General features: G+C 68.0%; 51 protein-coding genes (1 of these 51 only partly in view). 33 read left to right on the plus strand and 18 right to left on the minus strand.

What is annotated here, in order from left to right:
* Window positions 1-641 precede the first annotated feature (641 nt).
* From V5F48_RS13105 to V5F48_RS13135, 7 genes are all read right to left on the minus strand, one after another.
* Window positions 642-1904, minus strand: coding sequence for a cysteine desulfurase (locus V5F48_RS13105; protein WP_394259087.1), 1263 nt, complete (start codon window positions 1902-1904; stop codon window positions 642-644).
* Window positions 1905-3245, minus strand: a complete 1341-nt coding sequence (sufD, locus tag V5F48_RS13110; protein ID WP_394259088.1) for a Fe-S cluster assembly protein SufD — start codon at window positions 3243-3245, stop codon at window positions 1905-1907.
* Window positions 3246-3249: 4 nt separating this feature from the next.
* Window positions 3250-4020, minus strand: a complete 771-nt coding sequence (gene sufC, locus V5F48_RS13115) for a Fe-S cluster assembly ATPase SufC (protein ID WP_463594174.1) — start codon at window positions 4018-4020, stop codon at window positions 3250-3252.
* Between the two features lie 46 nt (window positions 4021-4066).
* Complete coding sequence (gene sufB, locus V5F48_RS13120) at window positions 4067-5551, minus strand: Fe-S cluster assembly protein SufB (RefSeq protein ID WP_394111092.1); 1485 nt, start codon at window positions 5549-5551, stop codon at window positions 4067-4069.
* Between the two features lie 318 nt (window positions 5552-5869).
* Window positions 5870-6064, minus strand: coding sequence for a 4Fe-4S binding protein (locus V5F48_RS13125; RefSeq protein WP_149576254.1), 195 nt, complete (start codon window positions 6062-6064; stop codon window positions 5870-5872).
* Between the two features lie 476 nt (window positions 6065-6540).
* Entirely contained in the window at window positions 6541-8337 is a 1797-nt protein-coding gene (gene nifA, locus V5F48_RS13130) for a nif-specific transcriptional activator NifA (protein WP_394259089.1), read from the minus strand.
* A gap of 373 nt (window positions 8338-8710) precedes the next feature.
* Window positions 8711-11077 carry a putative bifunctional diguanylate cyclase/phosphodiesterase gene (locus tag V5F48_RS13135; protein WP_394259090.1) on the minus strand — a complete coding sequence of 789 codons (2367 nt, stop codon included), beginning with the start codon at window positions 11075-11077 and terminating at the stop codon, window positions 8711-8713.
* Between the two features lie 221 nt (window positions 11078-11298).
* On the opposite strand from V5F48_RS13135, the gene coaBC reads away from it, so the two are divergent.
* Genes coaBC through cysK form a run of 4 tightly spaced genes read left to right on the plus strand, consistent with a single transcriptional unit; the run spans window position 11299 to window position 14475 of the window.
* Entirely contained in the window at window positions 11299-12516 is a 1218-nt protein-coding gene (gene coaBC, locus V5F48_RS13140; RefSeq protein ID WP_394259091.1) for a bifunctional phosphopantothenoylcysteine decarboxylase/phosphopantothenate--cysteine ligase CoaBC, read from the plus strand.
* Window positions 12513-12989 carry a dUTP diphosphatase gene (gene dut / locus V5F48_RS13145; RefSeq protein WP_394259092.1) on the plus strand — a complete coding sequence of 159 codons (477 nt, stop codon included), beginning with the start codon at window positions 12513-12515 and terminating at the stop codon, window positions 12987-12989. The genes coaBC and dut overlap by 4 nt, the downstream gene beginning before the upstream one ends.
* A 10-nt stretch (window positions 12990-12999) precedes the next feature.
* The gene (locus tag V5F48_RS13150) at window positions 13000-13440 is read left to right on the plus strand and encodes an RrF2 family transcriptional regulator (protein WP_138400553.1); all 441 of its coding nucleotides are present in this window, start codon (window positions 13000-13002) and stop codon (window positions 13438-13440) included.
* A 48-nt stretch (window positions 13441-13488) separates the two neighbouring features.
* On the plus strand, window positions 13489-14475 hold the full coding sequence (gene cysK / locus V5F48_RS13155) for a cysteine synthase A (RefSeq protein ID WP_394259093.1): 987 nt from the start codon (window positions 13489-13491) through the stop codon (window positions 14473-14475).
* Window positions 14476-14640: 165 nt separating this feature from the next.
* Here the strand turns inward: cysK and V5F48_RS13160 are convergent, their stop codons facing one another.
* Entirely contained in the window at window positions 14641-14901 is a 261-nt protein-coding gene (locus V5F48_RS13160; protein WP_394111098.1) for a hypothetical protein, read from the minus strand.
* Between the two features lie 224 nt (window positions 14902-15125).
* On the opposite strand from V5F48_RS13160, the gene V5F48_RS13165 reads away from it, so the two are divergent.
* Together V5F48_RS13165 and V5F48_RS13170 are read left to right on the plus strand one after the other, a co-directional pair.
* Window positions 15126-15518, plus strand: coding sequence for a helix-turn-helix domain-containing protein (locus tag V5F48_RS13165; protein WP_394111099.1), 393 nt, complete (start codon window positions 15126-15128; stop codon window positions 15516-15518).
* Window positions 15519-15520: 2 nt separating this feature from the next.
* The gene (locus V5F48_RS13170) at window positions 15521-16093 is read left to right on the plus strand and encodes a DUF6456 domain-containing protein (RefSeq protein WP_394259094.1); all 573 of its coding nucleotides are present in this window, start codon (window positions 15521-15523) and stop codon (window positions 16091-16093) included.
* A 4-nt stretch (window positions 16094-16097) separates the two neighbouring features.
* On the opposite strand, the gene V5F48_RS13175 is transcribed toward V5F48_RS13170, so the two are convergent.
* The gene (locus tag V5F48_RS13175; RefSeq protein ID WP_394259095.1) at window positions 16098-17522 is read right to left on the minus strand and encodes a pyridoxal phosphate-dependent decarboxylase family protein; all 1425 of its coding nucleotides are present in this window, start codon (window positions 17520-17522) and stop codon (window positions 16098-16100) included.
* A 352-nt stretch (window positions 17523-17874) separates the two neighbouring features.
* Here V5F48_RS13175 and ilvD point away from each other — a divergent pair, with 352 nt between their 5' ends.
* The gene (gene ilvD, locus V5F48_RS13180) at window positions 17875-19728 is read left to right on the plus strand and encodes a dihydroxy-acid dehydratase (RefSeq protein WP_394111102.1); all 1854 of its coding nucleotides are present in this window, start codon (window positions 17875-17877) and stop codon (window positions 19726-19728) included.
* 85 nt (window positions 19729-19813) lie between these two features.
* Here ilvD and V5F48_RS13185 read toward each other — a convergent pair whose 3' ends face one another.
* A complete protein-coding gene (locus V5F48_RS13185; protein WP_394111103.1) occupies window positions 19814-20293 on the minus strand; it encodes a CVNH domain-containing protein in 480 nt (159 codons plus the stop codon).
* Between the two features lie 156 nt (window positions 20294-20449).
* On the opposite strand from V5F48_RS13185, the gene V5F48_RS13190 reads away from it, so the two are divergent.
* The 5 genes from V5F48_RS13190 (at window position 20450) to rpoN (ending at window position 25756) form a co-directional block, all read left to right on the plus strand.
* The gene (locus V5F48_RS13190; protein ID WP_394259096.1) at window positions 20450-21070 is read left to right on the plus strand and encodes a ribonuclease D; all 621 of its coding nucleotides are present in this window, start codon (window positions 20450-20452) and stop codon (window positions 21068-21070) included.
* Window positions 21071-21305: 235 nt separating this feature from the next.
* Window positions 21306-22205: a hypothetical protein gene (locus V5F48_RS13195; protein ID WP_394259097.1), complete on the plus strand. Its 900-nt coding sequence runs from the start codon at window positions 21306-21308 to the stop codon at window positions 22203-22205.
* Entirely contained in the window at window positions 22202-22942 is a 741-nt protein-coding gene (locus V5F48_RS13200; RefSeq protein ID WP_394259098.1) for an LptA/OstA family protein, read from the plus strand. The genes V5F48_RS13195 and V5F48_RS13200 overlap by 4 nt, the downstream gene beginning before the upstream one ends.
* 245 nt (window positions 22943-23187) lie before the next feature.
* On the plus strand, window positions 23188-24132 hold the full coding sequence (gene lptB, locus V5F48_RS13205) for an LPS export ABC transporter ATP-binding protein (RefSeq protein ID WP_394259099.1): 945 nt from the start codon (window positions 23188-23190) through the stop codon (window positions 24130-24132).
* Window positions 24133-24193: 61 nt separating this feature from the next.
* A complete protein-coding gene (rpoN, locus tag V5F48_RS13210; protein ID WP_394111108.1) occupies window positions 24194-25756 on the plus strand; it encodes an RNA polymerase factor sigma-54 in 1563 nt (520 codons plus the stop codon).
* A 130-nt stretch (window positions 25757-25886) separates the two neighbouring features.
* On the opposite strand, the gene V5F48_RS13215 is transcribed toward rpoN, so the two are convergent.
* Window positions 25887-26315 carry an organic hydroperoxide resistance protein gene (locus V5F48_RS13215; RefSeq protein WP_394111109.1) on the minus strand — a complete coding sequence of 143 codons (429 nt, stop codon included), beginning with the start codon at window positions 26313-26315 and terminating at the stop codon, window positions 25887-25889.
* A 151-nt stretch (window positions 26316-26466) separates the two neighbouring features.
* On the opposite strand from V5F48_RS13215, the gene V5F48_RS13220 reads away from it, so the two are divergent.
* The 6 genes from V5F48_RS13220 (at window position 26467) to V5F48_RS13245 (ending at window position 33868) form a co-directional block, all read left to right on the plus strand.
* Window positions 26467-26979, plus strand: coding sequence for a MarR family winged helix-turn-helix transcriptional regulator (locus V5F48_RS13220; RefSeq protein ID WP_394259100.1), 513 nt, complete (start codon window positions 26467-26469; stop codon window positions 26977-26979).
* 142 nt (window positions 26980-27121) lie between these two features.
* Window positions 27122-27856, plus strand: a complete 735-nt coding sequence (locus tag V5F48_RS13225) for an alpha/beta hydrolase (RefSeq protein ID WP_394259193.1) — start codon at window positions 27122-27124, stop codon at window positions 27854-27856.
* A 64-nt stretch (window positions 27857-27920) separates the two neighbouring features.
* Window positions 27921-31421, plus strand: a complete 3501-nt coding sequence (locus tag V5F48_RS13230; protein ID WP_394259101.1) for a PAS domain-containing hybrid sensor histidine kinase/response regulator — start codon at window positions 27921-27923, stop codon at window positions 31419-31421.
* Window positions 31422-31646: 225 nt separating this feature from the next.
* Entirely contained in the window at window positions 31647-31859 is a 213-nt protein-coding gene (locus V5F48_RS13235; protein ID WP_394259102.1) for a hypothetical protein, read from the plus strand.
* A 228-nt stretch (window positions 31860-32087) separates the two neighbouring features.
* On the plus strand, window positions 32088-32786 hold the full coding sequence (locus V5F48_RS13240) for an orotate phosphoribosyltransferase (RefSeq protein ID WP_394109119.1): 699 nt from the start codon (window positions 32088-32090) through the stop codon (window positions 32784-32786).
* An 8-nt stretch (window positions 32787-32794) separates the two neighbouring features.
* Window positions 32795-33868, plus strand: coding sequence for a quinone-dependent dihydroorotate dehydrogenase (locus V5F48_RS13245; protein WP_394259103.1), 1074 nt, complete (start codon window positions 32795-32797; stop codon window positions 33866-33868).
* 29 nt (window positions 33869-33897) lie between these two features.
* Here V5F48_RS13245 and mscL read toward each other — a convergent pair whose 3' ends face one another.
* Entirely contained in the window at window positions 33898-34308 is a 411-nt protein-coding gene (mscL, locus tag V5F48_RS13250; protein WP_394259194.1) for a large conductance mechanosensitive channel protein MscL, read from the minus strand.
* 352 nt (window positions 34309-34660) lie between these two features.
* On the opposite strand from mscL, the gene fabA reads away from it, so the two are divergent.
* The 5 genes from fabA (at window position 34661) to V5F48_RS13275 (ending at window position 39737) form a co-directional block, all read left to right on the plus strand.
* Window positions 34661-35200, plus strand: coding sequence for a 3-hydroxyacyl-[acyl-carrier-protein] dehydratase FabA (gene fabA, locus V5F48_RS13255; RefSeq protein ID WP_394109121.1), 540 nt, complete (start codon window positions 34661-34663; stop codon window positions 35198-35200).
* A 54-nt stretch (window positions 35201-35254) separates the two neighbouring features.
* Window positions 35255-36472 carry a beta-ketoacyl-ACP synthase I gene (gene fabB / locus V5F48_RS13260; protein ID WP_394109122.1) on the plus strand — a complete coding sequence of 406 codons (1218 nt, stop codon included), beginning with the start codon at window positions 35255-35257 and terminating at the stop codon, window positions 36470-36472.
* Window positions 36473-36693: 221 nt separating this feature from the next.
* Window positions 36694-37542, plus strand: coding sequence for an enoyl-ACP reductase FabI (gene fabI, locus V5F48_RS13265; protein WP_394109123.1), 849 nt, complete (start codon window positions 36694-36696; stop codon window positions 37540-37542).
* A 222-nt stretch (window positions 37543-37764) separates the two neighbouring features.
* Window positions 37765-38520: a bestrophin-like domain gene (locus V5F48_RS13270; RefSeq protein WP_394259104.1), complete on the plus strand. Its 756-nt coding sequence runs from the start codon at window positions 37765-37767 to the stop codon at window positions 38518-38520.
* 326 nt (window positions 38521-38846) lie between these two features.
* Entirely contained in the window at window positions 38847-39737 is an 891-nt protein-coding gene (locus V5F48_RS13275) for a cation diffusion facilitator family transporter (protein ID WP_394109125.1), read from the plus strand.
* Between the two features lie 35 nt (window positions 39738-39772).
* Here V5F48_RS13275 and mog read toward each other — a convergent pair whose 3' ends face one another.
* Window positions 39773-40306, minus strand: coding sequence for a molybdopterin adenylyltransferase (gene mog / locus V5F48_RS13280; protein WP_394109126.1), 534 nt, complete (start codon window positions 40304-40306; stop codon window positions 39773-39775).
* Between the two features lie 246 nt (window positions 40307-40552).
* On the opposite strand from mog, the gene V5F48_RS13285 reads away from it, so the two are divergent.
* The gene (locus V5F48_RS13285; protein WP_394259105.1) at window positions 40553-41464 is read left to right on the plus strand and encodes a substrate-binding domain-containing protein; all 912 of its coding nucleotides are present in this window, start codon (window positions 40553-40555) and stop codon (window positions 41462-41464) included.
* Window positions 41465-41506: 42 nt separating this feature from the next.
* Here the strand turns inward: V5F48_RS13285 and V5F48_RS13290 are convergent, their stop codons facing one another.
* A complete protein-coding gene (locus V5F48_RS13290) occupies window positions 41507-43219 on the minus strand; it encodes an AAA family ATPase (RefSeq protein WP_394259106.1) in 1713 nt (570 codons plus the stop codon).
* Between the two features lie 445 nt (window positions 43220-43664).
* Between V5F48_RS13290 and V5F48_RS13295 the strand changes: the two genes are divergently transcribed.
* The 7 genes from V5F48_RS13295 to V5F48_RS13325 all read left to right on the plus strand — a co-directional run bounded on the left by V5F48_RS13295 (window position 43665) and on the right by V5F48_RS13325 (window position 49622).
* Window positions 43665-44537 (plus strand): branched-chain amino acid ABC transporter permease, encoded by an 873-nt coding sequence (locus V5F48_RS13295; RefSeq protein WP_394259107.1) that lies wholly within the window; start codon window positions 43665-43667, stop codon window positions 44535-44537.
* A complete protein-coding gene (locus V5F48_RS13300) occupies window positions 44537-45379 on the plus strand; it encodes a branched-chain amino acid ABC transporter permease (RefSeq protein WP_394259108.1) in 843 nt (280 codons plus the stop codon). The genes V5F48_RS13295 and V5F48_RS13300 overlap by 1 nt, the downstream gene beginning before the upstream one ends.
* On the plus strand, window positions 45376-46137 hold the full coding sequence (locus tag V5F48_RS13305) for an ABC transporter ATP-binding protein (RefSeq protein ID WP_394259109.1): 762 nt from the start codon (window positions 45376-45378) through the stop codon (window positions 46135-46137). Before V5F48_RS13300 ends, V5F48_RS13305 begins: the two co-directional genes overlap by 4 nt.
* Before the next feature lie 3 nt (window positions 46138-46140).
* A complete protein-coding gene (locus V5F48_RS13310) occupies window positions 46141-46863 on the plus strand; it encodes an ABC transporter ATP-binding protein (RefSeq protein WP_394259110.1) in 723 nt (240 codons plus the stop codon).
* 89 nt (window positions 46864-46952) lie between these two features.
* Window positions 46953-48125: an ABC transporter substrate-binding protein gene (locus V5F48_RS13315; protein WP_394259111.1), complete on the plus strand. Its 1173-nt coding sequence runs from the start codon at window positions 46953-46955 to the stop codon at window positions 48123-48125.
* A 94-nt stretch (window positions 48126-48219) separates the two neighbouring features.
* On the plus strand, window positions 48220-48906 hold the full coding sequence (locus V5F48_RS13320) for a DUF2848 domain-containing protein (RefSeq protein ID WP_394259112.1): 687 nt from the start codon (window positions 48220-48222) through the stop codon (window positions 48904-48906).
* Between the two features lie 32 nt (window positions 48907-48938).
* Window positions 48939-49622 carry a GntR family transcriptional regulator gene (locus tag V5F48_RS13325; protein ID WP_394259113.1) on the plus strand — a complete coding sequence of 228 codons (684 nt, stop codon included), beginning with the start codon at window positions 48939-48941 and terminating at the stop codon, window positions 49620-49622.
* 416 nt (window positions 49623-50038) lie between these two features.
* Here the strand turns inward: V5F48_RS13325 and ubiB are convergent, their stop codons facing one another.
* From ubiB to V5F48_RS13340, 3 genes are all read right to left on the minus strand, one after another.
* Window positions 50039-51610 carry a 2-polyprenylphenol 6-hydroxylase gene (gene ubiB, locus V5F48_RS13330; protein ID WP_394259114.1) on the minus strand — a complete coding sequence of 524 codons (1572 nt, stop codon included), beginning with the start codon at window positions 51608-51610 and terminating at the stop codon, window positions 50039-50041.
* 19 nt (window positions 51611-51629) lie between these two features.
* A complete protein-coding gene (gene ubiE, locus V5F48_RS13335) occupies window positions 51630-52442 on the minus strand; it encodes a bifunctional demethylmenaquinone methyltransferase/2-methoxy-6-polyprenyl-1,4-benzoquinol methylase UbiE (RefSeq protein WP_394259115.1) in 813 nt (270 codons plus the stop codon).
* 168 nt (window positions 52443-52610) lie between these two features.
* On the minus strand, window positions 52611-53225 hold the full coding sequence (locus V5F48_RS13340) for a 2-hydroxychromene-2-carboxylate isomerase (RefSeq protein ID WP_394259116.1): 615 nt from the start codon (window positions 53223-53225) through the stop codon (window positions 52611-52613).
* Window positions 53226-53570: 345 nt separating this feature from the next.
* Between V5F48_RS13340 and V5F48_RS13345 the strand changes: the two genes are divergently transcribed.
* Window positions 53571-54137 (plus strand): phosphatase PAP2 family protein, encoded by a 567-nt coding sequence (locus tag V5F48_RS13345; protein WP_463595853.1) that lies wholly within the window; start codon window positions 53571-53573, stop codon window positions 54135-54137.
* 45 nt (window positions 54138-54182) lie between these two features.
* A complete protein-coding gene (locus V5F48_RS13350) occupies window positions 54183-55412 on the plus strand; it encodes an argininosuccinate synthase (RefSeq protein ID WP_394109138.1) in 1230 nt (409 codons plus the stop codon).
* A 195-nt stretch (window positions 55413-55607) separates the two neighbouring features.
* Here the strand turns inward: V5F48_RS13350 and V5F48_RS13355 are convergent, their stop codons facing one another.
* Window positions 55608-56778 carry the 3' portion of a heavy metal translocating P-type ATPase gene (locus V5F48_RS13355; protein WP_394259117.1) on the minus strand. 782 nt of this gene lie beyond the right edge of the window, so 1171 of the gene's 1953 nt are visible here — the last part of the coding sequence; its start codon lies off the right edge, out of view; the stop codon is at window positions 55608-55610.

Genomic DNA, 56778 nt, shown 5'->3' on the forward strand with positions numbered 1-56778 from the left:
TAAGCCGACATTCGGTTCTGCCCGGTTTCTTCGGTATGCGCCGGCTGGCGGACACACCCCGGGACGTTGCACTCCGGCGCGGATGCGGACGTGGCCTTTGTAGGGGCCCACAAAGCCAGCAACCTGTCGCCCGCACTAGAAGCTAGCAACCAGCGTGCCATCGCTTCGCACCGCAAAAAGCTCGTTTGAAAACAGCGATTTAATGAATGATTGCTGGCACTTGAGGCCATGTTCAGAACCCGACACAGCGTCATTTCGGCCGACATGCCAGTTTAGGGCTGTTTGAAACAGGACACTGCCGGCAGGCCCTCCAGGTCTGGCCGGAAGCCGACACAGGCGCGGCGGAACGGGACCTGTCACAAGTTCGACGCACGTCGCGACGCGGTGCGCACGCCCATGTCCGGCCGGCGGCAACACCCGCCTCTTCTGTCGGAAGGCGGACGCCGAGGGCGGGGTTTGGATGGGGATTGGTTTGGGCGGAGGCGCGCCGGCGGCGCGGGTCGGGATGTGCCGCTGCCGATGATGGCCGGTTGGCTGCGAGACCCGAGCGGACCCTGAGAAGGTAGAACACGGATATAAAGAAATCAGCGACCGGGCGGGGGAGACCGCCCGGTCGCTCGGAGCCGGGGTGCGCGCCGGCCTCAGCCGATCAGGTCCTGGGCCTTCGAGAGAGCGGCGACGAAACGGTCCACTTCCTCGCGCGTATTGTAGAGCCCGAAGGAAGCGCGACAGGTGGCCGAGACTCCGAACCGCTCCAGCAGCGGCATGGCGCAATGGGTGCCCGCGCGCACCGCGATGCCGTCATTGTCGATCAGCGTCGCAAAATCGTGGGCGTGCCCGCCCTTGATCTCGAACGAGATGATGGCACCCTTGTCCTTGGCCGTGCCGATGATGCGCACCGAGTTCAGCTCGCCGAGCCGTTCCTGCGCGTAGCGGGTGAGTTCCGCCTCGTGGGCGCGGATGCGGGCCTTGCCGATGGACTCGATATAGTCGAGCGCCGCGCCGAGCCCCGCCGCCTGCACGATGGCCGGCGTACCCGCCTCGAAGCGATGGGGCGGATCACCGTAGGTGACGGTGTCCTGCCGCACTTCGCGGATCATCTCGCCACCGCCGTTGAAGGGCGGCATGGCTTCCAGATGCTCATACTTGCCGTAGAGCGCGCCGATGCCGGTGGGCCCATAAAGCTTGTGGCCGGTGATGATGTAGAAGTCGCAGTCGAGATCCTGCACGTCCACATCAAGATGCACCGCGCCCTGGGACCCGTCCACCAGCACCGGAATGCCGCGGGCGTGGGCGATCTTCACCACCTCCTTCACCGGAACGGTGGTGCCGAGCACGTTGGACATCTGGGTGATGGCCACCATCTTGGTCCGCTCGGTGAGCAGGGCCTCGAACGCGTCCATGAGGAAGTTGCCTTCCTCGTCCACCGGCGCCCACTTGATCACCGCGCCGTGGCTTTCCCGCAGGAAGTGCCAGGGCACGATATTGGCGTGGTGCTCCATGATGGAGAGGACGATCTCGTCGCCGGGCTGGATGCGGTTCTTGCCGAAGGTGGCGGCGACCAGGTTGATCGCCTCCGTGGCGCTGCGGGTGAAGACGATCTCTTCCGGCCGCGCGGCGTTGAGGAAGCGCTGCACCCGGGCCCGCCCGCCCTCATAGGCCTCGGTCGCGGCGTTGGCGAGATAATGCAAGCCGCGGTGCACGTTGGCATATTCGCAGGTGTAGACCTGCTGGATGCGATCCAGCACCTGCCGCGGCTTCTGGGCCGAGGCGCCGTTGTCCAGATAGACCAACTGCTTGCCGTTGACCTTGAGGTCGAGGATGGGAAAGTCCGCGCGCACGCGCATGACGTCGTAGCTGCCGTTGGAAACGGCGGGGTGCGGAGCCGGGAGGGGAAGCATCATTCACTCCCGACCCAGGAGCCAGGCCTGGGTCGCATCGGTCAGCGCCGTGCGCACGCCCTCGTTGCCGATGGCATCGAGCACCTCGCCCACGAAGGCCTGGATCAGCAGCGCTTCCGCCTCCTTCGCGGGAATGCCGCGGGACATGAGGTAGAACCGCAATTGCTGGTCCAGCGTGCCGGTGGTGCAGCCGTGGCCGCACTGCACGTCGTCGGCAAAGATTTCCAGCTCCGGCTTGTTGCTGGCTTCCGCCGTCTCGGTCAGCAACAGCGCGCGGCTGAGCATGCGGGCGTCGGTTTTCTGCGCCTGCTTGCGGACTGCGATCTTGCCCTGGAAGATGTCCTGCGCCGCGCCGTCGAGCACAGCCCGGAAGGATTCCCGGCTCTCGCCGGCGGGGCCGGCATGGTCCACCGACAGCAGGGTGTCCGCATGCTGCTTGCCGGACAGCAGGCTCACCCCGTTCATGCGGGCATGGATGGCCTCACCCGCCAGATGGACGAGAAGCTGGTTGCGCACCACCAGGCCGCCGGTGGTGAAAAAGGTGTTGGCGAAGGTGGCTGTCGCGTCGACGCGGGCGAGAACGGTGGCAAGATGGACCGCATCCGCCCCTTCCGCCGTGATCTTCACACGCTCCAGATTGGCACCGGCGCCCACCACCAGTTCCAGCGCGGTATTGACCTGATAGGCAACGCCGGAGGGACCCTCGTGGCTCTCGATGAGGGTGAGGGACGCGCCGTCCTCCACCACCACGAGCGAGCGGGTGAACATGGAGACGGGGGTCGCCTCGGTGGTCACGAACACCAGCTCGACCGGCCGCTCGATGACCGCGCCGGCTGCCACCTGCAGCACCACGCCGTCGCCCATGAGCGCGGTGTTCAGCGCCAGAACCGCGTCCGATGACTCCACCGTCTGGCCCAGCCGGGCGGTGAGCGCGTCACCATTCGTCAGCGCATCCGCCATGGAGCGAATGGACAGGCCGGCCTCAAGGCCGGCGAGGTCTGACAGTTCCGGCACGAAGGCGCCGTTGACCAGGACCAGGCGGCGGAAGCCGAGGCCCGCCAGCATGGCGCCGGCCGCGGCCGCGCGGGACTTGGCCTCGGCGTCGGGCGGGGCGGCCAGCGGGCGCGCCTCACGCATCAGGGCACGCAGGTCGGTATAGCGCCAGGCCTCCACGCGCCGGTGGGGCAGGCCCGCATCGGCGAACGTGCCGAAGGCGGCGGCGCGCTGGGCCGCCACGTCCGGCCCGCCGGGAAGGGCGGTGCGCGCGACCGCGAAGGTTTCGGCCAGCGCCAGTTCGGCGCTGGTCTTCATGGGACGGATCTGGGCAGAGATCGGGGCGGCCATGGGATCACGCCGCCTCGTTCTGGTACTGCGCGTAGCCGGTAGCTTCCAGCTCCAGAGCCAGCTCCTTGCCGCCCGTATGCACGATGCGACCGGCGGCGAAGACGTGGACCACGTCCGGAACGATATAGTCGAGCAGGCGCTGGTAATGGGTGATCACCAGCATGGAGCGCTCGGGGGAGCGCAGGGCGTTCACGCCGTTGGAGACCACCTTCAGCGCGTCGATATCGAGGCCGGAATCCGCCTCGTCGAGCACGCACAGATAGGGCTCCAGGAGCATCATCTGGAGGGTCTCGTTGCGCTTCTTCTCGCCGCCGGAGAAGCCCACGTTCACCGGGCGCTTCAGCATCTCGGCATTGATGCCCAGCGTCTGGCCCAGCTCGCGCACCTTGCGCACCAGCTCCGGCGAGGTCAGCTCGACCTCGCCACGCTTGCGGCGCTGGCTGTTCACCGCCGTGTGCAGGAACGCCATGTTGGAGACACCGGGGATTTCCAGCGGATACTGGAAGCACAGGAACACGCCCTGCGCCGCGCGCTCGTCGGGGGACAGCTCCAGCAGGTTCACGCCGCGGAAGATCACCTCGCCGCCGGTGATCTCATAGCCCGGCTTGCCCGAAAGCACATAGGACAGGGTGGACTTGCCGGCGCCGTTCGGCCCCATGATGGCGTGAATCTCACCCGGATTGATGGTGAGGTTCATGCCATCGATGATCTTGCGTCCCCCCGAGATCTCGGCATGGAGGTCCTTGATTTCCAGAAGGGGAGCCATGGTGAAGATCCTTTAATTTGTGGGGCCCGGCGTTTTTACGATCGAAGACGGAGCGTCAGCCGACGCTGCCTTCGAGACTGATGGAAATGAGCTTCTGCGCTTCCACGGCGAACTCCATGGGCAGTTGCTGCAGCACGTCGCGCACGAAGCCGTTGACCACGAGGGCGACAGCATCTTCCTGGGTCAGGCCGCGCTGCATGCAATAGAACAGCATGTCCTCGGAGATCTTCGAGGTGGTGGCCTCGTGCTCGAACTGGGCGGTGGGGTTCTTCGCCTCGATGTAAGGCACGGTGTGCGCACCGCAATTGTCGCCGATGAGCAGCGAATCGCAGTTGGTGAAGTTGCGCGCGCCCGCCGCCTTGCGATGGGCCGAGACAAGGCCGCGATAGGTGTTGTTGGAGCGGCCCGCCGAGATGCCCTTGGAGATGATCCGGCTGGTGGTGTTCTTGCCCAGATGGATCATCTTGGTGCCCGAATCCACCTGCTGGCGGCCATTGGAAATGGCGATGGAGTAGAACTCGCCGGAGGAGCCCTCCCCGCGCAGCACGCAGCTGGGATACTTCCAGGTGATGGCCGATCCGGTCTCCACCTGGGTCCAGGAAATCTTGGAGTTCTTGCCGCGGCAATCACCGCGCTTGGTCACGAAATTGTAGATGCCGCCCTTGCCCTCGGCATCGCCGGGGTACCAGTTCTGCACCGTCGAATACTTGATCTCGGCATCGTCGAGCACCACCAGCTCCACCACCGCGGCGTGCAGCTGGTTCTCGTCACGCATGGGGGCGGTGCAGCCCTCCAGGTACGAGACGTAGGACCCCTTGTCGGCGATGATGAGGGTGCGCTCGAACTGGCCCGTATTCTTCTCGTTGATGCGGAAGTAGGTGGACAGTTCCATGGGGCAGCGCACGCCCGGCGGGATGTAGACGAAGGAGCCGTCGGAGAACACCGCCTGGTTCAGCGTTGCGAAATAATTGTCGGTCGGCGGAACAACGGAGCCGAGATACTGCTTCACCAGATCGGGATGCTCGCGCAGGGCCTCGGAGATGGGCATGAAGATGACGCCCGCCGCCTTCAGCTCTTCCTTGAAGGTGGTGGCCACGGAGACGCTGTCGAACACGGCGTCCACCGCGATCCGCGGGCGCTCGCCCTCGGGAATCTCCACGCCGGCCAGGATCTCCTGCTCACGCAGGGGGATGCCCAGCTTCGCATAGGTCTTCAGGATTTCCGGGTCGACCTCGTCGAGGGACTTCGGAGCCTTGAACGCCTTCGGCTGGGAATAATAATAAAGGTCCTGGTAATCGATCGCCGGATAATTGACCCGCGCCCACTCCGGCTCCTGCATGGTCAGCCAGCGGGCATAGGCATCAAGCCGCCACTGGAGCATCCATTCCGGCTCTTCCTTCTTGGCGGAGATGTAGCGAATGACATCCTCGCAAAGGCCCTTCGGCGCCTTCTCGGATTCGATATCCGTCTCGAACCCGTATTTGTACTGGTCGACGTCGATGGAGCGAACCTGTTCGACTGTGTCCTGTACGGCCGCCATATGTCCCTCCGTCCAACTTGCCAGCGGCGGCGCGCTCACGTTACCGGGCGCAGCACACCGCACATGAAGCCCGCGAAGGGCCTAGAATGACTTCGCCTAAATTAGGTCGTCTGATACGCGTCTTCCGGAAGCCGGCCGGCCCCGCATCCTCGCGGGATGCACGGGCCTCGGGATCCTGCGGGCGGGGTATTGCAACCCACTGTCCGCCACTCGCCACCGGGTGCATTCATCGAACGCTTCCGGCGAACTCCCTGCGTGGTGGCCGGCCCGCAGATGCGCCTTCGGGCGCCATGCGGGCCCCACCCGCCCCTCAGGCCGTCAGGCCGGGACGCAGGTGTTTTCCACCGGGCAAACGACTGCACACTGCGGGGTCTCGAAGCTCCCCTCGCATTCGGTGCACTTCTTGGGATTGATGATGTACATATCGTTCTTCAGGCTGATCGCGGCGTTCGGGCACTCGAACTCGCAAGCGCCGCAGACGGTGCACTGAGACGCAATAATCTTGTAGGCCATGGGCTAGCTCCGCTCTGTGCAGATTGGCAGGCAAGTCTCTCTTTCAAGCACCGTGCCATCGTATAACCCATTGAATTATTATAAATATTCTTTGGCGTCGGAGGACAGTGCGCTGTCGCTCCCCCGACAACGTGTCGCAAGTGCGACAGCGCGCCTGTCGGCATCAGCAGCCCGGGGGAGACGCGGCGCGGCCGCTCCAGAGCGCCCGCTGGACCAAGGCGGCGTCGTTCCATCGGCTGGGCTCGAGGCGTAAGAACCACTCCATGCCGGCCGCCACCGCCGGATGCGCAAGTCACAAGCTTTCGGCAAGTCACAAGCTCTCGGGGAGAGGCTGGGCTGAAGGGCGGGGAAGATGGGGAGGACGGGGCTGATCCCTCAGCCCAAACGCCGGAGCCCGAAGTCGGCTGCGACCGACTTCGGGCTCAAGGCCGAGCACCCAAAGGTGCGGCCGGATCCGGACCATGGTGCGAAAGGCGTCAGAAGCGCTTGATCTCGATGTCGTGCTTCTTCAGCGCGTAGCCGATCTGGCGCGGGGTGAGGCCGAGCAGGCGCGCGGCCTTCGCCTGCACCCAGCCGGCCCGCTCCATGGCATCCACCAGCCGCTCGCGCTCGGACAATTCCTCGTCCAGCGCCGACGGGCGCGCCGGCACCGGCGGCGCCGCGGCCGGTGCCAGAGGCTGCGGGGGGGCCATCGGCAGGGGCAGCTTGGTGACGGTGTTGGAATTGGCCGGCTCGGCGCCGATGGGGGTGACGACGGACGGCATCACCGGCAGCGGGATTTCCATGGGACGGCGCGTCGCCGCCTCGGCCGGGCTGCGCCACAGCAGGGCAGACAGGCACTCGTTGTGCTTGCAGGCGAAGTCGTCGCTGACGATGGCGCCGCCCTGGGCCAGGGTGGCGGTGCGCTGCACGCAGTTCTCGAGCTCACGCACATTGCCGGGGAAGCCGCAGCCCATGAGCACTTCCATGGCGTCCGGATTGAACGCGAGGTCGCGGCCGTTCTCGCGGTTGAACCGGTCGAGGAACTCGTTGGCGAGCAACGGGATGTCGACGCGGCGGTCGCGCAGGGAAGGCACGATCACCGGGATCACGCTGATGCGGTAATAGAGATCGGCGCGGAACTCGTTCTTCGCCACCGCTTCCTCAAGATTGCGGTTGGTGGCGGCGACGACGCGCACATTCACCTTCAGCGTGTGGGAGCCGCCGACCCGCTCGAACTCCTGCTCCTGCAGCACGCGCAGCAGCTTGGCCTGGAACGAGGGCGAAATCTCGCCGATCTCGTCGAGGAAGAGCGTGCCCTTGTCCGCCAGCTCGAAGCGGCCCTTGCGGGCGCCCACGGCGCCGGTGAAGGCCCCCTTCTCGTGGCCGAACAGTTCGGATTCCAGCACGGATTCCGGCAGGGCCGCGCAGTTCAGCTTGATGAAGGGACCCTTGGCGCGGGGGGACAGCTCATGAATCGCCTTGGCGATGAGCTCCTTGCCGGTGCCGCTCTCGCCACGCAGCAGCACGGGCGAATGGGACTTGGCAACGATCATGATCTTGTCGAGCAGCGCGCGAATCTCGCGGCTTTCGCCGATGATGCCGTCCACATAGACGCGCTTGCGGTCGCGGCCGCCGGCGCCGGACGCGGGCTTGAGCTCGGACAGCGCCTTCTGCAGGCGGCCGCTCTCGGCCATCAGGCGCTCGCGATCGCGGGACACGACGCGATGGAGCTGCACGGTCTGGCTGATGAGGTTCGCCACCATGGTCAGGAAGCGCACATCGGAATCGAGGCGGAAGACGGACCGTCCGTCCCACACCCGGTCGATGGTGAGGGTGCCGATGACACGCGAGGCGACGCGGAGCGGAACACCGATCCACGAGACGCGCGTCTCCTCGCTGGCGCCGAGGGCCACCACGTCCGCCGCGCTGAAGGCGGGATGGGAGGCGACATTCTCCGCGATCAGGGGCACGGCGGTGGCGATCACCTGGCCGATGGCCTTTTCGGGGAGGCGCGCGCGGTAGCGCGCATCCGTGCCCTCGTTCCAGCCAGCGCCCACGGTGATGTTCGGAATTCCGTCGTCCTCCAGCAGCGAGATGACGCCGTGGCGCATCTGCATGAAGGACGAAAGCAGGCTGACCACGCTCGACAGCGTGGTTTCAAGCCGGTTCGGCGCCGTCAGAATCTTCGAGATCTCGTAGATCCCCGTGAGCGCCACATCGCTCAGGGATACGAGGGGGACATGAGCCCGGGGCTGCTCACGCTCGACTTGCAACGCATCTTGATGAACCATGGTGCTGTCTCCGTCACCTCAGGCTCCCACCCAACTTTTTTTGTTTGATTAGCGACACTTTGATTTAGTTCCATTCTTCTGTCGTGCCCAAGGTAAGGGCAAAAGTTGCCTTCATTTTGTGCACCTATTTGTCAGCGTCCGTTTTCGCGCCAAATGCCACCATCATTTGGCCCGTTATGAGCCGACAATTGTAAGAAAATGGACGGTTTAGCGCATATGCCGGCAAAAAGATTTCGCACTGCGAAATGAGCGCCGTCGCATTTGCCGCAACTTTCCGCATCCTGCGACGCTGCAGCGCACCATGGCGGGCTGACCCGCGTGCCTCACGGAAAGACCCGTCCACCTCACCGGCAGGAGGCCACCCGCATCGCCGTCATGGGGTCTCGAAGGTGGCGAGGCGGGCGGCCGCAGCCTCCCCGCCTTCCTTGCGCAGCAGCTCGGTCATCTCCGCTCCGTCGAGCGGACGGAAGAAGAAGAAGCCCTGCGCCAGCTCGCAGCGTTTCTCTTTCAGAAAGCGCGCCTGGCCGGCGGTTTCCAGCCCCTCGGCCACCACCCGCATGCCGAGGTTGCGGCCAAGGTCGATGACTGCGCAGACGATGGCGGTGTCGAAGGCATCGCGCTCGATATCCTTCACGAAGCTCTGGTCGATCTTGATGGTGTCGATGGGCAGCTGCTTCAGGTGGATGAGTCCGGCATAGCCGGTGCCGAAATCGTCGAGGGCGATGCGGACGCCCGCCCGGTTGAGCTCATCCAGGATAGGCGCCACATGGTCGGAGCTGCGGCCGAGGAAGACCGTCTCGGTGATTTCCACGTCGAAATGGGTCGGCTCGACGCCCGCCGCGTGGAACTGGCGCAGCAGCGTGGCCGCCAGATCGGCCCCGGCGAACTGGGCCGGCGCCAGGTTGATGGCGATGCGCCCGCACGGATGGCCCGCCTCGATCCAGCCGCGCACGTCGGTCGACACCCGCCGCACCATGCGCTCGCCGATCAGGACGGCAAGCTCCGGATCGGCGAGCGCGGCCTCGAACGACGCCGGCGACAGCACGCTGTGCGGCGAGCGCCGCCAGCGCACCAGCGCTTCCAATCCCTCGATGCGCCCGGTCACGAGCGACACCTTGGGCTGGTAATAGGGGATGATCTGGTCCTCTGCGAGCGCGGCCCGCATGGCACGGTTGAGCGCCACCCGCTCCAGCACCGCCTGCCGCATGGCCGGGGCGTAGACCACGGTGCGGTTGCGGCCCTGCTGCTTGGCGGCATAAAGGGCCAGATCGGCATCCTTCATCAGCTCGCCATAGCTGCAGTCGTGGTCCGGGCAGGCGGCCAGCCCGACGCTGGCGCGCGTGGCGAAGTGGCGCCCGGCATGCAGCACCGGTCGACGCAATTCGGCGAGAATGGTGTGGGCCAGCCGTTGCCCCGCCGCCACCGGGGCCGGCCCCTGCACCACCGCCACGAACTCGTCCCCGCCCAGCCGGGCAAGCAGCCCGTCCGGCTCCAGCAGGGCATCCAGCCGATGGGCGGTCTCCATCAGTGCCGCATCGCCGGCATCGTGGCCGAGGGTGTCGTTGACGTCCTTGAGCCCGTCGAGATCGATCAGCAGCAGGCAGATGCCCTGCCCCGGCCGGCGCGCCTCAAGGGCGGCCCCGAGACGGGCCTGGAAGGCGGCACGATTGGGCAGGCCGGTGAGCGCATCGTGGGTTGCCGCGTAGAGCGCCCGGTCTTCGGCGACACGCCGCTCGGTCACGTCCACCAGGGCCGTCACCAGATGCGGCGTGGGCTCCATGGGGATGGCGGCAGCCGCCAGCACCACGCGGCGCTCCTCGCCCCCGGTGACGCGAACCGTGGTCTCGAAACCGGCCACCGCGCCCTCGGAGCGCAGGCGCCCCATGAAATCGTCGGCGGCCTCCGGCGCAAGACAGCCCTCGCACAGGCTGCCTGTCAGCGCCTCCAGCGCGCCGCCATAGAAGCGCCGGGCCGCCGCATTGGACTTGACGTGCAGCCCGTCGTGGAGGCGCGCCACCACGACGGGCAAAGGCACGGCCTGGAACGTCTTCTCCAGCGTATCCTCGCTGATGCGCAGCCGCTCGTTCGCCCGCCGCGCGTCCCCCACCGCGGCCCAGAACTGCCGTTCCATGCGGTTGGCCCGCGACACCACGATCATCAGCGCGATGTTCAGCGAAGCCACGGCAAGCGCCAGCCCCAGCCCCACCTGCCAGCCGATGGACATGTCGGCATAGCCGTAGAACAGCAGAAGGCTGCTGCCGATGCCGCCGGCCAGCAGCCAGGAGAAGGAGATGGGCACCGCAAGATAGAAGATGGTGGGCAGCAGCATGACCGCCAGCAGCGCCAGCTGGCTCTGCGAGGTGACCAGGACCGCCACCGCCGTCGCCGTCCCCCATTGCCAGATGGCGTAGATCAGGTCCGCCCGGCGGGGCGTGTGCGCCAGATGGATCGCCCCGAGACACAGGAGGGACAGCCCGATCACCGCGAATCGCGCGGATACCGCCACCGCGAAATGGGCGGTTCCGGCAAAGCGCCAGTCGCTCAGGAGAAACAGCGCGTTGAGGATGACCGAGGCCGCGAACAGGATGCGGGCCTGCCGGCGCGCCTCGCCGAGACGGCTGGCGCGGAATGCCGCCTCCAGCGCGGGATCGACAAACTCACCGCCGATGGCGGTCAGTGCCGGATCGTCCGCGCTCGCAGCCGGCGCTGAACGTCCGTTCTGGCGAGAAGTGCCCCTCATGACTCTGATCCTAGAGCGCGGAAAACGGTTTCGCCACAATCCTGCCAGCCCGGCATCGCCTTGAGCCCCCGGCTGCTCGGCAAGATTGCATCGGCGCCCATCCACCACATCCCGCACCGCCTCGCCTCGCACGACGGCGCGGTCTATATGCGATGATGATGCCATGGTCGGCAGCGGCGCCCGGCGCCGCGGCCGTGCCGCAGGCCGAACCGGAGCCGCCGATGCTCAACGACAAACGCATCCTCCTCCTCATCGGCGGCGGGATCGCCGCCTACAAGTGCCTCGAACTGGTCCGCCGCCTCAAAGAGCGCGGCGCGCGGGTGCGGGCGGTCATGACGCGGGCCGCCGGCCAGTTCGTCACGCCCTTGTCGGTGGGCGCCATCACCGGCGAGCGGGTCTACACCGACCTGTTCGATCTCACCGCCGAGCACGACATCGGCCACATTCGCCTCTCGCGGGAGGCCGACCTTGTGGTGGTCGCGCCCGCCACGGCGGACCTGCTGGCCAAGATGGCCCACGGCATCGCCGACGATCTTGCCACCACCGCGCTGCTTGCCACCGACAAGCCGGTGCTGGCGGCACCCGCCATGAACCCGCGCATGTGGGCGCATCCCGCCACGCGGCGCAACGTGGCGCAGTTGCGCGCCGACGGTATCGCCATGGTGGGGCCCAATGCGGGCGCCATGGCCGAGCGCGACGAATTCGGCGAGGGCCGCATGGCCGAGCCCATGGAGATCCTCGCCGCCATCGAGGCCCATTTCGGCGTCGCGGACGCCCCCCTGCTCAAGGGGCGGCGCATCCTCGTGACCTCCGGGCCGACCCATGAGCCCATCGATCCGGTGCGCTACATCGCCAACCGCTCCTCGGGCAAGCAGGGCCACGCCATCGCCGCGGCGGCGCGGGCGGCGGGCGCCGAGGTGATCCTGGTGTCCGGCCCCGCCGAGGCGGCCGATCCCAGGGGCGTGAAGGTGATCCACGTGGAGAGCGCGCAGCAGATGATGGCCGCGGTGGAGGAAAACCTCCCGGTGGATGCCGCCGTGTTCGCCGCCGCAGTGGCCGACTGGCGCGTGGCCGATGCCTCCGACCAGAAGATCAAGAAGACCGCCGGCGGCGCCCCGGCCCTGACCCTGGTGGAGAATCCCGACATCCTTGCCGCCATCGCGCGCCACGGCACCCTGCGGCCGCGCCTCGTGGTGGGGTTCGCGGCGGAGACGCAGGAGGTGGTGGCCCATGCCCGCGACAAGCGTGAGCGCAAGGGCTGCGACTGGATCGTCGCCAACGATGTCTCGCCGGAAACCGGCATCATGGGAGGGGATGTGAATACCGTGCACCTCGTCACCGCATCCGGGGTAGAGGACTGGCCCTCGGCGTCCAAGGCCGAAGTCGCCCGCCATCTGGTGGCGCGCATGGCCGCCGAGCTTGCGGGAGAGGCGCGGTGAGCCGCCCTCTTGTGCGCATCCAGCGCCTGCCCCGCGCCGAGGGCCTGCCCCTGCCGGCCTATGCCACCGAAGGCGCGGCCGGCCTCGACCTGAGCTGCGCGCTCCCGGAGGACACCCCTCTCATCCTGTTGCCGGGCGCGTTCGCCGCCGTTCCCACCGGCTTCGCCGTCGCCTTGCCGGAGGGTTACGAGGCCCAGGTGCGCCCCCGCTCGGGGCTTGCGCGCAAGAACGGCGTGACCGTGCTCAACACGCCCGGCACTATCGACTGGGACTATCGCGGCGAGCTGATGGTCCTGCTGATCAATCACGGGCCTGAGCCGTTCAGCGTGACGCGGGGCATGCGCATCGCCCAGCTGGTGGTTGCCCCGGTCACCCAAATAATGCTGGAAGAATCCGGAGATTTGAGCGAAACTGCACGCGGCTCCAGTGGTTTCGGTTCAACCGGCCTGGGGGCTACGGTTTTAAAGAAGTAGCTACAGCCTGATGCCGCGTTTATCCGACAAGAGCCTCCTTGCCATTGCAGCCGTTGTGGATGTGGCCGTGCACGCGCGCGGCGCGCCGGTGGCGGCCAAGGCGCTTGCGGCCCGGCACGGCCTCCCGCCCCGCCGGCTGGAGCCGGTGCTCCAGGCACTGGTGCACGCCGGCGTACTGAAGGGCGTGCGCGGCCCCCGCGGCGGCTATGAGCTGGCGCGCGAGCGCCGGCGCGTCTCCGTCGCCGAGATTGTCCGGGTCGTCGAGGGGGCCGAGGAAGAGAAGGAAATCATCCTGCCCCCGCTGGTGACCGAGGTGGTCCAACCCGCCGTTGCCGCGGCCGAGGACACCTTCGACACCGCGCTCGACGCAGTGACGCTCGAAGACCTCTGCCGCAGCGCCGACGGCAAGGGCCACGGATCGGAGCACGAGAAAATCGATTTCGCCATTTGACAGGCACGCTCCCCGCGTGCCGGCGACCAATTTCCCAAGGAGATTGCCATGGCAGGACCTGCCGCCAAGATCGTGCCCGCCGCATCGCCCCGTCCGGGGCGCGGCCGCGTCTATGACTCCATCACCGAGACCATCGGCAACACGCCGCTGGTGCGGCTGAAGCGCCTCGCCGAATTGCGCGGGGCCAAGGCCGAAATCCTGGCCAAGCTCGAATTCTTCAATCCCATCTCCAGCGTCAAGGACCGCATCGGCGTCGCCATGATCGAGGCGATGGAGGCGGCGGGCGTGCTGGATCAGGACACGGTGCTGGTGGAGCCCACCTCCGGCAATACCGGCATCGCCCTCGCCTTCGTGGCGGCGGCGCGCGGCTACCGGCTCATCCTGGTGATGCCCGAGAGCATGTCGGTGGAGCGCCGCAAGATGCTCGCCATTCTCGGCGCCGAGCTGGTGCTGACCCCGGCCAATCTCGGCATGAAGGGCGCCGTCGCCCGCGCCGAGCAGCTCATTACCGAGCTGCCCAAGGCGGCAATGCCCCAGCAGTTCAAGAACAAGGCCAACCCGGACATCCACCGCCGCACCACGGCCGAGGAGATCTGGAACGATACCGACGGCAAGGTGGACGCGATCGTGGCCGGCGTCGGCACCGGCGGCACCATCACCGGCATCGGCCAGGTGCTGAAGCCCCGCAAGGCGTCGCTCCGCATGATCGCGGTGGAGCCGGAGGATTCCCCGGTGCTGTCCGGCGGCTCTCCCGGCCCCCACAAGATCCAGGGCATCGGCGCCGGCTTCGTGCCGGACGTGCTCGACCGCGCCATCATCGACGAGGTGGTGACGGTGGGCAACCAGACCGCGTTCGACACCGCCCGGGCCATGGCCCGCTACGAGGGCATCCCCGGCGGCATCTCTTCCGGCGCGGCCGTAGCCGCGGCGCTGGAGATCGCGGTGCGCGACGACATGGCCGGCAAGTCCATCGTGGTGATCGTGCCGTCCTTCGCCGAGCGCTATCTCTCCACCGCCCTGTTCGAAGGCCTCTGAGAGCCCGTCGAAGACGCGCTCAGATGGGCGCTTGCAACCCTTGCAGGCCCGTTTTGGCCGGGCTTGGCCGTCCCTGAGAACGGAACCCGCAAACATGCGGGTTCCGGCCATCCACGCGGCGAGGCTGGGTACAGCTTTCGGATCCGGCCTGCCGCGGCGCAGCTGTCATGAGCCCCCGGCCTTCCGCGCTCCGAGGCCGACCGGCCGACGACCGGCGAGCCGGACCAGCGCGGCATGGCGCGCCGGATCGTAGCCCATCCCGCCCCTGAACGCCGCCTTGCGCGCCAGACGCAGAGCCCGCGCCAGGGCGGCCGGTGCGCCATAGGCGACGGCGAGCCCTGCCATGTGGCGCCGGACCCGCACCTCCGGGTCCTCGCAGGTGAAGGCGTAAACCCGATCCGACCGCAACCCGGCTGCTGCCCGCATGATGCATTCTCCCCTGTGGGGCGGAATGGTGACCCAGCGGGGCGATAGGGGGAAAAATTCCTAGACTTGACGCCTCCGGCATGCATGGCGATCGGCGGCAATATATTGATATCTATGGTTTTAGCCCCGACTAACGACAAACATAAGTTGCAAGATCTCTCCACACCCCCTTGAAAGGCAACAAGATCGCTGTAGGAATTTTTTCCCTACAACGAGAGGGTGTAATGTCTTACCAGTCGGTCGAGCCCCGCGCCGCTTCAGCACAGTCCCCCTCTTGTCCACAGGTCGCCGCGACCGCCCCCACGCCCGAACCGGCCGTGCCTTACCCGTGCCGGCTGGCGACCGCCATCGTCGCCGCCATGGCGGGACTGAACGTGGATGCGTTGGTGGACCTGCGCCGCTCCACCGCGCCGGTGGCGACAGCACGGCAGATCGCCATGTATCTCGCCCATGTGGGCCTCGGCCTGTCGCAGGCCGGCGTGGCGCAGGCGTTCCGGCGTGACCGGTCCACCGTCGCCTATGCCTGCCGGCGCATCGAGGACCTGCGGGACGACCCCGCCTTCGACCGCCGGGTCACCCAGATGGAGGCCTGCCTGCGCTGGGCCACGGAGCGCTGACCGTGGCAACCCGCAAGACCCCCGCCAGCAAGACCCCCGTCGGCAAGACCTCTGCCGGCACGTCCCCCGCCCGGCGGCCGGCGCCGGCCGCCGCACCCGGCCCGCAGATCAACCTGGCCGAAAGCCCCCTGGCGTGGCTGGCCCGGCGCACCGGAAAGGATGGGCGCGCCCTCGTGGACCAGACCCAGCTCGCGGCCGGCGAGCGGCTGCGGGAGGATTTCACCCGCGCCCAGCTCACCCCCCGTGTCACCAGCCGCTGGAGCGAGGTGTCCGGCGCCGGCACGCCCGAGGCCTTCACCGACATGGTGCTGGCCGCCAAGCAGCGCGTCGCCCGCGCCATGACGGCGGTGGGGCCGGAACTGTCCGGCGTACTGCTGGACGTGTGCTGCTTCCTGAAGGGGCTGGAGGCGGTGGAGCGCGAGCGGCTGTGGCCGGCGCGCACCGCCAAGGTGGTGCTGGGCCTCGCCCTCGACCGGCTGGCCGTTCACTACGGCCTCAGCGGATCGGCCCAGGGCCGCGCCCGCGCCCCGGTGCGCAGCTGGCATGCCGCGCCCGAGCCCCCGGCGCAGGCGTGACACATCACGTCAAGGCGCGGGCGGTGTCGCGGATGATATCGAAGGCGGCCCCCACGTCCGCCTCGGTGGTGTCCATGGAGCCCGCCTGGAAGCGGATGGCAAGGCACCCGTCCACCCGCGTCGGGGTAAGATAGAGCTGCCCGCCATCATTGATGGCCTGGAGCAGGGCCAGCATGTGGGCATCGCCGTCGCGGCCGTCGCCGGGATCGTGGCGAAAGGAAAACAGGGAGAGCACGGGCGTCGAGGCCAGCGCGAAGCCCGGCTCGGCGGCAATGCGCGCCGCCAGCGCCTGCGACCAGCCCACATGGTTGCGGATCATCTGCCTGAGGCCCTCAAGGCCATGGGCGCGCAGCACGAACCACAGCTTCAGCGCCCGGAACCGGCGGCCGAGCTGGATGGTCCATTCGCTGAAATTGACGATGCCGGTGTCGCTGCCCTCATGGGCATGGGTCTTCAGATATTCCGGCTGGATGGCCAGCGTCGCCAGATGGTCGTCGGCGCTCCTGAGGAAATGGGCGGAGCAATCGAACTGCACGCCGAGCCATTTGTGCGGGTTCAGCACGATGCTATCCGCCGCCTCGACCCCAGCCCACAGGGGCCGGAATTCCGGGCACACCATGGCCGCCCCCGCCCAGGCCGCATCCACATGGACGAACAGGCCATGCCGGTGCGCCACCTCCACCACCGCCGCCACGTCATCCATGGCGCCGGTGCTGGTGCCGCCCACGCAGGCGACGACGCCGGCAGGCACCAACCCGGCCGCCTTGTCGGCTTGAATGGCCGCCTCCAGCGCCTCGGGCTGCATGCTCCTGAGCGGGCCGTGCGTGGGGATGCGCACCAGATTGTCGTCGCCGATGCCGCAGAACCACGCCGCCCGATCGATGGAGGTGTGCACCTCGCTGGAGGTATAGACCCGTAGCTGCGGGCGACCCGAAAGCCCGGTGCGGTTGCCGGTGAAGCCCAGCGCCCGCTCGCGCATGGTGAGGAAGGCGCACAGGGTGGCGGAAGAGGCGGAATCCTGGATCACGCCGGAAAAGCCCTCCGGCAGGCCCACCGCCTGGCGCAGCCAGTCGAGGGCGACCATCTCCAGCTCGGTGGCGGCGGGGGAGGTCTGCCACAACAGGCACTGGGCGCCCATGGCGGAGGAGAGGAATTCGCCGATCACGCTGGCCGGGCTGGCATTGGCCGGAAAATAGGCGAAGAAGCGCGGGTGCTGCCAATGGGTCATGCCCGGCACCAGGATGCGCTCGAAATCCGCGAAGATGTCCGCCATGGGCTCGGCCTCTTCCGGCGCGGAGCGTGGCAGTTGGGCTGCGATCTCCCCCGGCTTGGTGCCGGCCCGCACCGGCCGATCCCGGAGGCCGCTGCGATAGTCCGCCGCCCAGTTCGCGGCCACCAGCGCCCAGTGGCGGAACGCCTCCCCCTTCATTTCATTGTCCTTGTCGTTCGTGCCCCGGCCGGGACATAGCCGACTTCAGCCCTGCTGGAAAACCGGCGCCACGCCGCAGTCCGGTGCCCGTCCTCGTGATCACGGGCAGGCCCGAAGCCGTGATAGAGTGTCACATCAAGGGCCTGTCACGCCGGCCCACATGGTTCCAGAGCACGCGCCGATCAGCTTGCAGCGCAAGCCGATCGGATAACGCGTTCGCTTTGCTAAATTGAGAGCGCGATCCGAGCAAATGGGTTCAATTTGTTCGGATCGCGCTCTAGAACGGCCGGCAGCTTTGCGCACCGGGCCGAGGGCCATCGCGCACCACAACATATAAGAGGCAAGAGAGGACATGCCCCAGTACCGCTCCCGCACCTCCACCCACGGTCGCAACATGGCCGGCGCCCGCGGCCTTTGGCGCGCCACCGGCATGAAGGACGGGGATTTCGGCAAGCCCATCATCGCCGTGGTGAATTCGTTCACCCAGTTCGTGCCGGGTCACGTGCACCTCAAGGACCTCGGCCAACTGGTGGCGCGGGAAATCGAGAAGGCCGGCGGCGTCGCCAAGGAATTCAACACCATCGCGGTGGATGACGGCATCGCCATGGGCCATGACGGCATGCTCTATTCCCTGCCGTCCCGCGAGATCATCGCCGACAGCGTGGAATATATGGTCAACGCGCACTGCGCCGACGCCATGGTGTGCATCTCCAATTGCGACAAGATCACCCCCGGCATGCTGATGGCCGCCATGCGCCTCAACATCCCGGCGGTGTTCGTCTCCGGCGGGCCCATGGAGGCCGGCAAGGTGCTGCTCTCCACCGGCGAGAAGAAGGTGGACCTCATCGACGCCATGATCGCGGCGGCCGACGACAAGGTCACCGACGCCGACGTGCAGGTGATGGAACGCTCCGCCTGCCCCACCTGCGGCTCGTGCTCCGGCATGTTCACCGCCAATTCCATGAACTGCCTCACCGAGGCGCTGGGCCTGGCGCTGCCCGGCAATGGCTCGACGCTGGCCACCCACGCCGACCGCGAGCGCCTGTTCGTGGAGGCCGGCCACCTCATCGTCGACCTCGCCCGCCGCTATTACGAGCAGGACGATGCGAGCGTGCTGCCGCGCTCGGTGGCCTCGTTCAAGGCGTTCGAGAACGCCATGACGCTGGACATCTCCATGGGCGGCTCCACCAACACGGTGCTGCACCTTCTGGCCGCCGCCAACGAGGGCGAGGTGCCCTTCACCATGGCCGACATCGACCGCCTCTCGCGCGGGGTGCCGGTGCTGTGCAAGGTGGCGCCGGCGGTGGCCAACATCCACATGGAGGACGTGCACCGCGCCGGCGGCATCATGGCCATCCTCGGCGAGTTGGACCGCGCCGGCCTGATCCACACCGATCTGCCCACGGTCCACGCCGCCACCATGGCCGACGCGCTGGACCGCTGGGACGTGAAGCGCACCAAGAGCGAGAGCGTCGCCACCTTCTTCCGCGCCGCGCCGGGCGGGGTGCCGACCCAGGTGGCGTTCAGCCAGTCGCGCCGCTGGGACGACCTCGACCTCGACCGCGAGACCGGCGTCATCCGCGACGTGGCCCACGCCTATTCCAAGGATGGCGGCCTCGCGGTGCTCTACGGTAACATCGCGCTGGACGGCTGCATCGTGAAGACGGCGGGGGTGGACGCCTCCAACCTCACCTTCACCGGCAAGGCCCGCATCTTCGAGAGCCAGGACGCGGCGGTGGAAGCCATCCTCTCCACCGGGCGCATCGTCGCCGGCGACGTGGTGCTGATCCGCTACGAGGGGCCGCGCGGCGGGCCGGGCATGCAGGAGATGCTGTACCCGACCTCGTATCTGAAATCGAAGGGGCTTGGCAAAGCCTGCGCCCTGGTCACCGACGGGCGGTTCTCCGGCGGCTCCTCGGGCCTGTCCATCGGCCATGTCTCGCCGGAAGCGGCGGAAGGCGGGGCCATCGGGCTGGTGGAGGAAGGCGACACCATCGAGATCGACATCCCGAACCGCATCATCCGGGTGGCGGTGTCCGACGAGGTGCTGGCCGAGCGCCGCGCGGTCATGGAAGCCAAGGGCGACGCCGCCTGGAAGCCGGAAAGCCGCAAGCGCGTGGTCTCGCAGGCGCTGCAGGCCTATGCGGCGCTCACCACCTCCGCCGCCCGCGGCGCGGTGCGCGACGTCAGCCGCCTGCGGCGCTGATCAGGCCCGGAATCTGCCAAAAGGAAAGGGGCGCCGAGGCGCCCCTTTTTATGTGCTGCAGGAGATTCGGGTCAGCGGATGCAAATCAACGCGTACACGTCAGCTGCCCGTTGAAATTCGCGATATCCCGCGCGCCCCAGCAGTTGCGCAAGTTCACCGACGAGTTCACGAACAGGTTGCCGCCCACGCGGCACTGGGCCCGCAGCACATTGTCCGGGCCCACGAAGGCATTGCGGCAGGTGCGCTGGTAGGAGCCGGGAGGCGCCGGCATGGGACCGGGGGGCGGCGGCATGGGCCGGCCGCGGACGCACCACAGCTGGCCGTCCTGGTTGGAAATGTCACCCCGGCAGCTCGGGAAATCGTTGAGCCGGGCCTGTACCCAATTGCCGCGGCGGGTGGCGCAGAGGGCGGTGAGGTCGCGCCCGCGACGTACCTGCACGTTGTTGCAGCTGTTGAGGTAGCTGCCGCCCGGCACCGGCTGGGCCACGGCCTCGCCGGCCGAGACCAGCCAGCCCAGCGCCAGGAGCAGGCCGAACAGGCCCGCGACGACGACATTTCGCTTCATGATTCCCCCCTGTGGAAAGGCGCGCCCTTCTATCACGGCGAATCAGGAGACGCACAGCCATCGTGCCCGGCCCGGCAACCGGTTCCCGCACGGCCATCGACAGGGGCGCCCCGCTTCGCTAAAAGCCGTGGCGATCCAGAAAGATAAAGACGCACAATGACCATTCGCCTGCATCGCGGCGACCTGCCCGCGGACTTCGTCGCCGCGCCCGTGGTGGCGATCGACACCGAGACCATGGGGCTCAACCCCTTCCGCGACCGGCTGTGCCTGGTCCAGCTCTCCAACGGCGACGGCAGCGCCGACCTGGTGCAGATCCCGCAGGGCGCCGACGCCAAGAGCGCGCCGAACCTCACGCGCCTTCTGGCCGACCCCGCCATCACCAAGCTGTTTCATTTCGGCCGGTTCGACATCGCGGTGCTCCAGCACACCTTCCATGTGATGCCGCAGCCGGTGTGGTGCACCAAGATCGCCTCGCGGCTGGTGCGCACCTACACCGACCGCCACGGGCTGAAGGACTTGCTGCGCGAGACCATCAATGTGGACATCTCCAAGCAGCAGCAAAGCTCGGACTGGGGCGCGGCGGATCTCTCCGACGCCCAGCTCGCCTATGCCGCCTCCGACGTGCTGCACCTGCACGCGGTGAAGGCGAAGCTGGAGGAAATGCTGGCGCGGGAGAACCGCACCGGGCTCGCCGCCGCCTGCTTCGCCTTCCTGCCGGCGCGGGCGGCCCTCGACCTCTCGGGCTGGGCGGAAGACGATATCTTCGCGCACTCCTGAGCCGGCAATCATTCAGAAAATCAAACTACGGCAAGGGGTTCCGACCGGGCCTTGCACCGGCTCGGCATTTCGGACACTTTGGCGCGGTGCGTGGGGCGACGCGCCGGCCGGCCGTGTGGCTTGAGGCCAGGAGTGCCCCTGCCGGTCAGCTCGGATCGCGACCTGATCGGCAGAACGGTATCTCTGCAAAACATGACAGGCGTCCGCGGGATCGGCCCGCTGCCGGAACAGGGCCATGAACCGACACGTGTCGCCAGACGATCTCGACCGGCAAGGGACCGTGCCAGCGGCCGCGCCCGGCGACCCGCGCCTCGCCGCGCACCTTGATGCGCGCCTGGAAGCGTCCCCCACCTTCCGCGACTACACGGACGAGGAAGCCACCCCTGAGCAGCGCGCGAGCCCGGATTTTTCCAGCGCCCGTCGCCACAGCAAGCGCGTGCGCTGGATCAAGCGCCTGTTGCCGCTTTCCATCGTCGTCGCGGTGGTGGGCATCGGCGCGGTTTCGATCCTGTCGCGGCTGAAGCTCTCCATCGAGCTGCCGTTCGAGATCGGGCACCTCACCCTGTCGGGCTCGCGCCTCACCATGGAATTGCCCAAGCTCTCCGGCTTCACCGACGACAATCGCGGCTACCGCGTGACCGCCCGCACGGCCACCCAGGACCTGACCCATCCGGACCTCATCGACCTCACCGACATCGAGGCGCGGCTGGAGATGACCGACAAGGGTTGGGCCAAGGTCACCGCCAAGGTGGGCAGCTTCGACACCAAGAAGCAGTTCATCACCCTCGGCGACGGCGTTGATCTCGCCATGAACGGCGGCTACGGCGGCCGCCTCCACGACGCCGAGGTGGACGTGAAGGCCGGCACCATCGCCACCGAGAAACCGGTGGTGTTCACCTATCTGGACGGCAAGCTGGTGGCCGACCGCCTGCATGTGGGCGACCGCGGCACCCGCGCCCTGTTCCAGGGCAACGTGCAGCTGGATTTCCGCATGTCCAACCTGCCGGGCCAGAAGTCGGGCGAGGCGACCCCGCCCGCCGGTGCCCTCTCCAGGACCCCGAACGACGCGGTGGGATCGGTTCCCACCACCCAGCCCACTCCCCTTCCCCCGCGACGCCCGGTGTCCAACCCATGATCCGCCAGCCCCAGGACAAGGACAAGGACAAGGACCGATCCGGCCTCGCCTTCCGCGCCCGAATCGCGCTCGTCCGGATCGCGGCAGCAACGATGCTCGGAACGGCGCCCGGCGCCGCCCTCGTGAGTCTCGCGGCGACCGGCACCGTCCTCTTGAGTCTCGCGGCGCCCAGCGCCGCCTGGGCACAGACCTCCAACGTGCCCAACGCGCTGCAGGGGTTCGCCAAGAACCGCGACCAGCCGGTGCGCATCAACGCGGATTCCCTTGAGGTGCGCGACAAGGACAAGGTCGCGGTCTTCTCCGGCAACGTGCTGGTGACCCAGGGCGACACCACGCTGCGCTCCAGGGACCTCATGGTCTATTATGAGGGCTCCGTCGCCCAGCAGGCCGGCGGACAGCCCGCAGGCGAGCAGGCTTCCGGCGTCGATCCGTCCCAGAAGGGCCAGATCCGCAAGCTGGAAGCGGTGGGCGGCGTGGTGGTGAAGACCAAGGAGCAGACCGCCACCGGCGACAGCGGCGTGTTCGAGATGAAGACCAACACGGTCACCCTGTTGGGCAAGCCGGTGGTCCTCACCCAGGGTCCCAACGTGATCCGCGGCCAGAAGCTGGTGGTGGATCTCGTCTCCGGCGTGTCCAAGTTCGAGGGCGGGCGGGTGGAAAGCCTCATCGTCCCCGGCAGCCTGAAGCAGGACACCCTGCCCAAGCCGGAACAGGGCGGACAGGCCCCCCGCCGCTGATGAAAGCGAACGCGCGCTCCGGTTGAAAACCGCCCGTCGTCAGTCGCCGGGATCGCCGCCCAGCGCGACGCAATTTGCTTAATTATTGTTTTTAATCAAGCTGCTATGCGAGGTGCGACACGCCACGCACGGCCGCGCGCAGGAGCAACGCGGCCGTGCGGCCCATATTTTGCATGGAAACGTTGCATCCCCGGTGAGGACGTTCTAAACCTTCCAATCCGGGGGCCGGGGGTGCGGAGGTCGCGTTGAACGTCCTGTCCATGTTCGGCAAGTCTAAAACCAGGTCGAAGACCAGGTCCGGCGGCACCGACCGCCAAAGCGAAAGTAACGCGCCGCGAGACGTGCGCGAGTGGGAAGAGGACGACCCGCGCAACGCCGACGCCTATGATGACGGCGGCTGGGACGCCCCCCGCTACGCTGCGCTTGATGGCCGCGGTGACGGCCGCGATGCCCTGCCCTTTGATTCCACCAGCGCCCTGGCGGCCTTCGGCATTGCCAAGTCCTATGGCGGCCGGCAGGTGGTGCGCGATGTGAGCCTCAACGTCCGCCGCGGCGAGGCGGTGGGCCTGCTCGGCCCCAACGGCGCCGGCAAGACCACCTGCTTCTACATGGTCACCGGGCTGGTGAAGGCCGATCGCGGCCGCATCGAGCTGGACGGCCACGACATCACCCCCATGCCCATGTACCGCCGCGCCCGGCTCGGCGTCGGCTACCTGCCGCAGGAGGCCTCCATCTTCCGGGGCCTCTCGGTGGAAGACAACATCATGGGCGTGCTGGAGGTGACCGAGCCCAACCGCGCCCGCCGCCGGGAGGAGACCGAAGCCCTCCTCGAGGAATTCAAGATCACCCATGTGCGCAAGTCGCCCTCCATCGCGCTTTCGGGCGGCGAGCGGCGGCGGCTGGAGATCGCCCGCGCGCTGGCGAGCCAGCCCTCCTTCATGCTGCTGGACGAGCCGTTCGCCGGCATCGACCCCATCGCCGTGGGCGATATCCAGGCGCTGGTGCGCCACCTCACCTCCCGCGGCATCGGCGTGCTCATCACCGACCACAATGTGCGCGAGACCCTGGGGCTGATCGACCGCGCCTACATCATCCATTCCGGCTCGGTGCTGATGGAGGGCGACCCCGAATCCATCGTCTCCAGCCCCGAGGTGCGGCGGCTCTATCTCGGCGAGGAGTTCCGGCTATGAGCACGGCCTCGCCCAAAACGTCCCTCGCCCGCCCCGTTCCCTGCCGGCGGAGGTTGCCGCCATGGTGTTGAGCCCCAAGCTGGAATTCCGCCAGAGCCAGTCCCTGGTGATGACGCCGCAGCTGATGCAGGCCATCAAGCTGCTGCAGCTCTCCAACATGGAGCTGGTCGCCTACGTGGAGGCGGAGCTGGAGCGCAATCCGCTGCTGGAGCGCATCACCGAGGGCGATGGCGCGGCCGATGCCGCCAGCGGCGAGACCCCGTCCGAGACCGCCCAGCGGGACGAAGCCCCCGCCCCCGAGCCCGAGGCCGCCGTTTCCGGCGACTGGATGGAAGGCAACATGGAGCCCAGCCGGGCGGCCATGGAAACCCGCCTCGATACCGATCTCGGCAACGTCTTCCCGGACGACGCCCCCGCCGACCGCGGCGCCTCCGGCGGCGGCTCCACCGGCCAGAGCCCCTCCACCGGCGAATGGGGCGGCGGCGAGCGCGGCGAGGACTACAATCCGGAAGCCTTCCTCACCGCCGAGATGACGCTGGCCGACCACCTGGAAGCGCAGCTTGCGGTGGCGGTGAGCGATCCGGCGCGGCGGCTCATCGGCGTCAACGTCATCGGCCTCATCGACGAGACCGGCTATTTCACCGGCGACCTCGACCAGCTGGCCGAACAGCTCGGCGTGTCGCGCGCCGATGTGGAGGCCATGCTGAAGCTGGTCCAGACCTTCGAGCCGTCGGGCGTGGGCGCGCGGAACCTCGCCGAATGCCTCGCCATCCAGCTCCGGGAGCGCGACCGCTTCGACCCCGCCATGCAGGCGCTGGTGGCCAACCTGGAACTGCTGGCCCGGCACGACCGCAATGCGCTCAAGCGCGTCTGCGCCGTGGACAACGAGGACCTGGCGGACATGATCGGCGAGATCCGCCGGCTTGATCCCAAGCCCGGCCTCGCCTTCGGCACCGGCGTGGTGCATCCGCTGGTGCCGGATGTCTATGTGCGGGCGGGCAAGGACGGCGTCTGGCTGGTGGAGCTGAATTCCGAGACCCTGCCGCGGGTGCTGGTGAACCAGACCTATCACGCCACCGTGGCCAAGGTGGCGCGCTCGGCCGAGGACAAGAGCTTCCTCGCCGAATGCCTGCAGAGCGCCAGCTGGCTGACGCGCTCCCTCGACCAGCGGGCACGCACCATCCTGAAGGTGGCGAGCGAGATCGTGCGCCAGCAGGACGCCTTCCTGCTGCACGGCGTGCGCTATCTGCGGCCGTTGAACCTGCGCACGGTTGCGGATGCCATCGGCATGCACGAATCCACCGTGTCGCGGGTGACCTCCAACAAATACATCTCCACCCCGCGCGGGGTGGTGGAGATGAAATTCTTCTTCTCCTCCGCCATTTCCGCCTCGGGCGGCGGCGAGGCCCATTCGGCCGAGGCGGTGCGCCACCGCATCAAGCTGCTGATCGAAGCAGAGAGCGCGGACGACGTGCTCTCCGACGACACATTGGTGCAGAAGCTGAAGGAAGCCGGCATCGACATCGCCCGGCGCACCGTGGCCAAGTATCGGGAGGGCATGAACATCCCGTCCTCGGTCCAGCGCCGCCGCGAGAAGATCGCCCTGCGCAGCGAGGCCAGCTGAAAGGACGCCAGGGGGTCCGCAGACCCCCTGGCGAAAAGGGGTCCGCAGACCCCCCGGCGAAACCGGGAGACATCCCGGTCCGACCCTCACCCCTTGGGGAGGAGAGCGCACACCCCCCCGTCGAGAGGCTTCAGGCGAGGCTGAGCTTCACGTCGATATTGTTGCGGGTGGCGTTGGAATAGGGGCACACCTGATGCGCCTTGGCGATCAGCTCCTCGCCCGCCGCGCGGTCGACGCCCGGCAAGGACACCTCAAGCGCGATCTCCAGGCCGAAGCCGCCTTCCGAGCGCGGGCCGATGCCCACGGTGGAGGTGACGGTGGCGTCCGCCGGCACCTTGGCGCTGCCGCCCTGGGAGGCCACGAACTTCATGGCGCCAAGGAAGCAGGCCGCGTAGCCAGTGGCGAACAGCTGCTCGGGATTGACCCCGGGACCGCCGGCGCCGCCCAGCTCCTTGGGGGTGGCAAGCGTCACGTCCACCGCCCCGTCGAGGGTGGCAGAATGGCCGTCGCGGCCGCCGGTGGCGCGGGCGGAGGTGCTGTAGAGAACATTCACGGGCATGGGACTGCTCCTTCTGAGAGGTCGTGCCGATATTTAGTCGACACGATTAATTCGTGTACGATATTTATAGCCATGCCGAACCGGAGCGTCAAGCGGTTGCGATTATATCGTGCACGAATTATATTCTGACCAAAGACCTAAGGTCACTGCCATGCCCCACGACACCGCCAACAGAACCGCCAAGCCAACCGTGAATCCGCCCCCGGACAACGTGCCCGGCCCCGCGCTGGTGCCGGTGGACGACCTGCTGTGCTTTTCCGTCTATGCGGCAAGCCACGCCTTCACCCGCGTGTACAAGCCGCTGCTGGACGCCATCGGCCTGACCTATCCGCAATATCTGGTCATGGTCGCGCTCTGGGAGAAGGACGACCAGACGGTGGGCGGCATCGGCGAGAAACTGGCCCTGGAATCCAGCACCCTGACCCCGCTGCTGAAGCGATTGGAAGCCCTCGGCCTCGTCTCCCGCAGCCGTGACCCGGCGGACGAACGGGTGGTGCGGGTGCGCCTGACGGATCAGGGTCAAGCGCTGCGGGCGCAGGCGCGGAAGATCCCCGAATGCATCCTGGCCGCCACCGGCCTTGATCTGGCCGACGCGGTGCGGCTTCAGAAGGACGTCACCGCCCTGCGCGATGCCCTGTTGAAGGCGGCCCCCCGCAAGCCTTGAAAACACCCGGCCTGCCCATTCGCCCGATGAGGCTTCAACCGGCTTTCGGTATACGGTAGACCAGAGGCTAGGAAGCTCACCCGAACGCGATTCACCGCACCGGCAGGATCAACCGGTGCGGCTCCGTCTCCAGGGCCTGGTCATGCTCGATTCCAATCTCGTTGGACATATCGCCTTTACCCCCACCCCGCCGGTGCTGCCGCCGCTGCCGGCCGGCCGGCACGATCTGGGCATCGCATCCGACCGCGACGCCGTGCTGGTGGTGCCGGAGGGGATGGCATCCGGCGCGCCGGTGCCGCTGATGGTGCTGTTCCACGGCGGCGGCGGCAGCGCCGACAAGATCCTGCCTATGATGGAGGCCCACGCGGCGCGCCATGGCTTCCTGCTGCTGGTGCCGCAATCGGCCTTCCCCACCTGGGACATCGTCATCGCCGGCAACGGGCCGGATCGCGAGCGCGTCGAGGCGGCGCTCGCCGCCGTGGCCGCGCGCTTTGCCGTCGATCCCGGACGCATCGCCTTTGCCGGCCACTCCGACGGCGGCAGCTATGCCCTGTCCCTTGGCCTCACCAACGGGCATTTCGTGACCCACGTCATCGCCTCGTCGGCCGGCTTCATGTCGGTGCACCGGCAGCAGGGCGCGCCGCGCGTCTTCATCTCCCACGGGGTCCATGACGAGCAGATCCCCATCGCGCGCAGCGCGCGGGTCCACGCCGCCTTGCTCAAGGACGCCGGCTACGACGTGACCACCATGGAATACAACGGCCCCCACGCCTGGCAGCCGCCGGTGGTGGCGCTGGCGGTGGATTTCTTCCTGTCGCCGGGCCGCGACGCGAAACCACCGGGAAACCCCGCGCTGGACAAGGCCGGCGGCGAGTGATGAGTTGGCTTCAATGAAAACAAGAGAACGGGCAGGCTTCTGAGCGGGCCGCCGGACGGGAGACATGCTTCGGGCCTCGGTCGTCATCTTCGCAGCGCTGGCCTATATCGGCTTCCTGTTCGCCATCGCGAGCTATGGCGACCGGCTGCGGCCGAAGGCGGCGCGGCGCGCCCCGCGGCCCATGATCTATTCCCTGTCGCTGGCGGTCTATTGCACCTCCTGGACCTTCTTCGGCTCGGTGGGCCTCGCCACCACCCAGGGCTTTGACTTCCTCTCCATCTATGTCGGCCCCATCATCCTGATGACCGTGGGCGCCCCCGTCTTCATGCGGGTGGTGCGGCTGGCCAAAGCCAACAACATCACCTCCATCGCCGACTTCATCGCCGCCCGCTACGGCAAGAACCAGGGCATCGCGGCGCTGGTGGCGCTGGTCGCCATCGTCGGCGCCATTCCCTACATCTCGCTGCAGCTGAAGGCGGTTTCGGCCTCCCTCGTGGCCATGCTCGGCCATTTCGCCGGGGAGCACGGGCGCGGCACCGTGGTCGGCGACCTCGCCCTGTTCGTGGCCTGCGCCATGGCCGCCTTCGCCATCCTGTTCGGCACCCGCCACACCGACGCCACCGAGCACCAGGACGGCCTGATGCTCGCCATCGCCACCGAATCCCTGGTCAAGCTCGCGGCCTTCCTCGCCGTGGGCATCGTGGTCACCTTCCTGATCTTCGATGGGCCGGCGCAGCTGTGGTACGCGGCGCGCGAAGCCAGCGTCACCGCGCCGTTCGAGCACGGCTTCCCGCTCGGCAACTGGCTGACCATGATGGTGCTCTCCGGCGGCGCCTTCATGCTGCTGCCGCGCCAGTTCCACGTGGCGGTGGTGGAGAACAAGGGCGAGGACGAGATCCGCCGGGCGCGCTGGCTGTTCCCGCTCTACCTGGTGCTCATCAACCTGTTCGTGGTGCCCCTGGCCCTCGCCGGCATGACCCTGTTCCCGCTCCAGATGGTGGACAGCGACGTCTATGTGGTGGCGGTGCCGCTGGCCGCCGGCTTCGACGCCATCGCCCTGCTCGCCTTCGTGGGCGGGCTTTCGGCGGCCACCGCCATGGTGATCGTGGAATCGGTGGCCATCGCCATCATGGTCTCCAACGACCTGGTGATGCCCCTGCTGCTGCGCCACCGCGCCGCCAAGGCGGACGGCGGCCCGCCCGACGACATGACCAGCCTGCTGCTGTTGGTGCGGCGGGTGGCCATCTTCGTCATCGTGCTGGCCGCCTATCTCTACCACCGCATCACCGGCGACGCGCAGCTGGCCCAGATCGGCCTCCTGTCCTTTGCCGCCATCGCCCAGGTGGGCCCGGCCTTTGCCGCCGGCATCCTGTGGCAGCGGGCGACCGCCACCGGCGCCATCGCCGCCATCCTCAGCGGCAGCGCGCTGTGGATCTATACGCTGCTGCTGCCGAGCCTCGCCGAGGCCGGCCTGATCTCCTCGGCCATCGTGCAGAACGGGCCGTTCGGGCTGTGGCTGCTGAAGCCCACCGCGCTGCTCGGCCTCTCCGCCAGCCCGCTGGCCCACGGGGTGGCCTGGAGCCTCGGCATCAACACGCTGGTGCTGGTGGTGGTGTCCTTCCTCACCCAGCCGAGCCAGATCGAGCGGGTGCAGGCGCGCCTGTTCGCCGGCGGCGGCGACCGCGGGCAGATGCGCCCGGCCTTCCTGCGCTGGCGCTCATCGGTGACGCTGGGTGAGGTGATGGCGACGGTGGAGCGCTATCTGGGCACCGAGCGGGCCCGCGCCGCCTTCGAGAATTACGCCCGCCAGCACGGCTTCATCCTCGATTCCCACCGGGAGGCGGACGCCGGCATGGTGCGCTATGCCGAGCACCTGCTGGCCTCGGCGGTGGGCGCGGCGTCCTCGCGCATCGTGCTCTCGCTGCTGCTGCGCAAGCGCACCGTGTCCACCAAGGCGGCCCTGAAACTGCTCGACGACGCCTCCGCCGCCATCCAGTACAATCGCGAGCTGCTGCAGAGCGCCATCGACCATGTGCGCCAGGGCATCGCCGTGTTCGACCGCGACCTGCGGCTGGTATGCTGGAACCGCCAATTCGGCCAGATGCTGGACCTGCCCGCGGAATGCTACGCCGTCGGCGTACTGCTCACCGACATTCTGGCTTCCGCCCCCGCCGACGACGAAGTTAAGGGTGTGGGCGCGCGCATCGCCCGCTATGCCCATCCCTGCCCCGACTTCTCCGAGCGCCTGCACCAGCGCGGCGCGGTGATCGAGGCCCGCTCCGACGCCATGCCCGACGGCGGCATCGCCGTCACCTTTACCGACATTACCGCGAGCGTGGAGGCCGCCCTGGCCCTGGAGCGGGCCAACGAGACCCTCGAGCGCCGCGTGCGCGAGCGCACCGAGGAACTGGAACGCCTCAACCAGGCGCTGGAGAAGGCCAAGGGCGAGGCCGAGGAGGCCAACGTCTCCAAGACGCGCTTCCTCGCCGCCGCCAGCCACGACATCCTCCAGCCGCTCAACGCCGCCCGGCTCTACGTGACCGCCATGGTGGAGCGCGCCAAGGGGCAGGAGGAGGAGCGGCTCGCCGGCAACGTGGACGCCTCGCTGGAATCGGTGGAGGAGATCCTCTCCGCCCTGCTCGACATCTCCCGCCTCGACTCGGGCGTGATGCGGCCGGAAATCGCGCCTTTCCGCATCGCCGACGTGCTGAAGCCGCTGGAGATGGAGTTCGCCCCGCTGGCGCGGGAGAAGAACCTCGACCTCACCTTCGTGCCGTGCTCGCTCGCCGTGCGATCGGACCGGCGGCTGCTGCGACGCCTGTTGCAGAACTTCATTTCCAACGCGGTGAAATACACCCCCCACGGGCGCGTGCTGGTGGGCTGCCGCCGCCATGCCGGCCGGTTGCGCGTGGAGGTGCACGACACCGGGGTCGGCATCCCGCGCTCCAAGCACAAGGTGGTGTTCCAGGAGTTCCAGCGGCTCGACCAGGGCGCGAAGGTGGCGCGCGGCCTCGGCCTCGGCCTGTCCATCGTCGAGCGCATCGCCCGCGTGCTGGAGCACAAGGTGCAGGTGACCTCCCAGCCCAACAAGGGCTCCACCTTCAGCGTGGACCTGCCCATCGCCGTGTCCATGCCCGAGGAGCCCCAGGCGACCCCCGCGCCCGCCCGCCGCGGCGCCCAGCTGGACGGCCTCACCATCCTCGCCATCGACAATGAGCCGGCCATCCTCGAAGGCATGGAACTGCTGCTCACCGGCTGGGGCTGCGAGGTCATCACCGCATCGAGCGCCGCCGGCGCCCTGGAGGCGGTGCGGCTGACGCGCAAGACGCCGGATGTGGCCTTGGTGGACTATCACCTCGACGACGGCCACGGCATCGACGCCGTCATGTCGCTGAGGTGGAAACTGGGGAAACTGCCGGCCGTGCTCATCACCGCCGACCGCACCAAGAAAGTGCGCGACGCGGCCCGCGCGGCCGACATGGAAATCCTCAACAAGCCGTTGAAACCGGCGGCGCTGCGGGCCCTGCTCGCCCACTGGCGGCTGGCCCGCTCGGCCGCCGAATAGGCCCTTTCGCGCCCTCCGCGCGCGGCCATTTTGCAACAGGCCCGAACCGTCCGGGTTAAGCCCCCGTTCATCCGCATGAACGCCCAATAAACGCCGCCTTCAGCCAGCGTTATGTGGCCGTGCCATAGAAGCACGCCCTCGGGGCATGGAAATGTTACTATTCTGTTAAAGTTTGTAACTGATCCATGCTGACTTGAACGCGCGATATACTTTTGGAGCGTGGCTATGACGATCACGATTAACGTCCCCGTCTTCCCGCTGCGGAAAGAAATTGCCGCTCGCAAGCGGCGCATGGGTCTTTCCCTCGGCCTGCTGGGTCGTGGCGCCAAAGGCGGCACCAAGGGGACGGGCGCCGGGCCGGACGCGCGCTATACCGCCGACGGGCTGGAATTCGACGTGAGCGGCATCGGCAAGCCCGGACGGCGCGGCGAGGGCTGAGGGGGAATGATACGCGTGGATGGCCGGGACGCGCCCGGCCATGACGCAGTGATCCAGGGAAGCCAGGGAAGCCAGTGAAGCCGCCCACATTCTCCCGGGCGAGCGGGATCCGGTTATCGACCCTTCGTCCATCTCCCCGTCATTTCCCCATCCTTGCGTGCCTTCACTGTCGCATTGGGCCGCGGCTCTGATATATGCGCGTCACATAATCGAGCCACCGAGGCCCCCATGGCGAACGTCACTGCTTTTCCGGACAAGGCCACCATCGCCGAGCAGACCGCGCGGATGCTGCTGGAGGTGGAGGCGGTGCGCTTTTCCTCCGGCGAGCCGTTCATCTTCACCTCCGGCTGGGCGAGCCCGGTCTATATCGACTGCCGGCGGCTCATCTCCTTCCCCCGGGTGCGCCAGACGCTGGTGGATTTCGGCATCTCCACCATCTTCCGCGAGATCGGCTACGAGCAGTTCGACACCGTGGCCGGCGGCGAGACGGCGGGCATCCCGTTCGCCGCCTGGGTGGCGGACCGGCTGATGCTGCCCATGCAGTATGTGCGCAAGAAGCCCAAGGGCTTCGGCCGCAACGCCCAGATCGAGGGGCACCTGGCCCCCGGCCAGCGGGTGCTGCTGGTGGAGGACCTCACCACCGACGGCAAGAGCAAGGTGACCTTCGTCAACGCCCTGCGCGAGGCCGGCGCCGAGTGCTCCCACTGCTTCGTGTTCTTCTATTACGACATCTTCGCCGAGGCCGCGGGCATCTTCGATCAGGCCGGGCTCAGCCTGCACCGCCTCGCCACCTGGTGGGACGTGCTGGCGGCGGTGAAGACCATGAACCGGTTTGAATCCGCCCAGATCGCCGAGATCGAATCCTTCCTCCACGATCCGCACTCCTGGTCGAAGGCCCACGGCGGCACCGCCGTCACCGGCGAGTGACGCATTAAATGGACCTCTACGGCGTCCTCAGGCCCCTGTTCCGGTTCATGACGCCGGAGCAGGCGCACCACCTGTCCATCCGCGCGCTGAAGAGCGGCCTCGTGCCGGACCTGTCGGGAGGACCCGACGATCCGGTGCTGGCGACGCGGGTGTGGGGGCTCGATTTCCCCAATCCCGTGGGCCTCGCGGCCGGCTTCGACAAGCATTGCGAAGTGGCGGACGCGTTGTTCAAGCTCGGCTTCGGCTTTGTGGAGGCGGGCACGGTGACGCCGCGCCCGCAGCCCGGCAATCCCCTGCCCCGCCTGTTCCGGCTCGACGAGGACGAGGCGGTCATCAACCGCTTCGGCTTCAACAGCGAGGGTCTCGCCCCCTTCATCTTCCGCCTGGGCCAGCGCCGGGCGGGGGGCAAGCGCGGCATCGTCGGGGCCAATGTGGGGAAGAACAAGGAGAGCGAGGACGCGGTGGAGGATTACGCCGCCGGCGTCTCGGCCACCTGCCGCCTCGCCGACTACCTCGTGTGCAACATCTCCTCGCCCAACACGCCGGGCCTGCGGGCGCTCCAGGCCCGGGCCGAGATGGAGACCCTGCTCGCCCACGTCATCGGCGTGCGCAACGCCTCCATGCCCGATCCCGCCGCGCGCACTCCCCTTTTGGTGAAGGTGGCGCCCGACCTCGACGACGCGGCCCTCGCCGACGTGGCGGAGGCGGCCCTCGCCGCCGGGGTGGACGGCATCATCATGGGCAACACCACTTTGTCGCGCCCGCCCAGCCTGCAAAGCCGGTTCAAGGACGAGACCGGCGGCCTCTCCGGCAAGCCGCTCAAGGCCCTGTCGACCGAGCGGCTCGGCGCGCTCTACCGCCTCTTGGGGGGCCGGCTGCCCCTCATCGGCGTGGGCGGCATCAGTTCCGGGGCGGACGCCTATGCCAAGGTCCGCGCCGGGGCGAGCCTGGTGCAGGTCTATTCCGCCCTGGTGTTCCACGGCCCCGGCCTGGTGGGCCGGATCAAGACGGATCTGGCCGCCCGCCTGAAGGCGGACGGCTTCGCCTCCATCGCCGACGCGGTGGGCGTGGACGTGCGCTGAGGTCCCCGGCGGCTTTTGGGGCGGGCGTCTCAGGCCGCGCGTTTGGCGAGCAGGTCGCGGATCTCGGAAAGCAGCACCTCGGAGCGGGTCGGCGCCGGCTTGTTCTCCTCCGCCCGGCGCAGGGTGTTGATGGTCCGCACCACCAGGAACATCACCGCCGCCACAATCAGGAAGTTGATGGCGATGGTGATGAATGAACCATACGCTATTACCGCCCCCTGCTTCTTGGCGTCCACCAGGTTGTCGGCCGTGACCGCGGACGACAAGGCAATGAAGTGGTTGGAGAAATCGAGGCCGCCGGTGACCGCGCCGATGACCGGCATGAAGATATCGCCGACGAGGGAGGCCACGATGTTGCCGAAGGCGGCGCCGATGATCACGCCGATGGCGAGGTCCATCACATTGCCCTTGACCGCGAATTCCCTGAACTCCTTCAACACCGCCATGACCGTCTCCCGAGCGTTTGCGATCGCACCCTTGCGCCCAAATCTTGGCTCCGAAAGGCGCCAAGCAGGATGCAGGTGGGCAACGCACCCGGGGCGGGGCAGGTTCACGCCGACCGCCGGATTCCCCTTTGCACGCATGCGCAACCGCTGCCAGCCAGGCGGATCACGCGGTTGCGGCGCCGTTGGGCACGGCGTGACGCTTTCATGACTTTGAGTGCGCCCGTCCCTATGTTAGGGAGTGCCCGCCGCCGATGACGGGGGCGGGCCTTCCGGCTCTTTCGGCAACACCCCCACGGGGCCCCTCTCGGGTCAACCCCTTCCGGGCAGAATGGCGACACGCTTGAGAATGGCGGACCGGCAAACCAGCTTCGCATATGAAGATCTCCTCGCCTGCGGACGTGGCGAGCTGTTCGGCCCCGGGAACGCGCAATTGCCGCTGCCGCCCATGCTGATGTTCGACCGCATCGTCGAGATTTCCGAGACCGGCGGGGAACATGGCAAGGGCTTCATGCGCGCCGAGCTCGACGTGAACCCGGACCTGTGGTTCTTCAGCTGCCACTTCAAGGGCGATCCGGTGATGCCCGGCTGCCTCGGCCTCGATGCCATGTGGCAACTGGTCGGCTTCTATCTCGGCTGGCTGGGCTCCACCGGCCGCGGCCGGGCGCTGGGTCTCGGCGAACTCAAGTTTTCCGGCCAGGTCCTGCCGGGCGTGAAAAAGGTGGTCTACGGCATCGAGTTCAAGCGGGTGATGCGCTCCAAGCTGGTGCTCGGCATCGCCGACGGCTGGCTGTCGGCCGACGATGCCATCATCTATCGCGCGAAGGATCTGAAGGTGGGCCTGTTCCAGGCCGATGCGGCACCCGCCGCGGGACCTGTGGGCACCTGACAGGGCTTCGCCACGATCCGCGGCCATACTGCTGCTTTCCAATGGGGATTTGACATGCGGCGCGTCGTCGTCACCGGGATGGGCATCGTCTCGTCCATCGGCAACTCCACGCAAGAGGTGCTCGCCAGCCTGCGCGAGGCCAAGAGCGGCATCTCCTTTGCCGAGGACTACGCGAAAATCGGCTTCCGCTCCCAGGTCCACGGCGCACCGACGCTGAACGCCGAGGAGGTGGTGGACCGCCGCGCCATGCGCTTCCACGGCGGCGGCACCGCCTGGAACCACGTGGCCATGGACCAGGCCATCCGCGATTCAGGCCTTGAGCCGTCCGAGGTCTCCAACGAACGCACCGGCATCGTCATGGGCTCCGGCGGCCCGTCCACCCGCGCCATCGTGGACGCCGCCGACATCACCCGCGAGAAGGGCCCCAAGCGCGTCGGGCCGTTCGCCGTGCCCAAGGCGATGAGTTCCACCGCCTCCGCGACCCTGTCCACCTGGTTCAAGATCAAGGGCCTCAGCTATTCCATATCGGCGGCCTGCGCGACCACCAACATCTGCATCGGCAACGCCTACGAGCTGATCCAGTACGGCAAGCAGGACATTATCTTCGCCGGCGGCTGCGAGGACCTGCACTGGACCCTTTCGGTGCTGTTCGACGGCATGGGCGCCATGTCGTCCAATTTCAACGACCGGCCCCAGGTGGCGTCTCGCGCCTATGACAAGAACCGCGACGGCTTCGTCATCTCCGGCGGCGCCGGAGTGCTGGTGCTGGAAGAGCTGGAGCACGCCAAGGCACGCGGCGCCCGCATCTATGCGGAGATCGCCGGCTATGGCGCCACCTCCGACGGGGTGGACATGGTGGCGCCCTCGGGCGAGGGCGCGGAGCGGGCCATGAAGCTCGCGCTGTCCCAGATCAAGGCGCCCATCGACTACATCAACCCGCACGCCACCTCGACCCCCATCGGCGACCTGAAGGAGATCGAGGCGATCCGCGCCGTGTTCGGCAGCGCGTGCCCGCCCATCTCCGCCACCAAGTCGCTGACCGGCCATTCGCAGGGCGCGACCGGCGTGCACGAGGCGATCTATTCCATCCTGATGATGCAGAACGGCTTCATCTGCGAGAGCGCCAACATCGAGGAGATGGATCCGGCGTTCGCGGACATGCCCATCGTGCAGCAGCGCGTCGACAACGTGTCGCTCGGACATATCCTGTCCAACGGCTTCGGCTTCGGCGGGACCAACGCCTCGCTCGTCATCAAGCACGTGGATGCGTGAGCGTACGGCGGCCCTTCGTCAGGGTCGGTCATGAAAGGTGAAGGGCCGGCCCGTGGTGCTGGCCCGAACGGTCTGCTAGAGCACGCGCCGATCCGCTTGCGATGCGAGCTGATCGGATAACGCGTTCTCTATCTTTGAGTTAGAGGGCGATGCACCGCGCAAATTGATTTTATTTGCTCGGATCGCGCTCTGACGGCGTTTCAGGCGCGAGAGGGTGGGTGATGCAGGACCTGATGAAGGGCAAGCGTGGCTTGGTGATGGGGGTCGCGAACGACCATTCCATCGCCTGGGGCATCGCCAAGGCCTTGGCCGGCCAGGGCGCCGAGATCGCCTTCACCTACCAGGGCGATTCCGTGGCCAAGCGGGTGAAGCCGCTGGCGGAGAGCCTCGGTTCCTCCATCCTGCTGCCGTGCGACGTGGAAGACCTCGCCAGCGTGGACGCCGTGTTCGCGGCGCTGAAGGAGCGCTGGGGCGCCATCGACTTCCTGGTGCATGCGGTGGCCTTCTCCGACAAGTCGGAGCTGAAGGGCCGCTATGCCGACACCAGCCGGGAGAACTTCTCCCGCACCATGGTCATCTCCTGCTTTTCCTTCACGGAGATCGCCAAGCGCGCCGCCGCGCTGATGCCCAACGGCGGGTCGCTCGTCACCCTGACCTATGGCGGCTCCACCCGCGTCATGCCCAATTACAACGTGATGGGCGTGGCCAAGGCGGCGCTGGAAGCCTCTGTGCGCTATCTGGCCGCCGATTACGGGCCGGCCGGCATCCGCGTGAACGCCATTTCGGCAGGTCCCGTGCGCACGCTCGCCGGGGCTGGCATCGCCGACGCCCGGCTGATGTTCAACTACCAGAAGCGTCACGCGCCCCTGCGCCGCACCGTCTCCATCGACGAAGTGGGCGGCTCGGCCCTCTATCTGCTGTCCGAGCTGTCGGGCGGCGTGACGGGGGAAATTCACTTCGTGGATTCCGGCTACAATATCATGTCCATGCCGCATCCCGACGTGCTGAAGCAGCAGGAAGACGCCGAGGCCAAGCTTGCCGCCGAGGCACCGGTGAAGGCTGCGGAGTAGCGGCAGTTTCGGCTGGCGCTCATGTTCCAGCCGAAACTGCCCCGCGCCGGGTGCACCCGCCACTTTACCTTACCCCAGGCTGCCTTACCCCGGGCTGCCTTACCCCAGGCTGCTACGTATGGCACCGAAGCCAATTTGGCCGGCTTGGGCATCCGGAACCCGTTGCCATCAGGTTGGCATCAGATCTGACCGGCGTGGCGGTCACGGGGGAGGGAATAGGACATGAACGCGCTGGTCGTCGCCATGTTGGTCTTCGCCTGCCTGTTCGGCGGCACCATCGCCGGCATGCGGGCATCGCGCCGGCTGCAGGAGCGGCACCTCTCCAAGGAAACCCAGGAGGCGGTGAAGCTCGGTGTCGGCATGGTCGCAGCCATGGCCTCGCTGATCCTTGGCCTCATGACGGCGTCGGTGAAGGGGAATTTCGATTCCACCAGCCGCGACGTGCAGCAATTCACCACCTATCTCATCACCCTTGACGTGGCGCTCCGGCACTATGGGCCGGATGCCGATCCGGCGCGCCTGGCCCTGCGCGCCTATACGGAGCACGCCCTGGCCGAGACCTGGCCCGATAAGGCCGCGGTGCGCGTCGCCAGCGATGAGTCCGAGGCGCGCCTTTCCCAGGTGGGGCGCCTGATCCGTGCCCTCGACCCGAAGACCTCGGACCAGGGCGATCTCAGGTCGGAGGCCATCGAGCGCTACAAGGCCCTGTCCGCCCTGCGCTGGGTGCTGATCGAGGAGAGCGCCACCCAGGTCCCCCCCATCTTCACCATCGTGCTGATCATCTGGCTCACCTTCATCTTCATGAGCTTCGGGCTGTTTGCGCCGGTCAATGCGGTGTCGATCTCGGTGTTTCTCCTGTGTGCCATGTCACTCGGCGGGGCGATCTTCCTGATCCTGGAGATGAGCACGCCCTTCGATGGCTCCATCATCGTACCGCCGGATGCCATGCAGAATGCCCTGCGGCATATGGTGAAATAAACCGGCGCCGGCCGCCGCGGGGCACAGCGTGCCCGGCCGCCGGGGGTGAGCGGATCAGCAACATCATTCAGCGGCATCATGGGGCGTTGCACGACACCCGCCCAGCGGCTAGAGCATAGCGCGTCCGGATCGCTCCGGCCGGGCATATCGCCCAACCCATTGAATTTGAGCCAACTTCCAATCGGCGGGGCAATCCGCTCCGGTCGGAGGGCGCTCCACAGGCACACGATCCCCACCCGCGGCGCAGGCCCCTGCGCGCCGCGGGTGGGGACAGAATGCGCGACCCGAACCGGTAGTGCCGGCCTTTGACGGGACAGGAGGCGGACATGAGCCGCAAGACGCTGTGGATTGCGGCGGCGAGCGTGCTCGTCGGCATCATCGTGCTCGGCCTCAAGACGCTGGCGTGGTGGGTGACGGGCTCGGTGGCGCTGCTGTCGGACGCGCTGGAGAGCATCATCAATGTGGCCGCCTCGTGCGCGGCGCTGATCGCGCTCCAGGTCTCCGCGCGGCCGGCCGACGACAACCACCAGTTCGGCCACCACAAGGCGGAATACATCTCGGCGGTGATCGAGGGGGTGCTGGTGGTGATCGCCGCCCTCACCATCATGCGCGAGGCCTATAACGGCTTCCTCAATCCGACCCTGCCCGACCAGCCGGTGAAGGGCATGCTCCTCAACGGTGCGGCAACCGTCATCAACGTGGTGTGGTACGCCGTCCTGATCCGCGTCGGCCGGGCCTATCGCTCGCCGGCCCTGATCGCCGACGCCAAGCATCTGCTTTCGGACGTGGTCACCTCCGGCGCCGTGCTCGCCGGCTTCGTGCTGGTGCCGGTCACCGGCTGGCCGCAGCTGGACCCCCTGCTGGCCGGCCTCGTCGCCCTCAACGTGCTGTGGACCGGCTGGGGCATGATGAAGGACTCCGTGGGCGGCCTGATGGACGCGGCGCCGCCGCCGGACGTGGTGGCGCGCATCAAGGAGCTGGTCTCCACCCACGCCGCCGGCGCCATCGAGGCCCATGACCTGCGCACCCGCCACGCCGGGCGCATCACCTTCGTGGAGTTCCACCTGGTGGTGCCGGGCACCATGACGGTGGCCGCCGCCCACGAGATCTGCGACCGCATCGAGAGCGCCTTCGAGCAGGACATGGATGACGCCGTCATCACCATCCATGTGGAGCCGGAAGAAGAAGCCAAGCACCGCGGCGTGGTGGTGCTTTAATCACTCCCACATCGCACTCCCGTTCACGCGCCCGTTCACGCCCCCTTGGGGCGGAAGGCGGCGCAGACCTGCGGGTCGGTCTCGATGCGCCCGGCGCCGATGAGGTCGAGGCAATAGGGAATGGCCGGGAACACCGCGGCAAGGCACACCGCGATGGAGGCCGGCTTGCCCGGCAGGTTCACGATGAGGGTCTTGCCGCGCACCCCCGCCTCCTGCCGCGACAGGATGGCCGTGGGCACCTCCTGGAGGCTGATGCGGCGCATCTGCTCGCCGAAGCCCGGAAGCGGCTTCTCGATCACCGCCGCCATGGCCTCGGGGGTTAGGTCGCGCGGGGCCGGGCCGGTGCCGCCGGTGGTGCAGATGAGGTCGAGGCCGGCGTGATCGCACATGTCGATCAGCGTATCCCGCACGCTCTCGAAGCCGTCCGGGATGACGCGATAGTCGGCGCTCCAGGGGCTGGTGATGGCATGCCGGAGCCACGCCTCGATGGCCGGACCCGAGAGATCCGCATAGCCGCCGGAGCTGGCGCGGTCCGAGATGGTGACGATGCCGATGCGGGCTGACGACATGGGAGCGATCCGGTTGGTCTAGAGCAATTTCAGCAACGCTGATCCGCGCGACTCCAGACGGTCCGCCTGTGCTGGCGCGGCGCCGGCACAAAAGCAAGCCTCTGTTCATTTACCCACCCCCTTTTTCCGCGTCCATCCGTGGCGCGGAGGCGCGCCGCGGTACCGCAGCGATTGAGGTTGCCTTTTGGGTCAAACCGTATTCATGTGAATATAGGTGAAGCGTGTTGTATTTTACGGATTCTTGCCGTGACGGTGCATCGGAGCATGTCGGATTTCCTCACCACCCGCGAGCTGGCGGCGCTGCTGCGCGTGAAGGAGCGCAAGGTTTACAACCTCGTAGCCACGGGCAGCCTTCCGGTGCGGCGGGTGACGGGCAAACTCCTGTTCCCGCGCAAGGAAATTGAAAGCTGGCTGGGCGGCACCGCCGAACCGCACAAGGCGGATGCAGCCCCCGCAACGGCGAGTGACCCCTCGCCATTGCCGCTCATTCTCGCCGGCGGGCATGATCCCCTGCTGGAATGGGCGCTGCGCGAATCGCGCTCCGGCATCGCCGCCTTCCTCGACGGGGCGCTCGACGGGCTCGACCGGGCCGCGCGGGGCGAATGCGTCGCCGTGGGCCTGCACGTGCCCGATCCGCACGGCTGGAACGTGGGCGCGGTGGAAGGCCGCTTCTGCCGCGACCCGTGGGTGCTGATCGAATGGGCGCGACGGGTGCGCGGCCTCATCTACCGGCCGGACATGGCCCGCCCGCCCAAGGGCCTGAAAGATATCCGCGGCCTGCGCTTCCAGGCGCGCCAGCCGGAAGCCGGCAGCGAGCTGGTGCTCGACCGGCTGTTGTCCGCCGAGAAGATGACCCGCGCCGACCTCAAGCTGGTGGACACCATCGAGCGGACCGAAACCGACCTGGCGCAGGCCATCGCCACCGGGCGGGCGGATGTGGGCCTCGGCATCGCGGCGGCGGCGCGCCTGCACAATCTGCGCTTTTTGCCGCTGCTGGAGGAGCGCTTCGACCTTCTGGTCTGGCGCAAGGCCTATTTCGATCCGCCGTTCCAGAAGCTTGTCGCCTTCTGCCACGCGCCGCTCTTCGAGGCGCGGGCCGCCGAACTCGGCGGCTACGACGTGTCCGGCTTCGGCACGGTCCACTACAATTGCTGCTGATGGGTCGGCCTCGGCCTATGACCGAGGCCGGGTAGGCTCCCGTCAGGCCGCCTCCACCGGAGGCACGTCGAGGGCGCGGAAGATGGCGCAGCGGCGGAAAGCCTCAATGGAAGGCGGCTCGTTCTTCTGCGAGCAATATTTCGCCACCAGCTTGGCGAGGCCCTTGATGTCGCGCCCGGAGGTCTCGGGGAACATCACCACCAGCTTGCCGATCAGCTCGTCGGAGAGCGGCAGGCCGAACTGGTCCGCCATCACCCGCCAGATCTTGCGCCGGTCTTCCGGCCCCGGCGAATGGTATTTGATGAGCGCGATGCAGCGGGAGACAATGGCCTCGTCGATGTCGTCCACCCGGTTGGTGGTGAGGAAGAGCAGGCCGTTGAAGTATTCGAGCACGCGCAGGAACACGCCCACCACCGCATTCATGGTGAGGTTGTCCTGCCGGCGCTTGATATAGACGTCGGCCTCGTCGATGAGCATCACTGCGCCCCAGCGCTGGGCGCGGGTGAGGGCATCCTTCAGCGCCTGTTCCATGTGGGCCACATCGAGGCCGAGCTGGCCGGAATGCACCCGGTAGAGCGGGCGCTGGATGATCTCCGAATAGACCTCGGCGGTGAGCGTCTTGCCGACGCCGGGCGGGCCGGCGCACAGCACGGTGGTGCCGCCGGACTTGCCCGCCACCACGTCGTCCATGAGCGTGTTCATCTCGGCGGTGAGGATGTCGATCAGGTCGGTCTGCTCGGGGGGCAGCACCAGCTTCTGCTTCAGCTCGGGATGGTATTTATAGGGGGCGATGTCGTCCACGTGCACCCACACGTGGTGGTGCAATTCCAGATGGAACATGAGGATGAGGGGGTGCACCGGCATGTCGGTGAACGAGCCCTTGCGCACGTTCGCCTGCGCCGCCTTCAGCGCCTCGTCCACCGCCATGTGGAAGAGGTTCTGCTTGTCCGCCTTCTTCACGATCTTGTCGAGGAAGAAGCCCGAGGTCTCGTTGCCCAGGGTGCGTTCGCCGAGCAGTTCCTCTTCGTTCACCAGGCGCGCCTCGGAACCCGAGGAGGACAGCACGATGACCGACTTGCGCGACCAGTCGGTGTCGCGGCGGTTGGCGGTGGGGTCCTCGGCGAAGATGCCGGTGCCCTTGCCGGAGAACTGGTGGCCGTAGCGCGCGCGCCACTCGAAATAGCGCACCAGCTGGTCGTCGAAGGAGGCGAGCAGCCCCTCGTCCTCCATCAGCCAGCCCTTGGCCGCCAGCGTGCCGGGAATGGTGAGCCCGCGCAGGTCCTTGGAGCGGATCAGCAAATTCTCCACATGGACCTTGCCGCGATTATTGGCCTTCAGCTCAATGATGACGCGGCCCGCCTCCTCCTCGCCCGGGGGCGTGTAGTCGAGCCGGGTGATGAGGTAGGGCTCGGGCTTGCCGCCTGAATTCATGCGGAACAGCCAGCCACGGATGGATGATTTCACGAAGTAAAGCGCGAGGGCGCCGGCGAGGTCTTCCAGTTCCTCCGGGGCAAAGCGCTGGCCCTCGTCCTTGAACACGCCGACGAGGTTGGCGAGTTGCTCCTCCTGCCCGCGCACGGCGGTGCCGCCGTTCTTCAGCACCAGATCGTGGAGATGGGCCAGCTCGTCCGGCTTCAGCGTGTCGAGCCCCAGCTCCATGCGGGTGGAAAGGCGCGGCTGGGCGAGCAGATGGGCCCGATCGGGAAAGGCCTCGACGAGGGATTCGACGACCAGACGTTCGACGATGAGCTTCATGACCGCCTCACGGTGACGACCGATGTCCGGGCTCCGACAAAATGGTCGACCTGCGACAGCCCCTGGCATCGGACGATGGGTTGAAAGGGCCATAGCAAGATCGAGGCCGGGCCTCCCCGGCGCGCCTGCCCGGCGCCCCCCGGCGCCGCTCCGGACGCTGGCGACAACGGAGCCGTCCTGCCGCGGCCTTGGGCACCGCACCGCTTATCGCCGCATCAGGGGCGGGCGACCGAACCCCTTTCCAATACCCGCTAACCTACGGGAAAAGCGCCGATAGCTGTTCATTCCACCCGCACCTCGACCGATCCGCGTAATTCTGAAATCCGCCTGAAATTTCAGCTTGCATGGGAAAGTCAGATAGCTTTGTATATTAGCTAATTCGCCTGTCGCGATTGCGGCCGGCGGGTGCTCCATCCCGGCGTTCCAGCGAGGTTGCCCCGTCGCCATGGTCGCGCAGCAGATCGTCAACGGCCTCATGCTCGGGGCCATCTACATGCTCGTGGCGGTGGCCTTCACCCTCGCCATCGGCGTGTTGAACTTCCTCAACTTCTCCCTCCCCGGCCTGTTCATGGCCGGCGGCATGCTCGCCTTCGGGCTGATGAAGGCCGGCTGGCCCTTCCTGCTCGCCGCCGCCGGGGCGCTGGCCGCAGCCGCCTTCATCTCCCTGCTGGTGGAGCGCTTCGCCTACCGGCCCATGCAGGGCGGCGACCCGGAGGTGCCGCTGGTGTCCTCCCTCGGCTTCCTGGTGCTGCTGGAAAACCTGATGCTGGTGCAATTCGGCTCGGACCAGCAGGCGTTCCCGGCGCTCCTGCCCGACCTCAACCTGCGCCTCGGCGGCCTCGTCATCGGCTATGCCCAGCTCGCCTCGCTGGTGCTGTCGCTGGGCCTCGTGGCGGTGCTGTCCTTCGTGCTGGCGAAGACCACAGCCGGCCGGCGCCTCCGCACCGTGGCCGAGAGCCGGGAAACCGCGCTGCTCATGGGCATCGACATCGCCCGCCTGGTGCCGCAGCTCTTCGTCGCCTCGGCGGCGCTGGCGGCGCTGGCCGGCATCCTGTTCGCGGTGAACTACCAGCAGGTCTCGCCCTTCATGGGCGAGGGCGTGGGCTTCAAGGGCGTCGCCGCCATGATCGTGGGCGGCATGGGCTCCATCTGGGGCGCGGTGCTGGGCGGCCTGCTCATCGGCCTTGCCGAGGTGGTCTCCATCTCCTTCATCGGCGCGGACGTGGTGAACATCACCGTCTACGGCCTGCTGCTCCTCATCCTCATCGTGCGGCCGCAGGGCCTCATGGGCCGCGCCCCCAGCCGGGAGAAGCTCTAATGAGCGGCTATCTGACGGGCGTCCTCGTCGTCCTCGCCTTCAATGTCATCGCCGCCTATGCGGTCTACCTGCCGCTGGCCGCCGGCCAGCTCAATCTCGGCATCGCCGGCTTCATGGCCATCGGCGCCTATGGCTCGGCCTTCCTGACCAACGAATACGCGTGGCCCATGTGGGCCGCCATCCCGGTGGGGGCGCTGGCGGCGGGGCTCATCGGCCTCATCATCGGCCTGCCGGTGCTGCGCACCCACGGCATCTATTTCGCCATGGCCACCTTCGCTTTGGGCCAGGTGATCTCCGCCGTCTTCCTGAACCTGGAAGGGGTGGGCGGCGCGGCGGGCTATCCCGTCACCGATTATGCCGGGCCGAACGTGGTGTTCGCGGCGGCGGCCGGCGTGGTGGCGCTGATGCTCTACATCTCCCGCACCCGCTTTGCCCTCGAGCTGACGGCGGTGAAGAGCGACGCCACGGTGGCCGACCTGCTGGGCGTGCCGGTGCGGGGCATGAAGGTTGCGGCCTTCGCCCTGGGCGCCATGGTGGCCGGCTTCGGAGGCGCGCTCTATGCGCACCACTATAATTTCGTGGAGGCCCAGCACTTCAACGTGCTGCTCTCCGTCTTCACCGTGCTCTACGTGCTGTTCGGAGGCACCCAGACGGTGTGGGGGCCGCTGGTGGGCGCCGCCTTCTTCACCCTGGTGCCGGAACTTCTGCGCGCCTCCGACCAATGGCGCTACGCGCTCTTCGCCGTCTTCATCATCGTCTTCATGGCGATCCGCCCGCAGGGATTGGTGACCGCCGCCCTGTTCCGCCTGTTCCGCCGCCGCGCGCCGGAGGCCTCCTCATGAGCGCGGCGCTGGACATCTCCGCCCTGTCGAAGTCGTTCGCGGGCGTCACAGCCATCCGCGACCTCTCCTTCGCCGTGCCGAAGGGCGTCACCACGGCGCTCATCGGCCCCAACGGGGCGGGCAAGACCACGGTGTTCAACCTGGTCAGCGGCGTCTACGGCGTGGATGCCGGCCGCATCAAAGTGAACGGCGTGGACGTGACCCGCATGCCCTCGCGCCAGCGCATCGGCACCGGAGTGGCCCGCTCGTTCCAGAACGTCCGGCTGATGCCGCATCTGTCGGTGCTGGAAAACCTGCTGGTGGGCCAGCACGTGCGCGCCGCTTCGCTCGCCGCGCTGCTCACCCCCTACCGCCTCATCCCCAACCACCGCTGGAAGCGCGAGGCCCGCGCGGCGCTGGAGGAAAGCGGCCTCGGCCGCTGGGCCGACGAGACCGTCTCCGCCCTGCCCTATGGGGTGAGGAAGCGCATCGACCTGGTGCGCGCAACGCTCGCCGGCGCCAGCCTCCTGATGCTGGACGAGCCCGCTGCCGGCCTCAATCCCTCCGAGACCAATGCGCTGCGCGATCACCTCCGGGCGCTCATGGCCAAGGGCATCACCCTGCTGGTGGTGGAGCACGACATGCACTTCGTGGAGTCCATCTGCCAGAACGTGGTGGTGCTGAATTTCGGCGAGAAGATCGCCGAGGGTCCGCTCTCCCGCGTGCGGCAGGACCCCAAGGTCCGCGAGGCCTATATCGGCTCGGACGGGGAGGCCTGAACCATGGCGCTGCTCGAAGTCTCCGCCCTTTCCGTCTCCTACGGCCGCGTGGCGGCGCTTACCGACGTGTCTCTGCGGGTGCAGGAAGGCGAGATCGTCACCGTGCTCGGCGCCAACGGGGCCGGCAAGTCCACCCTGCTGAAAGCCATCCTCGGCGCGGTGCCGGCGAAGGGTGGCGGCATCACCTTCGCCGACGCCGACCTCACCCGCGCCGCCCCCCACAAGCGCATGGCGCAGGGGCTGGTGCTGGTGCCGGAGGGCCGGCGCATCCTCATCTCCCTGACGGTGGAAGAGAACCTGCTGCTGGGCGCCCATATGCGCCGCGACACCGCCGCCGTCCGCCGCGAGATGGACGCCATCTATGGCCGCTTCTCCAACCTCGCCGAGCGCCGGCACATGCTGGCCTCCTGCCTCTCCGGCGGCGAGCAGCAGATGCTGGCCATCGGCCGCGCCATGATGGCCAGGCCCCGGCTGATGATGCTGGACGAGCCGTCGCTGGGCCTCTCCCCGCTGTTCGTGGAAAAGCTGTTCGACCTCATCTGCGAGCTGAACCGCGACGGCCTCTCGGTGCTGCTGGTGGAACAGAACACCGGCAAGGCACTGAAGGTCGCCCACGCCGCCACCGTGCTGGAGCTGGGCCGCGTGACCATGGACGGCGACCCGAAAGCGCTCGCCGCCGACCCCCGGCTTCAGGATGCCTATCTCGGCGGGGCGGGCGGCCACTGATCTTTCCAGGCGAAGTGAAGACAGGTTCGCGTGATGAAAACACGCGCGACACAAAGAAAAACCAGACCAAATCCAGAGGAGAGTTGGACATGAAGAAAAGTCTGCTTCTTGGCGCCGGCCTTCTGGCCGCGCTGGTCGCCGCCGGCACCGCGCGGGCGGAGGAAGATCTCGTCCTCGGCTACATGATGGCCAAGAGCGGCCCCTATGTGAGCCTCGCCAATACCAACGAGGTGGCGGTGGACATGGCGGTTGAAGAGATCAACGCCAGGGGCGGCATTAACGGCCGCAAGATCAGGATCGTGAAGTTCGACACCGCCGGCGATCCCAAGCAGGCCACCACTGCCGTGCGGTCGTTTGCGCAGGATGCCGGGGCGCTGGCCATCATCGGGCCGTTCTCCTCCTCGGAAGTGCGCACCACCTTCCCGGTGGGCGAGCGCGAGGGCATCGCGCAGATGTCCATGGCCTCCTCGGCCCCCGGCCTCACCAAGGGCTTCACCTACGGCTTCCGCAACACCACCGACGAAGGCAAGGTCATCGACCAGGTGCTGGCGTCCCTCAAGGACAAGAAGCTGCCCATGGCCACGGGCGCTGCCGCCTATGCCACCGACGACGTGGTGTCCAAATCCATCGGCACCGGTGTGGTGCCCAAGATGTTCGAGAAGTATGCGATCCCCTCCAAGGGCGCGGTGGACTTCCAGCTCGCCGCCTTCGACCTGTCGCCCCAGGTGGCGCAGCTGAAGCAGATGGCGCCCGACGTGGTCGGCCTCGGCTCGCCGCCGGAAGGCGCCATCACCCTCGCCAAGGAGCTGAAGCGCCAGGGCGTCGCCACCCGCCTCATCGGCGGCACCACCATCGCCGATCCGGAACTGCCCAAGCGCATGGATGGGGCCGGCGAGATGCTGACCATCGGCACCACCTTCTTCCCCGAGGTGAACGACAGGACGAAGGCTTTCGCGGCGGAATTCGCCAAGCGCACCAAGGCCGCCGGCCTCAATCGCACCGACCCCAACCAGATGGACGCCTCGGTCTACGACATCGTCTATCTCTACGCCGAAGCCATGACCCGGGCCGGCACCACTGGCGACAAGACGAAGCTTGCCGCCGAGCGCGCCGCGGTCCGCGACCAGGTGGCCAAGCTGAAGGACGTGCCGGCGCTGGAAGGCGCCATCTCCTTCGCCGACGGGGACGCCGTGAAGCCCGTCTACATCCTCGAGGTGAAGGGCGGGAAGTGGACCCTTCTGGATACGCGGATGCCGAACTGACCTCGGCACACTCCGCGTACGGCCGGCGCCTTCCCCCTGCCCCTGACCGGAAGGCGCCGGCTCTTCTCCCTGACCATTCCGACGAGAGACACCCATGCCGGGCACGACGCTTTTGTTCACCCTTCACGCCGATGGCGGCGCCACGCGCCTCACGGTGGAAATCCGCCACGCGGTGATCGCCGGCTGGACCGGCCGCGACAAGGCGGCGCTGGAAAAGCACATCGTGGAGCTGGAAGAGCTGGGCGTGCCGCGTCCCGCCTCCACCCCGATCTACTACCGAGTGGCGGCCGCCCGCTTCACCACGGCGGACGCTATCGAATGCACCGGGCCCGACTCCTCCGGCGAGGTGGAATTCATGGTGCTCCAGAGTGGCGGACGGCGCTTCCTCGGCGTCGGCTCGGACCATACCGACCGCACCGTGGAAACCTACGGCATCACCGTCTCCAAGCAGATGTGCGACAAGCCGGTGGCTCCCGAGCTGTGGGCGCTCGACGACGTGCTGCCCCATTGGGACCGCCTGATCATCCGCTCGTTCGCCACCATTGACGGCGCGCGGGTGCTCTACCAGGAAGGCCCGGTATCGGCCATGCTGCCGCCGGGCGAGATCATCGACGGCTATGGCCCGGGACTTGGCGACGGCACCGCCATGTTCTGCGGCACGCTCGCCGCCAGGGGCGGCATCCGCCCGGCGGCGCGCTTCGCCTTCGAGCTGGAGGATCCGGTGCTGGGGCGCACCATCCGCCACGCCTATGATGTGAGCGTCCTGCCGATCGCCGGCTGAACGCGCAAGGAAGAAGCCGCCGGAGGACGCCCATGCAGCTCGACGCAGAGGTGAGGGAGGGGACGCAGGAGGCCGGCGCCGCCCCGGTCCGCTCGCTCCGCGACACCGCCTACGAGGTGCTCAAGCAGCGCATCATCATGTGCGTCTTCCGCCCCGGCGAGGCGCTGAGCGAGGCGCAGGTGGCATCAAGCCTCGGCCTCGGCCGCACCCCGGTGCGCCAGGCATTCGACCGGCTCATGCGCGACGGCCTCGTGGAAGTGCTGCCGCGCAAGGGCATCATCGTGCGCCCCATTAGCGCCGACGAGGTGCGCCACATGGTGGAGGTGCGCCTCCTGAACGAAGGCTTCTGCGCCCGCCTCGCCGCCGAGCGGGCCGACAGCGCCCACCTCGCCGCGCTGGCGGACAACGTGCGGCGCGGCAGCGAGGCGGCGGCGGAGCGGGATGTGGCGGCGGCCATGGCGCTGGACCGCGCCTTCCACGCCACCATCTCGGCGGCGGCGGGCAACCCGGTGCTGGGCGACATCCTGAAGAACCTGCACGAGCGCGCGCAGCGGGTGTGGTTCGTCTCCCTGCGCGACGCCGGCCATCACGCCCGCGTGGTGGACGAGCACGCCGCCATCGTGTCCGCCCTCACCGCCCGCGACGGCGACGGCGCCGAGGAGGCGACGCGGGCGCATATCCTGTCGTTCGCGGCGAACCTGACGCGACAGCTCTGAAGCCTCCGAAGGATTGCCAGACGCCGCCGCCGCTCCCTCTCCCGCGTGCGGGGCCTCCGCGAAAGGCCCTTGAGCGGCCATCCGCCCCTCTCCCCTTGCGGGAGAGGGGCTGGGGGTGAGGGGGCGGCGGTGCCAAAGTATGCCTGTCTGCTCAGGATGCTAGCACACCCCTCACCCCGGCCCTCTCCCGCTCCGAAGCCGGATGTTTCCGGCTTCGGCTCTTGGGAACCGAACTCGGCAACAGCCGAGTTCGGGGGGAGAGGGGGAACCAGCTTCTGACACCCACCCTGGCTGACTTTCGCAGAGGTCTCGCGTGCGGGGGAGGGTTGGGGGAGGGGGTAGGCCGGCAGGTCCGAAAGCCGGCGGCAGGAAGGCTGCCGACAGGAAGGCTGGGGTAGGAAGGCGGCCCGCCTCCCCTACCCCAGCCACATGCCCACCAGCGCGGCGGCGATGACCCACAGGGCGAGGTTGCCCCAGAAGGCGCGCTTGGCCTCGGCGCGGCCGATGCCCTCCAGGGACGCCGGCGACAGGCTCAGCCCGTCCCGCGTTGCCACGTCGAGCTGCTCCATCACCCGGCCGGTGCGGGTCAAAAGCCCCGGCAGGGTGGCGGCGAAATGCGCCATCTCGGACACCCCGCCGCCGGCGCGCTTGAGCTGGCCGACGGGTCCCAGATTGCCGGCGATCCAGTCTTCCACCACCGGGCGCGCCGTCTTCCACATGTCGAGCTGCGGATCGAGGGAGCGGGCGACGCCTTCCACCACCACCATGGTCTTCTGCAGCAGCAGCAGCTCGGGCCGCGTCTGCATGTCGAACAAGGCGGTGACCTCCAGTAACAGGGCGAGGAGGCGCGCCATGGAGATCTGGTCGGCGGTGCGCGAGTGGATGGGCTCGCCGATGGCGCGGATGGCGAGGGCGAAATCGTCCACCGAGTGATGCAGCGGCACGTAGCCGGCCTCGAAATGCACTTCCGCCGTGCGCCGCCAGTTGCGGGTGATGAAGCCGTACAGGATCTCGGCGAGGAAGCGCCGTTCCTTCAGGCCGAGCCGGCCCATGATGCCGCAATCCACGATCACCAGCCGGCCCTGCGCGTCCACAAACAGGTTTCCCGGATGCATGTCGGCATGGAAGAAGCCGTCGCGCATGGCCTGTTTCAGGAACGATTGCATGACGACGCGGGCGATCTCCTTCAGGTCGTGCCCGGCCGCGATCAACGCCTCCTTGTCGGAGAGCTTGATGCCGTCGATCCATTCGGTGGTGAGCACCTCGCGGCTGGAGCGGTCCCAGTCCACGCGGGGGACATGGATTTCCGCGTCCGCGCCGATGTTCTCGGCCAGTTCCGCATAGGCGGCAGCCTCAAGGCGCAGGTCCATCTCCATGGACACCGAGCGGGCCAGCGTATCCACCACCGTTTCCAGCCGCAGCCGTCGCGCCTCGGCGAAATTGGTCTCGGCGAAATGGGCGATGCGGCGGAACGAGCCCATGTCGGAGGAGAAGCGCCGCTCCACGCCGGGACGCAGGATCTTCACCGCCACGGTGTGGCGGGTGCCGTCCTTGTCCTCCACCTCGGCCTTGTGGACCTCGGCGATGGAAGCGGCGGCCACCGCCGGCCCGAACTCAGCATAGACCTCCCGCACCGGCCGCTCGAAGGCGTCGGCGACGGTGGCCTCCGCCACCTCCTGCCCGATGATGGGCATGCGGTCCTGCAGCACCTCAAGGTCGCGCGCCACCGAGGCGCCCACCACGTCCGGCCGGGTGGCGAGGAACTGGCCGAGCTTCACATAGGACGGGCCGAGCCGGGACAAGGCCGCCGAGAAGCGCGCCGGCCGGCTGCCGGCATCCTTGCGGGCAATCAGCCGGGCGATGCGCAGCAGCGGGCGCGCCAGCGGCGGCGCCGCGGCCGGAGACATGAGGGAGAGCACGCCTTCGCGGGCGAGCACGTAGCCGGCGCGGGCGAGCCGCGCCGCGTCGGCGGCGAGAAAGAAGATCATGGTCAAAGGCCGCGCGCCATCAGATGCGCCAGCCCCAGTGCAGGGCCACCACGCCGCCGGTCATGCGCGTGAAGTCCACGCGGGAGAAGCCGGCATCGCGCATCATGTTGGCGAACACTTCCGGATTGGGGAAGCGGCGGATGGATTCCACCAGATACTGGTAGGGCTCGGCATCGCCGGCGACCCGCTTGCCGATCTGCGGGATGACATTGAAGGAATAGGTCTCGTAGATCTTGTCCAGCAGCGGCACGTCGACCTTGGAGAATTCCAGCACGAAGGCGCGCCCGCCGGGCTTCAGCACCCGCCGCATCTCGGTGAGCGCCAGCGGGATGCGCGGCACGTTGCGGATGCCGAAGGCGATGGTGACCGCATCGAACGACTGGTCGGGGAAGGGCAGCGCCTCGGCATTGGCTTCAGTGAAGGTGACCTTGTGGCCCAGGCCGCGCTTTTCCGCCCGCTCGCGGCCCACCGCCAGCATCTCGGCATTGATGTCGGCCACGGTGGCGCGGGTGCCCTCGCCGCCCGCCTTCACCACCCGGAACGACACGTCGCCGGTGCCCCCGGCCAGGTCCAGCAGCTCGAACGGCCGCGCGCCCTGGGGCGGGCGCACCTTGGAGACCAGCGCGTCCTTCCATACCCGGTGCAGGCCGCCGGACATGAAGTCGTTCATGATGTCGTAGCGGCGCGCCACCTTGTGGAACACGTCGTCCACCAGCGACTGCTTCTCGGTGAGCGGAACCGTGCGATAGCCGAAATGGGTCTCGCTCCCGGGCGCACCGGCGCCGGGCGCGGAAGTCGGGTCCGTATTCGGGTCCGCACTCTGGTCCGTCATGGGGATCTGGCCGCACGCTGTTGTTTCGAGCCGGGACCTTATCGGATGATCCGGGCCGGCGCCATAAAGGGAAGCGTCGCGGCCGTGGGGCAGTTTGAACCGGGATGGGCTGTGGGCGACGGGGCCAGACCTCCGGCGGGCGGGAGGGGAAGCCAGCCTCACGCCCCCTCACCCCACCCTGGCGAGGCTGCGGGCATGGTCGAGGGCCATTTCCAGCCGGTCGTTGCCCCAGAACAGCTCCCGGTCCGCCGTCAGAAAGCTGGGAGCGCCGAAGATGCCGCGCTGCTTGGCCTCCTCGGTCTGGTGTCTCAGCCGGTCCTTGTTCTCCTGCTGCTCCGCCTCGGCGATCACATCCCCGTAGAAATGGCCGAGGCCGGCCAGAATCTGGCGCAGGGTCTCGCGATCCGAAATGTCGCGGCCCTGGGCGAACTCCGCGTAGTACACCGCGCGGGTGAAGGAGGGCCGGCACGCGTCGTTGAGATAGGTGGCGAGGCGCGCCGCCAGAAGGCCGTTGGCCGGGAACGGGTCGGGCTTGGTCACCGGCGGCAGGCGGGCCTGCGCGGCGAGGCGGTCCAGGTCCCGCCACATGTGCGCGCCCTTGAGCGGATAGGTGTTGAAGGGCGAGGTGGTATAGCCCTGCCCCGCGAAGATGGGGCCGAGCAGGAACGGCTTCCACGCCACCTGCACGTGCGCCAACTCGGCCAGCGCCGTGATGCGGGTGGCGGCCAGATAGGAGTAGGGCGAGGCGAACTCGTAATAGAAATCGAGGGTGCCGCTGGCCATGGGCGCGTCCTGCCTGTACATCGCTGCGTCAATCTGCGGCGCGGCACGGCCTTTCCGCAAGCGGTTGGATCAAAGGGACGGGGGTCGGGTGACGCCTTGAAGTGGGTGCTGTTCTTCGCGCTGGTGATCGGCGCCGCGGTGGCGATCCTGTTCACCGTCTTTCCCGACTGGGACATGGCCATCGCCAGCCTGTTCTGGGATGCGGCCGGGCGCCATTTCGTCCTCGCCGGCGCGCCCTGGGCGCAGACCGTGCGCAATCTCGCCAACTGGATCCCCTGGGCCATCGCCGCCCCGGCCTTCGCCGCCATCGTGCTGAAGCTGCTGTTCCCCCGCCGCAGGATGTTCATGCCGGCGCGGGCCGCCGTGCTACTCGCCTTCACCATGGCGGTGGGGCCGGGCCTTTTGGTGAACGGCATCCTGAAGCAGGAATGGGGACGGCCCCGGCCCGTGCATGTGGACACGTTCGGCGGCCGCGATGCCTTCAAGTCCTGGTACGAGACCGACGGCACCTGCCCCGGCAACTGCTCCTTCGTCTCCGGCGAGGGCGCGCTGGGGTTCTGGATGACGGCCCCCGCCAGCCTCGTGCCCGGCCCGGCCGGGGCGGTGGCCATGGTGGCGGCGGTGGCCTTCGCCAGCGTGGCGGGTGGCTTGCGCATCGCCTTCGGCGGCCACTTCTTCACCGACGTGGTGTTTTCCGGCGTGCTGGTGATCGTGCTCGTGGTGCTGACGCGCTATGTCCTCTACGACCGCAAGCGTGCGCCCGGCGACGCCGCGGTGGAGCTCATCATCGGCCGGACCGGGCTGAAGCTGCGGACCCTGCTGCTGCGCGGATGGCGTCGGGTCTGGCGCCGGCCCCCTTTGCGCCGGCCCCCCTTGCGCCGGCCCTTGCCTCCGCCTCGCACGGGCCTATAGTCCGCGCCGCCCTTTCCTATCCCTGCAAAACTCCCGAGAGACCTGATGGCGCGTGACGTGAAGAAGGTGGTGCTGGCCTATTCCGGTGGCCTCGACACCTCCGTGATCCTGAAATGGCTCCAGACCACCTACAATTGCGAGGTGATCACCTTCACCGCCGATCTCGGGCAGGGCGAGGAGCTGGAGCCCGCGCGCAAGAAGGCGCAGTTGCTCGGCATCAAGGACGAGAACATCTTCATCGAGGACGTGCGCGAGGAATTCGTCGCCGAATACGTCTTCCCCATGTTCCGCGCCAATGCGGTCTATGAAGGTCTTTACCTGCTGGGCACCTCCATCGCCCGGCCGCTGATTGCCAAGAAGCAGATCGAGATCGCCCGCAAGATGGGCGCGGACGCGGTGTCCCACGGCGCCACCGGCAAGGGCAACGACCAGGTGCGGTTCGAGCTGGCCTATTACGCGCTGGAGCCGGACATCACCGTGATCGCCCCCTGGCGCGAATGGGACCTCACCTCCCGCACCCGCCTGCTGGAGTTCGCGGAAGCCCACCAGATCCCCATCGCCAAGGACAAGCGCGGCGAGGCCCCGTTCTCGGTGGACGCCAACCTCCTGCACTCCTCCTCCGAGGGCAAGGTGCTGGAAGACCCGGCCGACGACGCGCCGGACTATGTCTACCAGCGCACCATCTCCCCGGAAGAGGCCCCGGATGAGCACACCCTCATCACCATCGCCTTCGACAAGGGCGATGCGGTGGCCATCAACGGCGAGGCGCTCTCCCCCGCGAGCCTGCTCACCAAGCTCAACGAGCTGGGCAAGGCTAACGGCATCGGCCGCCTGGACCTCGTGGAAAACCGCTTCGTGGGCATGAAGTCCCGCGGCATCTACGAGACTCCCGGCGGCACCATCCTGCTCGTCGCCCACCGCGGCATCGAGAGCATCACGCTGGATCGCGGCGCGGCGCACCTCAAGGACGAGCTGATGCCCCGCTATGCGGAGCTGATCTACAACGGCTTCTGGTTCTCCCCCGAGCGGGAGATGCTGCAGGCCGCCATCGACCATTCCCAGGCCTATGTGACCGGCGAAGTGACGGTGAAGCTCTACAAGGGCAACGCCACGGTCATCGGCCGCAAGAGCCCCTATTCGCTCTACAACCAGGAACTGGTCACTTTCGAGGAAGGCGCGGTCGCCTACGACCATCGCGACGCGGCGGGCTTCATCAAGCTCAACGCCCTGCGCCTGCGCACCCTCGGCAGCCGGGCGCGCAAGATCTCGGAGTGAGCGGGGAGCCGGCGCCCCCTCACCCCTCTCCCCTCTCCCGCGAGGGGAGAGGGGAGAACACCAATCGAGTTCGTCGCCCCACGCAACATGGCTCCCTCTCCCCTTGCGGGAGAGGGCTGGGGTGAGGGGTCGCGCGACGCCTGGGCCCGCGTCGCCTGGGCCCCCGCGACGCCTGGGCCGTAGCGCAAGCCCGCCTCACCCCTCCCCCGGCCCGGGGATCAGCACCCTGAGGGCGTTGAGGATCACCGCCACGTCGATGGCCTCCTGAAACAGCGCGCCGGCCACCGGCTCCAGAAAGCCGAAGGCGGCCGCTACCATGCCCATGAGCGACAGGGCGATGCCCACGACCACGCTCTGCCGCGCGATGGCGAGCGCCCGCCGGGCGATGGCCATGGCCTCACCGAGACGATCCAGCCGGTCCACCAGCAGCACCACGTCCGCCACCTCGGCGGAGGCCGCGGCGCCGCGCGCGCCCAGCGCCACGCCCACGTCGGCGGCGGCGAGCGCCGGGGCGTCGTTGACCCCGTCGCCCACCATCATCACCGTGCCCGCGGCCAGCCGGGCATGGGCGTCGGTCACGTAGGACACCTTGTCGCCGGGCTGAAGGTCCCCCGCCCAGCTATCGAGGCCGAGGCTGCGGCCCAGCGCCTCCACCGCCTCCACCCGATCCCCCGAGGCGAGGGCGATGTGGTCCACCCCGCCGGCCCGGAGCGCCCGCACCATCGCGCCCGCGTCGTCCCGCACCCGGTCGGCGAGGATGAGCAGGCCGGCAAAGCGCCCGTCGATGGCCACCGCCACCACCGCGCTCGCCGCCGGCAGGCCGGCACGCAGGGACGCCAGATCAACCGCCGCCGGATCAACCGCCACGAGGTCGCCAGCCGCGAAGTCGCCAGCCGCGAAGTCGCCAGCCGCGAGGACTCCCCTGGCCCGCGCCGCCACGAAAGCGGAGCCGCCCACGGCCACCTCCCGGCCCTCCACCCGCCCGGTAACACCGGCGCCGCCCTCTTCTGCCACGCCGTCAGGCGCTGAGAGCGCGAGGCCACGGGCCTTGGCCGCCTTCACCAGAGCCGCCGCCACCACATGGCCGGAGGCCTGGTCGAGGCCGGCAGCGAGGCGCAGCACCTCGTCGGCATCGAAGCCCGGCGCGGTGCGGATCTCCTGAAGCTGGGCCTGGCCGTGGGTCAGGGTGCCGGTCTTGTCGATCACCAGCGCCCGCACGGCGGCCAGCTTTTCCAGCGCGCCACCGCTCTTCACCAGCACCCCGCGCCTGGCCGCCCGCGACAGGCCGGCCATGAGCGCCACCGGCACGGCGAGAATGAGCGGGCACGGGGTCGCCACCACCAGCACCGCCAGCGCCCGGCGCGGA

The sequence above is a fragment of the Xanthobacter autotrophicus ATCC 700552 genome (genome assembly GCF_043194565.1).
In the GTDB taxonomy this organism is placed as follows: domain Bacteria; phylum Pseudomonadota; class Alphaproteobacteria; order Rhizobiales; family Xanthobacteraceae; genus Xanthobacter; species Xanthobacter autotrophicus_F.

Coding starts and splice junctions, on each gene's coding strand:
- V5F48_RS13105 (WP_394259087.1), bottom strand. CDS start 1,904: ATGATGCTTCCCCTCCCGGCTCCGCACCCCGCCGTTTCCAACGGCAGC.
- sufD (WP_394259088.1), bottom strand. CDS start 3,245: ATGGCCGCCCCGATCTCTGCCCAGATCCGTCCCATGAAGACCAGCGCC.
- sufB (WP_394111092.1), bottom strand. CDS start 5,551: ATGGCGGCCGTACAGGACACAGTCGAACAGGTTCGCTCCATCGACGTC.
- V5F48_RS13125 (WP_149576254.1), bottom strand. CDS start 6,064: ATGGCCTACAAGATTATTGCGTCTCAGTGCACCGTCTGCGGCGCTTGC.
- nifA (WP_394259089.1), bottom strand. CDS start 8,337: ATGGTTCATCAAGATGCGTTGCAAGTCGAGCGTGAGCAGCCCCGGGCT.
- V5F48_RS13135 (WP_394259090.1), bottom strand. CDS start 11,077: ATGAGGGGCACTTCTCGCCAGAACGGACGTTCAGCGCCGGCTGCGAGC.
- coaBC (WP_394259091.1), top strand. CDS start 11,299: ATGCTCAACGACAAACGCATCCTCCTCCTCATCGGCGGCGGGATCGCC.
- V5F48_RS13150 (WP_138400553.1), top strand. CDS start 13,000: ATGCCGCGTTTATCCGACAAGAGCCTCCTTGCCATTGCAGCCGTTGTG.
- cysK (WP_394259093.1), top strand. CDS start 13,489: ATGGCAGGACCTGCCGCCAAGATCGTGCCCGCCGCATCGCCCCGTCCG.
- V5F48_RS13160 (WP_394111098.1), bottom strand. CDS start 14,901: ATGCGGGCAGCAGCCGGGTTGCGGTCGGATCGGGTTTACGCCTTCACC.
- V5F48_RS13165 (WP_394111099.1), top strand. CDS start 15,126: ATGTCTTACCAGTCGGTCGAGCCCCGCGCCGCTTCAGCACAGTCCCCC.
- V5F48_RS13175 (WP_394259095.1), bottom strand. CDS start 17,522: ATGAAGGGGGAGGCGTTCCGCCACTGGGCGCTGGTGGCCGCGAACTGG.
- ilvD (WP_394111102.1), top strand. CDS start 17,875: ATGCCCCAGTACCGCTCCCGCACCTCCACCCACGGTCGCAACATGGCC.
- V5F48_RS13185 (WP_394111103.1), bottom strand. CDS start 20,293: ATGAAGCGAAATGTCGTCGTCGCGGGCCTGTTCGGCCTGCTCCTGGCG.
- V5F48_RS13190 (WP_394259096.1), top strand. CDS start 20,450: ATGACCATTCGCCTGCATCGCGGCGACCTGCCCGCGGACTTCGTCGCC.
- V5F48_RS13195 (WP_394259097.1), top strand. CDS start 21,306: ATGAACCGACACGTGTCGCCAGACGATCTCGACCGGCAAGGGACCGTG.
- V5F48_RS13200 (WP_394259098.1), top strand. CDS start 22,202: ATGATCCGCCAGCCCCAGGACAAGGACAAGGACAAGGACCGATCCGGC.
- rpoN (WP_394111108.1), top strand. CDS start 24,194: ATGGTGTTGAGCCCCAAGCTGGAATTCCGCCAGAGCCAGTCCCTGGTG.
- V5F48_RS13215 (WP_394111109.1), bottom strand. CDS start 26,315: ATGCCCGTGAATGTTCTCTACAGCACCTCCGCCCGCGCCACCGGCGGC.
- V5F48_RS13220 (WP_394259100.1), top strand. CDS start 26,467: ATGCCCCACGACACCGCCAACAGAACCGCCAAGCCAACCGTGAATCCG.
- V5F48_RS13225 (WP_394259193.1), top strand. CDS start 27,122: ATGCTCGATTCCAATCTCGTTGGACATATCGCCTTTACCCCCACCCCG.
- V5F48_RS13230 (WP_394259101.1), top strand. CDS start 27,921: ATGCTTCGGGCCTCGGTCGTCATCTTCGCAGCGCTGGCCTATATCGGC.
- V5F48_RS13235 (WP_394259102.1), top strand. CDS start 31,647: ATGACGATCACGATTAACGTCCCCGTCTTCCCGCTGCGGAAAGAAATT.
- V5F48_RS13240 (WP_394109119.1), top strand. CDS start 32,088: ATGGCGAACGTCACTGCTTTTCCGGACAAGGCCACCATCGCCGAGCAG.
- V5F48_RS13245 (WP_394259103.1), top strand. CDS start 32,795: ATGGACCTCTACGGCGTCCTCAGGCCCCTGTTCCGGTTCATGACGCCG.
- fabA (WP_394109121.1), top strand. CDS start 34,661: ATGGCGGACCGGCAAACCAGCTTCGCATATGAAGATCTCCTCGCCTGC.
- fabB (WP_394109122.1), top strand. CDS start 35,255: ATGCGGCGCGTCGTCGTCACCGGGATGGGCATCGTCTCGTCCATCGGC.
- fabI (WP_394109123.1), top strand. CDS start 36,694: ATGCAGGACCTGATGAAGGGCAAGCGTGGCTTGGTGATGGGGGTCGCG.
- V5F48_RS13270 (WP_394259104.1), top strand. CDS start 37,765: ATGAACGCGCTGGTCGTCGCCATGTTGGTCTTCGCCTGCCTGTTCGGC.
- V5F48_RS13275 (WP_394109125.1), top strand. CDS start 38,847: ATGAGCCGCAAGACGCTGTGGATTGCGGCGGCGAGCGTGCTCGTCGGC.
- mog (WP_394109126.1), bottom strand. CDS start 40,306: ATGTCGTCAGCCCGCATCGGCATCGTCACCATCTCGGACCGCGCCAGC.
- V5F48_RS13290 (WP_394259106.1), bottom strand. CDS start 43,219: ATGAAGCTCATCGTCGAACGTCTGGTCGTCGAATCCCTCGTCGAGGCC.
- V5F48_RS13295 (WP_394259107.1), top strand. CDS start 43,665: ATGGTCGCGCAGCAGATCGTCAACGGCCTCATGCTCGGGGCCATCTAC.
- V5F48_RS13300 (WP_394259108.1), top strand. CDS start 44,537: ATGAGCGGCTATCTGACGGGCGTCCTCGTCGTCCTCGCCTTCAATGTC.
- V5F48_RS13305 (WP_394259109.1), top strand. CDS start 45,376: ATGAGCGCGGCGCTGGACATCTCCGCCCTGTCGAAGTCGTTCGCGGGC.
- V5F48_RS13310 (WP_394259110.1), top strand. CDS start 46,141: ATGGCGCTGCTCGAAGTCTCCGCCCTTTCCGTCTCCTACGGCCGCGTG.
- V5F48_RS13315 (WP_394259111.1), top strand. CDS start 46,953: ATGAAGAAAAGTCTGCTTCTTGGCGCCGGCCTTCTGGCCGCGCTGGTC.
- V5F48_RS13320 (WP_394259112.1), top strand. CDS start 48,220: ATGCCGGGCACGACGCTTTTGTTCACCCTTCACGCCGATGGCGGCGCC.
- V5F48_RS13325 (WP_394259113.1), top strand. CDS start 48,939: ATGCAGCTCGACGCAGAGGTGAGGGAGGGGACGCAGGAGGCCGGCGCC.
- ubiB (WP_394259114.1), bottom strand. CDS start 51,610: ATGATCTTCTTTCTCGCCGCCGACGCGGCGCGGCTCGCCCGCGCCGGC.
- ubiE (WP_394259115.1), bottom strand. CDS start 52,442: ATGACGGACCAGAGTGCGGACCCGAATACGGACCCGACTTCCGCGCCC.
- V5F48_RS13340 (WP_394259116.1), bottom strand. CDS start 53,225: ATGGCCAGCGGCACCCTCGATTTCTATTACGAGTTCGCCTCGCCCTAC.
- V5F48_RS13345 (WP_463595853.1), top strand. CDS start 53,571: ATGCCGGCGCGGGCCGCCGTGCTACTCGCCTTCACCATGGCGGTGGGG.
- V5F48_RS13350 (WP_394109138.1), top strand. CDS start 54,183: ATGGCGCGTGACGTGAAGAAGGTGGTGCTGGCCTATTCCGGTGGCCTC.